The sequence below is a fragment of the Caballeronia sp. LP006 genome (assembly GCF_031450995.1).
Lineage (GTDB): Bacteria > Pseudomonadota > Gammaproteobacteria > Burkholderiales > Burkholderiaceae > Caballeronia.
The window spans coordinates 402,061-459,731 of record NZ_JARTVW010000002.1 but is presented as its reverse complement, the minus strand read 5'-3'; the positions used below and the strand labels follow the sequence as shown (position 1 = coordinate 459,731).

The 57,671-nt window shown below is 61.2% G+C and carries 44 protein-coding genes and 1 pseudogene (2 of these 45 only partly in view); 24 read left to right on the top strand and 21 right to left on the bottom strand.

Annotated elements, in window-relative coordinates; genetic code table 11:
• Positions 1–907, bottom strand: partial view of an ABC transporter substrate-binding protein gene (locus P9250_RS02820; protein WP_244831842.1) — the 5' portion only. 149 nt of this gene lie to the left of the window's left edge; the window shows 907 of its 1,056 coding nt (coding positions 1–907); the start codon lies at positions 905–907; the stop codon falls past the left edge of the window.
• A 157-nt stretch (positions 908–1,064) separates the two neighbouring features.
• Between P9250_RS02820 and P9250_RS02815 the strand changes: the two genes are divergently transcribed.
• Entirely contained in the window at positions 1,065–1,982 is a 918-nt protein-coding gene (locus tag P9250_RS02815) for a LysR substrate-binding domain-containing protein (protein WP_250468061.1), read from the top strand.
• Positions 1,983–2,490: 508 nt separating this feature from the next.
• Here P9250_RS02815 and P9250_RS02810 read toward each other — a convergent pair.
• The 5 genes from P9250_RS02810 to P9250_RS02790 all read right to left on the bottom strand — a co-directional run bounded on the left by P9250_RS02810 (position 2,491) and on the right by P9250_RS02790 (position 9,336).
• A complete protein-coding gene (locus tag P9250_RS02810) occupies positions 2,491–4,455 on the bottom strand; it encodes an RICIN domain-containing protein (RefSeq protein WP_250468059.1) in 1,965 nt (654 codons plus the stop codon).
• A 30-nt stretch (positions 4,456–4,485) separates the two neighbouring features.
• Positions 4,486–5,115, bottom strand: a complete 630-nt coding sequence (locus P9250_RS02805; RefSeq protein WP_244831838.1) for an SCO family protein — start codon at positions 5,113–5,115, stop codon at positions 4,486–4,488.
• A 438-nt stretch (positions 5,116–5,553) separates the two neighbouring features.
• The gene (locus P9250_RS02800; protein WP_310390980.1) at positions 5,554–6,609 is read right to left on the bottom strand and encodes a serine hydrolase; all 1,056 of its coding nucleotides are present in this window, start codon (positions 6,607–6,609) and stop codon (positions 5,554–5,556) included.
• Positions 6,610–6,632: 23 nt separating this feature from the next.
• Positions 6,633–7,925, bottom strand: a complete 1,293-nt coding sequence (locus P9250_RS02795; RefSeq protein ID WP_244831836.1) for an MFS transporter — start codon at positions 7,923–7,925, stop codon at positions 6,633–6,635.
• Positions 7,915–9,336 carry a M20 family metallopeptidase gene (locus P9250_RS02790; RefSeq protein ID WP_310390977.1) on the bottom strand — a complete coding sequence of 474 codons (1,422 nt, stop codon included), beginning with the start codon at positions 9,334–9,336 and terminating at the stop codon, positions 7,915–7,917. Before P9250_RS02790 ends, P9250_RS02795 begins: the two co-directional genes overlap by 11 nt.
• 128 nt (positions 9,337–9,464) lie before the next feature.
• Between P9250_RS02790 and P9250_RS02785 the strand changes: the two genes are divergently transcribed.
• Positions 9,465–10,370 carry a LysR family transcriptional regulator gene (locus P9250_RS02785; RefSeq protein ID WP_244831834.1) on the top strand — a complete coding sequence of 302 codons (906 nt, stop codon included), beginning with the start codon at positions 9,465–9,467 and terminating at the stop codon, positions 10,368–10,370.
• A 23-nt stretch (positions 10,371–10,393) separates the two neighbouring features.
• Here the strand turns inward: P9250_RS02785 and P9250_RS02780 are convergent, their stop codons facing one another.
• On the bottom strand, positions 10,394–12,754 hold the full coding sequence (locus P9250_RS02780) for an acetamidase/formamidase family protein (RefSeq protein ID WP_310390975.1): 2,361 nt from the start codon (positions 12,752–12,754) through the stop codon (positions 10,394–10,396).
• Between the two features lie 301 nt (positions 12,755–13,055).
• Here P9250_RS02780 and P9250_RS02775 point away from each other — a divergent pair, with 301 nt between their 5' ends.
• From P9250_RS02775 to P9250_RS02720, 12 genes are all read left to right on the top strand, one after another.
• Complete coding sequence (locus P9250_RS02775) at positions 13,056–13,937, top strand: ABC transporter substrate-binding protein (RefSeq protein WP_244831832.1); 882 nt, start codon at positions 13,056–13,058, stop codon at positions 13,935–13,937.
• A 19-nt stretch (positions 13,938–13,956) separates the two neighbouring features.
• On the top strand, positions 13,957–15,531 hold the full coding sequence (locus P9250_RS02770) for an amino acid ABC transporter permease/ATP-binding protein (protein ID WP_310390973.1): 1,575 nt from the start codon (positions 13,957–13,959) through the stop codon (positions 15,529–15,531).
• A 24-nt stretch (positions 15,532–15,555) separates the two neighbouring features.
• The gene (locus P9250_RS02765; protein ID WP_244831831.1) at positions 15,556–16,806 is read left to right on the top strand and encodes an acetamidase/formamidase family protein; all 1,251 of its coding nucleotides are present in this window, start codon (positions 15,556–15,558) and stop codon (positions 16,804–16,806) included.
• A 151-nt stretch (positions 16,807–16,957) separates the two neighbouring features.
• On the top strand, positions 16,958–17,989 hold the full coding sequence (locus P9250_RS02760) for an alpha/beta fold hydrolase (RefSeq protein ID WP_250468052.1): 1,032 nt from the start codon (positions 16,958–16,960) through the stop codon (positions 17,987–17,989).
• 439 nt (positions 17,990–18,428) lie between these two features.
• Positions 18,429–20,783 carry a type VI secretion system tip protein VgrG gene (locus P9250_RS02755; RefSeq protein ID WP_310390971.1) on the top strand — a complete coding sequence of 785 codons (2,355 nt, stop codon included), beginning with the start codon at positions 18,429–18,431 and terminating at the stop codon, positions 20,781–20,783.
• Positions 20,783–21,733: a DUF4123 domain-containing protein gene (locus P9250_RS02750; protein ID WP_310391426.1), complete on the top strand. Its 951-nt coding sequence runs from the start codon at positions 20,783–20,785 to the stop codon at positions 21,731–21,733. Before P9250_RS02755 ends, P9250_RS02750 begins: the two co-directional genes overlap by 1 nt.
• A gap of 91 nt (positions 21,734–21,824) precedes the next feature.
• On the top strand, positions 21,825–22,661 hold the full coding sequence (locus P9250_RS02745; protein WP_310390969.1) for a DUF3304 domain-containing protein: 837 nt from the start codon (positions 21,825–21,827) through the stop codon (positions 22,659–22,661).
• A 109-nt stretch (positions 22,662–22,770) separates the two neighbouring features.
• Positions 22,771–23,577 carry a DUF3304 domain-containing protein gene (locus P9250_RS02740; RefSeq protein WP_310390966.1) on the top strand — a complete coding sequence of 269 codons (807 nt, stop codon included), beginning with the start codon at positions 22,771–22,773 and terminating at the stop codon, positions 23,575–23,577.
• A complete protein-coding gene (locus tag P9250_RS02735) occupies positions 23,570–25,849 on the top strand; it encodes a hypothetical protein (RefSeq protein ID WP_310390964.1) in 2,280 nt (759 codons plus the stop codon). Before P9250_RS02740 ends, P9250_RS02735 begins: the two co-directional genes overlap by 8 nt.
• A gap of 67 nt (positions 25,850–25,916) precedes the next feature.
• Complete coding sequence (locus P9250_RS02730; RefSeq protein ID WP_284503508.1) at positions 25,917–26,174, top strand: PAAR domain-containing protein; 258 nt, start codon at positions 25,917–25,919, stop codon at positions 26,172–26,174.
• A 425-nt stretch (positions 26,175–26,599) separates the two neighbouring features.
• Positions 26,600–27,448: a hypothetical protein gene (locus P9250_RS02725; protein ID WP_310390962.1), complete on the top strand. Its 849-nt coding sequence runs from the start codon at positions 26,600–26,602 to the stop codon at positions 27,446–27,448.
• A 1,142-nt stretch (positions 27,449–28,590) separates the two neighbouring features.
• Positions 28,591–30,924 (top strand): ImcF-related family protein, encoded by a 2,334-nt coding sequence (locus P9250_RS02720; RefSeq protein WP_310390960.1) that lies wholly within the window; start codon positions 28,591–28,593, stop codon positions 30,922–30,924.
• 64 nt (positions 30,925–30,988) lie between these two features.
• Here the strand turns inward: P9250_RS02720 and P9250_RS02715 are convergent, their stop codons facing one another.
• The 3 genes from P9250_RS02715 to P9250_RS02705 all read right to left on the bottom strand — a co-directional run bounded on the left by P9250_RS02715 (position 30,989) and on the right by P9250_RS02705 (position 33,008).
• Positions 30,989–31,441: a DUF4174 domain-containing protein gene (locus P9250_RS02715; protein ID WP_309846269.1), complete on the bottom strand. Its 453-nt coding sequence runs from the start codon at positions 31,439–31,441 to the stop codon at positions 30,989–30,991.
• A 94-nt stretch (positions 31,442–31,535) separates the two neighbouring features.
• On the bottom strand, positions 31,536–32,408 hold the full coding sequence (gene yghU, locus P9250_RS02710) for a glutathione-dependent disulfide-bond oxidoreductase (protein WP_310390958.1): 873 nt from the start codon (positions 32,406–32,408) through the stop codon (positions 31,536–31,538).
• 90 nt (positions 32,409–32,498) lie between these two features.
• Positions 32,499–33,008: a DUF6622 family protein gene (locus tag P9250_RS02705; RefSeq protein WP_244831823.1), complete on the bottom strand. Its 510-nt coding sequence runs from the start codon at positions 33,006–33,008 to the stop codon at positions 32,499–32,501.
• A gap of 150 nt (positions 33,009–33,158) precedes the next feature.
• Between P9250_RS02705 and P9250_RS02700 the strand changes: the two genes are divergently transcribed.
• The 4 genes from P9250_RS02700 (at position 33,159) to P9250_RS02685 (ending at position 37,808) form a co-directional block, all read left to right on the top strand.
• Positions 33,159–34,868: a dihydroxyacetone kinase family protein gene (locus tag P9250_RS02700; RefSeq protein WP_310390955.1), complete on the top strand. Its 1,710-nt coding sequence runs from the start codon at positions 33,159–33,161 to the stop codon at positions 34,866–34,868.
• Positions 34,869–35,088: 220 nt separating this feature from the next.
• The gene (locus tag P9250_RS02695; protein WP_244831821.1) at positions 35,089–35,847 is read left to right on the top strand and encodes a flagellar brake protein; all 759 of its coding nucleotides are present in this window, start codon (positions 35,089–35,091) and stop codon (positions 35,845–35,847) included.
• Positions 35,848–36,049: 202 nt separating this feature from the next.
• Positions 36,050–36,493 (top strand): DUF2231 domain-containing protein, encoded by a 444-nt coding sequence (locus P9250_RS02690; protein ID WP_244831820.1) that lies wholly within the window; start codon positions 36,050–36,052, stop codon positions 36,491–36,493.
• Entirely contained in the window at positions 36,486–37,808 is a 1,323-nt protein-coding gene (locus P9250_RS02685; protein WP_310390952.1) for a sorbosone dehydrogenase family protein, read from the top strand. The genes P9250_RS02690 and P9250_RS02685 overlap by 8 nt, the downstream gene beginning before the upstream one ends.
• Here P9250_RS02685 and P9250_RS02680 read toward each other — a convergent pair.
• Together P9250_RS02680 and P9250_RS32565 are read right to left on the bottom strand one after the other, a co-directional pair.
• On the bottom strand, positions 37,805–39,133 hold the full coding sequence (locus P9250_RS02680; RefSeq protein ID WP_310390950.1) for a type II toxin-antitoxin system HipA family toxin: 1,329 nt from the start codon (positions 39,131–39,133) through the stop codon (positions 37,805–37,807). The two genes, P9250_RS02685 and P9250_RS02680, sit on opposite strands and share 4 nt — an antisense overlap.
• A gap of 121 nt (positions 39,134–39,254) precedes the next feature.
• Positions 39,255–39,444 (bottom strand): annotated as a pseudogene (locus tag P9250_RS32565) (helix-turn-helix transcriptional regulator); the annotation flags it as partial.
• A gap of 230 nt (positions 39,445–39,674) precedes the next feature.
• On the opposite strand from P9250_RS32565, the gene P9250_RS02670 reads away from it, so the two are divergent.
• A complete protein-coding gene (locus P9250_RS02670; RefSeq protein ID WP_310390947.1) occupies positions 39,675–40,637 on the top strand; it encodes a bile acid:sodium symporter family protein in 963 nt (320 codons plus the stop codon).
• 32 nt (positions 40,638–40,669) lie between these two features.
• Here the strand turns inward: P9250_RS02670 and P9250_RS02665 are convergent, their stop codons facing one another.
• The gene (locus tag P9250_RS02665; protein ID WP_250511432.1) at positions 40,670–41,602 is read right to left on the bottom strand and encodes a DMT family transporter; all 933 of its coding nucleotides are present in this window, start codon (positions 41,600–41,602) and stop codon (positions 40,670–40,672) included.
• Positions 41,603–41,855: 253 nt separating this feature from the next.
• Here P9250_RS02665 and P9250_RS02660 point away from each other — a divergent pair, with 253 nt between their 5' ends.
• Positions 41,856–43,010, top strand: coding sequence for an alpha/beta hydrolase (locus P9250_RS02660; protein WP_310390945.1), 1,155 nt, complete (start codon positions 41,856–41,858; stop codon positions 43,008–43,010).
• 76 nt (positions 43,011–43,086) lie between these two features.
• On the opposite strand, the gene P9250_RS02655 is transcribed toward P9250_RS02660, so the two are convergent.
• Positions 43,087–44,328: an MFS transporter gene (locus P9250_RS02655; RefSeq protein ID WP_250469873.1), complete on the bottom strand. Its 1,242-nt coding sequence runs from the start codon at positions 44,326–44,328 to the stop codon at positions 43,087–43,089.
• A gap of 214 nt (positions 44,329–44,542) precedes the next feature.
• Here P9250_RS02655 and P9250_RS02650 point away from each other — a divergent pair, with 214 nt between their 5' ends.
• A complete protein-coding gene (locus P9250_RS02650) occupies positions 44,543–46,255 on the top strand; it encodes an ABC transporter ATP-binding protein (protein WP_310391424.1) in 1,713 nt (570 codons plus the stop codon).
• Between the two features lie 12 nt (positions 46,256–46,267).
• On the opposite strand, the gene P9250_RS02645 is transcribed toward P9250_RS02650, so the two are convergent.
• The 3 genes from P9250_RS02645 to P9250_RS02635 are packed head-to-tail and all read right to left on the bottom strand — an operon-like array spanning position 46,268 to position 49,761.
• The gene (locus P9250_RS02645; protein ID WP_309964394.1) at positions 46,268–47,131 is read right to left on the bottom strand and encodes an ABC transporter permease; all 864 of its coding nucleotides are present in this window, start codon (positions 47,129–47,131) and stop codon (positions 46,268–46,270) included.
• Between the two features lie 10 nt (positions 47,132–47,141).
• Complete coding sequence (locus P9250_RS02640; RefSeq protein WP_310390942.1) at positions 47,142–48,146, bottom strand: ABC transporter permease; 1,005 nt, start codon at positions 48,144–48,146, stop codon at positions 47,142–47,144.
• Positions 48,139–49,761, bottom strand: coding sequence for an ABC transporter substrate-binding protein (locus P9250_RS02635; protein ID WP_310390940.1), 1,623 nt, complete (start codon positions 49,759–49,761; stop codon positions 48,139–48,141). The genes P9250_RS02640 and P9250_RS02635 overlap by 8 nt, the downstream gene beginning before the upstream one ends.
• Before the next feature lie 262 nt (positions 49,762–50,023).
• Between P9250_RS02635 and P9250_RS02630 the strand changes: the two genes are divergently transcribed.
• Both P9250_RS02630 and P9250_RS02625 read left to right on the top strand, forming a co-directional pair.
• Positions 50,024–50,620: a carboxymuconolactone decarboxylase family protein gene (locus P9250_RS02630; protein ID WP_310390938.1), complete on the top strand. Its 597-nt coding sequence runs from the start codon at positions 50,024–50,026 to the stop codon at positions 50,618–50,620.
• A gap of 184 nt (positions 50,621–50,804) precedes the next feature.
• Positions 50,805–52,124 (top strand): chloride channel protein, encoded by a 1,320-nt coding sequence (locus P9250_RS02625; protein WP_310390936.1) that lies wholly within the window; start codon positions 50,805–50,807, stop codon positions 52,122–52,124.
• A gap of 57 nt (positions 52,125–52,181) precedes the next feature.
• On the opposite strand, the gene ilvD is transcribed toward P9250_RS02625, so the two are convergent.
• The 4 genes from ilvD to P9250_RS02605 all read right to left on the bottom strand — a co-directional run bounded on the left by ilvD (position 52,182) and on the right by P9250_RS02605 (position 57,144).
• Positions 52,182–54,041 carry a dihydroxy-acid dehydratase gene (gene ilvD / locus P9250_RS02620; protein ID WP_250469867.1) on the bottom strand — a complete coding sequence of 620 codons (1,860 nt, stop codon included), beginning with the start codon at positions 54,039–54,041 and terminating at the stop codon, positions 52,182–52,184.
• Between the two features lie 152 nt (positions 54,042–54,193).
• Entirely contained in the window at positions 54,194–54,598 is a 405-nt protein-coding gene (locus P9250_RS02615) for a hypothetical protein (RefSeq protein WP_250511438.1), read from the bottom strand.
• Positions 54,599–54,609: 11 nt separating this feature from the next.
• The gene (hfq, locus tag P9250_RS02610; protein ID WP_244831805.1) at positions 54,610–54,882 is read right to left on the bottom strand and encodes an RNA chaperone Hfq; all 273 of its coding nucleotides are present in this window, start codon (positions 54,880–54,882) and stop codon (positions 54,610–54,612) included.
• 84 nt (positions 54,883–54,966) lie between these two features.
• A complete protein-coding gene (locus P9250_RS02605; RefSeq protein WP_310390933.1) occupies positions 54,967–57,144 on the bottom strand; it encodes a response regulator in 2,178 nt (725 codons plus the stop codon).
• A 286-nt stretch (positions 57,145–57,430) separates the two neighbouring features.
• Here P9250_RS02605 and P9250_RS02600 point away from each other — a divergent pair, with 286 nt between their 5' ends.
• Positions 57,431–57,671, top strand: partial view of a DUF429 domain-containing protein gene (locus tag P9250_RS02600; RefSeq protein ID WP_250494908.1) — the 5' end (the start) only. Its footprint extends 401 nt past the window's final position; the window shows 241 of its 642 coding nt (coding positions 1–241); its start codon is at positions 57,431–57,433; the stop codon falls past the right edge of the window.

The window sequence follows — 57,671 nt, the reverse complement described above, 5'->3', positions numbered from 1 at the left end:
TGACCGGACCGAGACCGATGCCTTGCGCCTGCAACGCCTGCACTTCCGGGCTCAGAAGATACTGGACGAACTGCTGCGACAACTGCGGCTGTGCGTTCTCGGCGATGGCACATGCCGCCACCTGCAACGCGACCGCGCCTTCCTTCGGGTAGACGAACTTGAGCGGAAAGCCCGTGTTCTGCAGCGCAACCGCGCGACCGCTGCCGTAGGGCGCGAGCACCACGTCGCCGGATTGCATCTGACCGTCCATTTCGCCGGGCGTGGGCGCCCAGGACAGCACGTTCGGCGCGACATCCTTGGTCATCGCCGCGAAGCCCGGCTCGATATTCTTCTCGCCGCCGCCGTTCAGACGCGCGAGCATGACGAGCGTATGCAGACCATACGTGTTGGTGATCGGCGGCACGCCGAGCTTGCCCTTGATGCGCTTGTCGGTGAGCACTTTCCACGAATCGGGCGGCGGCAGACCGGCCTTCTTGAACGCTTCCTCGTTGTAGCCGATGCCCGTCGCCACCATGCCGACGCCGATCGACGTCGCGCCGAGACGCGCGAGCGGATAGACGTCCTTCATCACGGGCGCTTCGTCGAGCTTGGCGCAGAGATTGAGCTGCATCGCCTGATACATGGGCCCGTCGTCCATCACGGCGACGTTGATCTGCTGATGGCCCTTTTGCGCTTGCAACTTGGCGAGGGTATCGCTGGAGTTGCCCGCGACGTAGACGATCTTGACGTCATGCGCCTTTTCGAACGGCGGGATGATTTTCTGGCGATACAACTGCTCGTTCGAGCCGCCCACATTGGCGACATAGAGCGTGGTTTCGGCGTGAGCGAGAAGCGGAGCGGCGAAAGAAAGAGCCGCGAAGGCGGTACAAGCGGGGACGGACAGACGGCGATGCAACGCTCTTTTCATGACGACGATCTCCAGATCCGGGGTGTGGGGGCGGGCTTCATGACCCGTCGTTGAAATGCAGTTTCGCGCCGCCGGACCATATCGTCCAATACGAATAAAATACCTACCTATGCATGGATGATATGGATCGGGGTTCACCCGGAGAGGGAGATCACGCATGAATCTGAAGCACATCGAGGCGTTTCGGGCGGTCATGGTCTCGGGGTCGATGACCGCGGCGGCCAAGGCGCTCTTTACCTCGCAGCCGAACGTGAGCCGGCTGATTTCGCAGCTCGAACGCGAAACCGGCTTGCAGCTTTTTCAGCGCAGCGGCGTGCGGTTGATACCCACGAGCGAGGGCACCGCGTTCTTCCGCGAGGTCGAACGTGCGTTCGTCGGCTTGCAGGGACTGGCGAACGCGGCGGCGCAGATACGCAATCTCGGCAGCGGACGTTTGCGCATAGCGGCGATGCCATCGGCGGGCATGACTCTCGTGCCGCATGCGATCAAGCGCTTCGTCGAGTTATATCCGACGGTGACCGTGTCGTTGCACGTGAACACATCGGGTACGGTCAATCACTGGACGGCGTCGCAGTTCTGCGATCTCGGCGTGGCCGTGTATGTGAGCGAGGCGTCGGATTGCGAGGTCGAGCAGTTGTCGAACGTGGCGGCGGTGTGCGTTATGCCGGAGGGGCATCGGCTGGCGTCGAAACGCAGTATCAAGCCGCAGGATCTCGAAGGCGAGTCGTTCATCTCGCTGTGTCACGGCGACGGCACGCGCACGCTGATGGACGAGGTGTTTCAGCGTGCGGGCGTGGAGCGCGTGCTTGCGATCGAGGCGCAGTACACGGCAATGTGCTGCGAGATGGTGCGTCATGGGATGGGCGTGACGCTCGCGCATCCGATCGTCGCGCGGGATTTCGCGGGTCCGGGAATTGTCATCAAGCCGTTTTTGCCGGCTACGTTGTTTCCGACTTATTTGCTGTTTCCGCCGCATCGGCCGAGGGAGAGATTGGCATCGGAGTTCGTGAAGGTGCTGAAGGGGCTGCATGCGGAGTTGCTGGGGGAGGTGGTGAAGGGGGCGAAGGTGGCTTGAGTCTTTCAAGCAACGATCAACCGATTCACTCATGCCGCCGTGCCGTGCTCGTGACCGCTCGAAACGGCTGCGTCGTTCAAGACGCATCGACGAATGCGCGCTCATCGGCTCATAACGAATTGCCAGAGCGCGGCGCACTGTGCGTCAGCAATCTTGTAACGCGGCATCGCCCGACGAAGCACGATGTCCGCTGGATCGACGCCATCCTTGATCGCGCGGCAAAAAGCGATGGGATCGTAATGGCTCATCGGCCCTCCGCGACGACGCGTTTCGCCAAGCAAGGACTCGCGAGTCAGCGGCGGCGCAAAGGCCGCCGCTTTCGATGTGCCCACATGGCAATTGACGCAACGAGTCGTCCACGCAGGCAACGTGCGATCGTCATCACGCAAATGCGCCGACAGCGGATGCTCTCCGTCGAAAATCGCGCAGCCCAGGTCGCGCGGTTCACATGCGGCATGGGCGACCGTTACCATCGCAACGAGCGCGAGGCCGACCAAGCGCTGCGCCATCAATGCACGCGCATGGTACGCGAGAGGCTCGGCACGCCCTTCGCGTTCAGCGCAAAAAGCATGTAATAGCCGGGCACGACGATGCCCGGATCGGACGGAATCTTCAACTTGTACTCGCCAGCGGTGCCCACCGTAAACGTCAGCGGCACGCGTCGCTGTTCGTTGTTCACCGAATGCGTGGCCGACGATGAGCGCATCAGCGCAAATGCTGTCATGCCCTTGGTCGCCGATACGACGATGGTCGTGCCGAGCAACGCATCGGTCGGCGCGGAACTCATGGTCGGTCTGGTTGCGGCGGACCCGTCCGCGTTGAGAAGATAAGGCGGCGTCAATATCTCGACATTCGTGTGATTCGTGGCGCACGAGCCGCACAATCCGCCGCCGCCGCTGAGCACGCGTCCATCGTTCAGCAGCAGCGCCATGCTGTGATAAGTGCGCGGTACGGCTTGTGGCGCGAGCCGCGAAAACGCATTCGTGGTCGGGTCCCACAACTCGGGCGTGAGGATCGCGTTGTCGTCCGAAAACGGCACGGCAAAGGTCTGACCGCCGATCACGACGACCTGCCCATTCGGCAACACGACGCTGTTGTTGAACGCGCGCTGATAGCTCATCGGTGCGATGGTGCGCGTGATCGCCGTTCCGCTGCTGATGTCGATCAGCGTCGCATTGGAGGTGGCCGTCGATTGGTCGTAGCTCGGCGCGCCGCCCACAGCAAGTATCTTGCCGACGTCGTACATGACCGCGTTGCCGTTCATCGCGTCATTGTCGCTGCCCCGGTTGCCGGCTGCGGTGACGCTGCCGTTGCCCGCCGTGTCGAACCAGTGCATGGCGCGGCTCGGGCCCGCATGAAACACGCGTCCGTTGGCGACCGCGAAGAGCCACGCGTGGTTGTCGGCGCGGAACACGCCCGCAGCGTCGTTCGTCAGGATGTAGTCGTCGAGAATGGCGCCGTTGACTTGCCAGCCCGAGCCCGAGGTCCACGTCTCGCCCGTCTTTCCACCGAGCCCGCCATTCCACGAGCCGCCCACGAGAAACACGTTACCGTTGCTCAAGGTCACGCTGCCCTGATAGCCGCGCGAAATGTTCATCTGATTGCTCGACGTCCATGTGCCGGTCGTAGGCGAATAGATGCTGGTCTTTTTCGTGCTCGATCCGCCTGTCACGAAGATGCGGCCATCGGGAAGATTGGCGATACCCGGACAGAACATGTCGTGCCCGGTGTTGGTCACGATCATTTGTTTGCTCGTGCCCGTCGATGGATTGAAGATCGCCGTGTACGTCTTGCCGGGCGTGACTTCGCCAGAGGTGAAGTTGAGGGCGCTATCGGCCGACCAGACCAGCACGGTTCCATCGGGAAGATTCGCGGCTTGGAGCGGCACGAGCGGCAACGTGATGGGCGCCGTCCATTTCGAAGGCAATGCAGCTTGCGGCGCGGGCAAGCCGCTGACTTTCCATGTCTGCGTGGCGCTTGCGTTACACACCTGCTGCGTCAGTTGCACGCCTTGTGAGGTCGTACTCGACGCGGTCACGCACAAGCCGCTGTGTCCCGCGACGATCGCGTAACCTCCGCCTTGCGGGATCAACGAAAACGCCTGATTCGTGCCGCCACTACAGGTCCATTGAATGATAGGACCGCCGGGATCGGGACTTTGACCCGACACGTCCATGCATAGACCGCTATTGAGATTGATGAGGTTGTAGCGCGTGCCTGTAGCAACCGGCTTCCATTGCTGATTCGCGCCGCCGGTGCAGGGCCATGTAATGACTGGCGCGTTCGGTGTTTTGGATTCGCCGCTCACGTCGGCGCACATGCTGGTGCCGCTTAGCGTGATGGGCGCCGATGTCTGCGCGCGGACTTGGTGCGACACACTCGCTAACGTTAGCGCCAACGCCAGCAGCAAGACGACGCGCGCATGGCGGGCAACGTCAAGCAACACGCTCCCGGCCGAAAGGATTCGTGGCATGGTCCTGCTCCCCGTGGATAAGTCGAATAGCTATGTCAGTGCAAGCGCGCCGAGCACATCGCAGACATCGTTCACGCGTGGAAGATCGGCGCTTCTCCAGCGCAACATCGCATTGGCATCGAAGCAATAGACCTGCGTCGAATGGTCTGCGATGTCACTTGCCGATGCCTTGCTGCCCGACAGCGCCACGCGCATCTTGTCGACATCCGCAAGCGTCGGAGTCGCTGCGATCCACGAAGGACCCGCCTCGAACTGGGCGAGCCATGCGTGCAATGCCTGAGGTGAATCGGAAAGCGGATTGATTCCAATCGATAGCAACTGCACCGCATGACGAGTACGGATGCCCGTTATGCGTTTCTGTACCGCGCTGAATAGCGCGCCCTGCAAAGGACATACCGTGCCGCAACCGGTGTAGACCGTCTGCAACGCAGTCACGCCGTGACGCAACACTTCGTTCAAGCGACGCGTCTTGCCGGTCTGATCGACAAGCACGATATCGTCGAGGCGAAGCGGCGGCGTGACGAGTCCCACCGCATCATGTTGAGCGAAGGCGAAGGGGGACGCTGCACCGAGAGCGAGCGCCGCGATGTCACCGAGCAGGGCGCGACGAGTCAACGACGGGGTGCATGCACGAATGCCGGAACGCACACGATCGGGCATCGTTTCGTGACCTGCCGAACTTGACCTTGTCCACACTTTGATGATCCCCGTATCGAGCTCTATGGCTCTGACCCGCCGTTCGAATGGCCAATGACGTACGTGCCGGGAAGCGTGATCGAGCCGCTTCGCGTTCGCGTATTGGTCATGCCATTGAAACAAAGCTTAGCAGGTCAAATCAGCGTCGAACGTTCATCGCACGAATGGAAATACTCGCGTATGTGTACTCGGACACATTGCGTTTGAGCGCTTAAATAAAGGGTCGAAATTGCGGGAAGTTCTACTCGGTCGGAATTGCTGATGTTGCGATGTGGGGCATTTAGCAGAGGCGATTCAGGGGCCTTTTTAGTGCACGCTAGGTACGCGCTTGGGAGATTTATCGAAAGCCCGAAATGAGAGGACGGCCAACTTGTCGTGTCGGCCGGAAAGAAGCTCAAGCTTTCAACGCGTCATCCTCTTGACGCCATCGAACACCAACCCAAAAAACTCCCCGGCAAACGCCGAATCCAGCCACCTCACGATAACCGCCAGCCGCGTGGAAGGTTCGATCCACATGAACGAACTTCCCGCGCCCACGCCAAAATAGCTCGACTCCGGCACCGAGGGAAACATCTTCCGCCCCGTATTGAGCCAGACAAGAAACCCATAAAACGGCGCGATATCACAAGGCGTGCGCATTTTCTCGATCCACTCGCGGGACAGCACCCGCCGCCCGGAAACCAGACCTTCGTCCAGCAACATCCGCGCGATCTTCAACTGGTCGTTCGCGCTGACCGACATGCCGCCGCCCCAATGCGTCCCACCGGGAACGGACTGCATGCGCCGTCCATCGATCTCGGTCCACGCATGGTCGTAACCCACCCATTGCCAACCATCGCTCATGCCGCAGGGCTCGGCAATCGCTTCACGAAACACTTCGGGCAGCGGCCGACGAAACAGATGCATCAACGCAAGCGATAATTGGTTGATCCGCACGTCGTTGTATTCCCAGAAGGTGCCAGGCGTCTGCAACGGCCGCAAGTCGCCTTTCTTGCCTGCGGGCGGCTCGCCAAATGTCACCGCGCGATAATGATCCGCCTGATCCGAAAGCCCGAAGCAATCGCCTTGCCATTCGCTCGTCTGCTGCAGCAGTTGCGCCCACGTAACCGGGGCGTTATGCGCGCCGTCGAAGCCGATACCGGGCACGCGCTCGCGCACGGGTTCATCGACATCGGGCAGCAAGCCGCGGTCGTGCGCCACGCCCGCAAGCAAGGCGAGGTACGTCTTCGCAATGCTGAAGGTAAGGTCCGCGCGATCCGGCTCGCCCCACGTGGTGATCACGTGGCCATCGAGCGCAATCGCGCCCGACACCGGACCACGATCATGTACCGGTCCAAGCAGCTTGTTCCACGGCGCGGGATCGTTGATATGCACGCCCCAGTTGCCATCGACGTTCCGGTCCCACTTCGATTCATGATCGATGGAAAACTGAATCGCACGTTTCAATGTCTCGTTCATTTTCAAAGTTCCTGGCAAAGGCTTTAGCGCAACTTGATCCGCATGCGCGCCCACACGAGCGTAAAGAGGCTCACGACCGCAGCGATCATCAGATACAGTCCCGGCGCAAGGTTGTTGCCCGTGACCGCGATCAACGAAGCCACCGCGAGCGGCGTGAAGCCGCCGAAAATGGTCGTGCCGATGTTGTAGCCGAAGGCCATGCCCGTGGTGCGCGTGGCGGTCGGAAAGAGTTCGGCCATCAATGCCGGAATCGGCGCGAAGTAGGTGGCCTTGAGTAACGCGACCCAGATCACCGCGGCGAGCAAGGTCGGCAACGAAGGATGCGCATTCATGAGCATGAACGCCGGATAAACGGTCAGAAAGAACACGACGCCCGTCACCTGCATGATGCGAATGCGCCCGAACTTGTCCGACAGGTGTCCCACCACCGGCACGAGCACCATCATGATGAAGCCCGCCGTCAACGTGGCGATGAAGCCCGACGACGGCGACAAGCCCAACTGCCGCGTCGCGTACGTCGGCATATAAAGCAGCATGTAGTTGGCCGTGGTCGTGAGCACGAGCGAGCCGATGGAGATGAGCAAGCGTTCCTTCTGCGTCTTGAGCAACTCGCGCACGGGCGACGCCACTTTCTCGGCCTGCTCGAACTCCGGCGTTTCGTCCATGCGTCGGCGAATATACAGCCCGATCGGTCCGATCAACACGCCGAAGAGAAACGGGATGCGCCATCCCCAGCCTTCGAGCTGCGCAGGCGTGAGCGTGCTCGTCAGCACGGCACCAAAGAGCGACGCGAGCAGCGTGCTCGCGCCTTGACTCGAAAACTGCCAGCTCGACATGAAGCCGCTGCGCTCGGGCGCATGTTCGACGAGAAATGCCGTCGAACTGCCGAACTCGCCGCCCGCCGAAAAGCCCTGCAACAAACGCGACAAGAAGATCAGAATGGGCGCCGCAATGCCGATGCTTGCATACGAAGGCATGAGCGCGACCATGGCCGTGCCGACGGTCATCATCGCGATGGACAGCGTAAGCGACGCCTTGCGGCCATGCCGGTCGCTATACGAGCCGAGCACGAGCGCACCGACGGGCCGCGCGAGATACGACAGCGCGAAGGTGCCGAGGGTGAGCAGCAGCGAGACGGTGTGATCCTGCGTGGGAAAAAACAGCTTCGACAATACGCCTGCGAAGTAGCCATAGACGACGAGATCGTAGAACTCGAGCGCATTGCCGATAGACGTGGCGACGATCAGACGCGCCACGTTGCGATGCTTCGCCGGCTCATCGCGCGCGGGGGATATCGTGACGGAATCAGTGCTCATGGCGTGCTTCTCCGTTCGACCGAGGCGCTACGTTGCCATCGCGCGCGCCGAGGTCCCAGTAAAGACCCGCCATGATGCGCAAGCCTTCGCGCACCACCGGCGCGAGCATGTGTTCGTCCGGCGCATGCTGCGAGCATCCGGGATACGAATGCGGCACCCAGATGGTCGGCATGCCGAGCACATCGGCGAATACATCGTTGGGGAGCGTGCCGCCGAGGTTCGGCAAGAGCACGGGCGCGCTGCCAGTCGTCTGCGTCAGCGAACGGATCGACCACTGCACCCACGCGTTGTCAGGATCGACGCGCGTGGCGGGCATGCCGCGTTCCACTTCGATATCGACCATGGTGAAACCGTGCGCATCGAGATGGTCACGCACGATCCTGGCAAGCTCGCGCCAGTTCGTGCCGACGACGAAGCGAATCTGCATGTGCGCGAACGCATGCGGCGGAATGGCGTTGACGGGCTTCTCGGGATTGCCCGCGCGAAACGCCAGCACTTCGATATTGTTCCAGCCGAACACGCGTTCGGCGGGCGTGAGACCCGGCTCGCCATAGTCGGCATCGACTTCCGGTTCGCCCGGATTGCCGCCCACGACGATCCCCTCCAGCGCGCGCCGCACCGATTCCGGCACCGGCGGCGGCCGCAATCCTTCGATGACGATCTTGCCGTTCTCATCGACCATGGATGCAATGGCGTTTGCCAGCACCACGGCCGGATTGCGCAAGAGGCCGCCCCAGTTGCCCGAATGATGCGCGCCATCGCGCAGCTTCACATCGAGACGGAAATTGATGACGCCGCGCGATCCGAGAAAGAGCGTCGGGCGGTTGGCGGCGAGGCGCGGTCCGTCGGATGCAATCAACACGTCCGCCGCGAGTTCATCGCGCAACTTGAGACACACCGCATGCAGGCCGGGTGAACCGACTTCCTCGCCGGTCTCGAACAGCAGCTTCAGATTGAAGCCGAGCTTGCCCTCGCGCGCGTCGAGCACGGCCTTCAGCGCCGCGAGATTGATGCTGTGCTGGCCCTTGTTGTCGGCGGTGCCGCGACCGTACCAGCGTTCGCCTTCCACCGTCACGCGCCACGGCGACCGGCCTTCGGACCATTGCGCGTCGTAGCCGCGTACGACATCGCCGTGACCGTAGCCAAGCACCGTCGGCAAGTCCGCGGCTTCATGGCGATGCGCGATGAGGAACGGCCCCGCGCCCGCCACCGGATTCTCGACGATGCGGCACTCGAAGCCCCATTCCTCGAGCGTGGGCGAAAGATCTTCTTCGAGGTAAGCGAAGAGGCGCGCGCCGCTGTCGGCTTCCTGACTATCGGTGCGCAGACCGACGCGTCGCTGCAGGTCTTCGAGGAACGCGCCGGACTCATAACGCTGAGTGGCAAGCTGGATGGCGGTATCGCGGGTCACGTCGTTCTCCCTTTAATCGTGACTCATGCTGCCGCCGCCGATATTTCTGGACAATTACAATATTTCTCAAGAACCCTTGCCTAAAAGGCAAATCGAGGGTTATCCCGGAGCGGAACGAGAAGGCGGAAATGGACGAGACGGCGTTGCGTTACTTCCTCGAAATCGCGCGAAGCGGCTCGCTTAGCAAGGCATCGGAGCGGCTGTTCGTGGCGGTATCGGCATTGAGCAGGCAGATGGCGAAGCTCGAAGAGCAGATGGGCACACCGCTATTCGAACGGCGTCCGCGCGGCATGGTCTTGACCGATGCCGGGCGCCTGCTTGCCAATCATGCGCGCCGCAGTCATCTGGAAAACGAGCGCGTGATCGATGAAATACGCGATTTGAGCGCGGGCGGCCGCGTGACGATACGCGTCGCCGCGTCCGAAGGCGTGGCGCCGGATTTCTTGCCGCAAGCCTTTGCGCGGTTTCTGGAGACGCATCCGCGTGCGCAGTTTCAACTCGATGTCTCGCCGCCATCGGTCGCCACACAGCGCGTGCGAGAAGGCACGCACGATGTCGCGGTGTGCTTCAGCGTCGCGCCCGAGAAGGACGTGCACGTGCATTATGCGCAGCGCGCGCCGGTGTTCGCATTGATGCGCGGTGGTCATCCGCTGGCGAAACGCGAGTCGGTTTCGCTCGCCGATCTCCACGAATGGCCGATGGCCATGCATAACCAGGGCGTGACGCTGCGTCAGTTATTCGATATCTCGTGCAGTCTCGAAGGGCTCGTCTTCGAGCCGGTGTTCATCGCGAACTATCACATGGCCTTGCAGAGTTTCGTGCAACGCACCGACGCCATCACGCTGACCGGCTACCTCACCGTGCGCAGCCGTTTGCAGCGTGACGATATGGCGGCCGTGCCCATCAGCAATCCCGAACTGCATCAGCGCACCTTGCAGATTCAGACGATGGCGGGACGCACCTTGCCGCAAGCGGTGGTGGCGTTCGTCGAATTGTTGACGCGGGCGATCGAGGAGCCCGAGGCAGTTCAGTAACGATGGCGCTCCATATATAAGCGCTAATCCGTGAAAAGCGCCTTGCGGATGATCGCGTGCACGCCCCAGTTGCCATCGACCACTTGCGTCACGCCGAAGTCCACGGCCACCGACATCAACGAGATGGCTTCGTCTTCGCTCAGTCCCTTGGTCGACATGAGAAAGCGGCGCGTCTTGATGAAGGCGTCGCGCATGGCCTGATCGAGCGTGGACTTCTGATAGACCTCGCTCTGCGCGCTGGTGCCGAATTCCGCGAGATAGTCGGCGTGGCTGAAGCCGTGCAACACCCATTCGTCGGCGGTTTCGACAAGCGGATACGTGAGGTCCGCAAAGGGCTGTGAGCCGAGCGTGTGCTTCTTGTGCAGGATCAGTTCGAAGTCGCCGGTAAGCGAGCATTCGATAGCCGTGCCGCACAACTCGGAGTCTCCTTGCGACGCATGCGGGTCGCCGATGGAAAGCAGCGCGCCCGCCACGCCCACTGGCAGAAACACGCTTGCACCCGGTCCCACGCGCCAGTTGTCGAGATTGCCGCCGAAGGCCGAAGGCGGGATCGAATCGATCAGACCGTTCTGTCGAGGCGCGACGCCGATCACACCGAAATGCGGCCGCACCGGAATGGTGACGTTCTTCAGCACGTTGTGATTTTCTACGACGGTCGAATGATCGACCGGCACGCCGGGATAATCGATGATCGGATGCATCACGCCGAACGGATCGCGTTGCGGCGTCCAGCGATGGTTGTAGACGGCGCGCGCATAGGCGCTTTCGTCGACGCGTTCGGTATCCGTATGAAGCTCGTAGATCGTCACGACTTCGCGAGGCTTGGGTTCGGTCAAGAGCTCACGATAGTGAAAGCCCCACCACGCGGCGGCGTTGCTGCCAAATGCGCGGCCATGATATTTCGGGTTCGCGCAGCGGCGCGGATGAATATCGACGATCCGCACTTCGAGCACGTCGCCCGGCTCCGCGCCCGTGACGGCAATCGGTCCCGTGCAGATATGCACGCCGAAGCCTTCGCCCGCGCCGCGTCCGTAGATCGATGCGTTCATCGGTCCCGCGCCGCGCCGGTCCACGTTCTTGCGCTCGGCGGTCCAGTGAAACACACTTTCGGCGCCGGGATCGCCCGCGATCATACGATCCCAATCATCCGCGGCATGTTGCGTGAGCGCTTCCACGGTCACGGTGTCGCCACTTTGTACTTCGAGCACGGGCTTCAGATCGTGGCTGAAATAACCCCAATGCACGGTATTTGCCGTTGCGCGCAGCAGATGATGGCGCGGCTTGTCGCGTCCGAGCCGAGGTTCGATATGCACGGCATCGAGTTCTTCACGCACGGCGACGAGCGTATCGCCCGCATGATCCTGACGCGCCTGCGCGATCAGGCTCGCCGCATTGACCGGCAAGCCGCGCGAGAGACTTCGCACCAGATGACGCGCTATTTCAAGGCTCGCCTCGTGCCTGAAGGTGCGCGGCGACGCGCCGTAACGTTCGCGAAACACGCGGCTGAAATGCGCGGGATCGTTGAAGCCCCAGCGAAAGCAGATGTCCGATATCGATACTTTCTCGGAGAGCGGATCGGCCAGTTCCGCGCGGCATCGTTCAAGACGGCGTGAGCGCACATAGGTCGAAAAGCTCTGTCCGGCGAGTTCGAAAAGCTTCTGCACATAGCGTGGCGACACGCGCTCGTCCTTTGCAAGCGTGGCGACGCTCAAGGTCGATTCGGCGAGATTCGCTTCGATGAAGCGGCATAGCCGCGAGAACAGCGCCGCCTGCGACGGCGTGAGTCCGTTGAACGAGCCCTTGCGTTCCTGTCCCGCAAGACACGCGACGAGCATTTCCGCGAGCGCGAGTTCGGTGGGACGCAATTCATCGGCGCTCAAGGTCTCGAGGCTCTCGACCACCGAGCGCAAGAAGCCCGAGAAGATATGGCCCATGCCCGTTGCGCCCGGCAGCAGCGCCACGCGCAACGAAAGCGGCGAGAGCAAGCGCGCGTTGATCGCGCTCTTCGGCGCACGCACGATAAAGGCGCGAAAGCGCCCAGCGAAGATCAGCGACGCGCTTTGTCCCGATGCCGCATACACGATGTCATGCGGGCTCACGCGTTCGCGCAGGCCGTCGGCGACGAGCGTGGCGTCGCCATCGATCAGCAATACGAGCATGAGACTGCCGCTTTGATCGGCGCTCAGTTCGAGCGTCTGCGCGGCCGAGGCGATCGTCGTGAACTCGATGCCGCCCGCCGATACACGCGATGTCAGCGTGCCTTGCAGACCGCGTTCGCCGCCTTCTATCTTGCCGTGCCACCCCAGGCGCGCGAGCGCCGCTTTCCATTCATGTCGACGTTCGAACTCGGGATACGACTCGGTGGTGAAGCGCGACAGGTTCAAGCGAAAACTCCACGAATAGCAGCAAAGACGCGCTTTGGAAAAGCAACTCCCGCGCCATCGCGGCCATGCGGCGACGCGATGCAAGGCGTGCCGAACCACAGTGCATGCATGCGCCATCGCGGCGCATGCATGCACTCGCGCGCGACACGGCGGTACCGGCGAAAGCGGTTGTTGGACGAGCGTGCACGTGAGGACCAGCAGTTGTGCGCAGCCAGACAAGTTAGCGGGATTTCGGTCGCCTACGCTCGGGGCATCGCAAGTCAATCGTCATCAGCGGTCAAGAGCCGCCAGGAGCGTATCGATGCAAAGGAATCTCATGGGCCGTTTAGCTCGCGTGTGGCTCGGCGCTTTGTGCGCGTCGCTGTTCGCGTTCGCGGGGCAAGCACACGCCGCATCGCCCGCCGAATGCAGCGCGTTGCAGGCGAAGTATCCACAGTTCAAGGGCAAGACGCTCACCAATGCGATCAATCCGCACACGCCGGGCTATGAAGCGCTCGATCCGAACGATCCGAGCAAGTACGTCGGCTTCGATATCGACTTGGGCGAGATGATCGCGCAGTGTCTCGGCTTCACGATGGCGTACAAGCCCGTCACCTTCGCCGCGTTGCTCACGACGCTGCAGAGCGGTCAGGCCGACATCGTCATCTCCGACATCTACGCAACCGAGGAACGCGCCAAAGCCGCCGATTTCATCACGTATTCGAAGGTGTTCGACGGCGTGCTCGTCGCGAAGGGCAACCCCAAGAAAATTACCGGCATCAACACGTCGATGTGCGGCACGACCGCCGCTGAAAACACCGGCTACGTGGAAGTGCCGCTGGTTCAGGCGCTCGCGCCGCAATGCAAGGCGGCAGGCAAGCCGGAAGCCACCGTGCAGCTTTACGACAACAACGCCAACTGCATCCAGGCCATTCTCGCCGGCCGCGCAGATACGTATATCAACGACGTGAACACGGTCGATCAGGCCGTCAAGGCGTATCCGGACAAGCTCGAAAAAGCGACGGCGGTGACCTTGCCGTATTTCGTGGGTATCGGCGTGCCGAAAGACAAGCCTGATTTCCGCGATGCCGTGATGGCCGCGCTCGTCGCCATTCAGAAGAGCGGCGCACAGTCGGACTTGCTCAAGAAGTGGGGCCTCGGCGTGGAGAACCTAGCCGCGCCGCAATTGATCGTCGCGAAGTAAGCACGGGAAGCATCGGCTCATGGACCTGTTCCTTCACTATCTCGGCCTGCCGTATCTTCTCGACGGCATCCGCTTCACGATCGCCGTGACCTTGCTGGGACTCGCGGGCGGCCTCGTGCTGGGACTCGTGCTCGCGGCCATGCAACTGAGCCTGATCGGGCCGCTCGCGGCGATCGCGCGCGGCTACACGGTGATCTTTCGCGGCACGCCGCTGATTCTGCAACTGGTGTTCGCCTACGATGCCTTGCCGCATATCGGCATCAAACTGAGCGCGATCGGCGCGGCGGGCCTCGCGCTCGCCGCGAACGAAGCGCCGTTCATCGCCGAGATATTCCGCTCGGGCGTGCTCGGCGTGGATCGCGGACAAACACTCGCGGGGCAGGCGTTCGGCATGACGCCGGGCGTGCTGATGCGCAGAATCATCGCGCCACAGGCGATTCGTTCGATGATCCCCGCGCTTGGCAACGAAACGGTCAGCGCACTGAAGAACTCGTCGCTGGCGTCGGTGATCTCGGTCGGCGAACTGACCTTGCGTAGCACGCAGCTTGCATCGTCTACGTTCGACTTCTTTTCGATCTTCTTCGCGTCGGGGCTTTTGTATCTGTGTCTCACGGGCGCCATCGCAGCGATTCAGTTGATGATCGAACGAGCGCTCGATCTGGATCGCGCGAGCACGGGCGGCGGTTTCTGGGGACGACGCAAACCCGCGCCCGCGCCGAAACCCGCGAGTCCCGGCGACTTGCCGCCCGTCTTCGCGCCGATCACGGCCGCCGAACGCGCGCGCCGCTACGACACGCTGGCCCGCAACGGCGTGGCCGTGCAGATCAGTGGCGTTCACAAGCGTTACGGCGAACAGGCCGTGCTGAATGGCTTCGACCTCGACATCCGCTCCGGCGAAGTCGTTGCGTTGCTCGGGCCGAGCGGTTCGGGCAAGAGCACGCTGCTTCGCTGCATCAATCATCTGGAGCAATGGAGCGAAGGCGAGATACGCGTGGGCGGCCGGCGTCTCGGCTTTCGCGATGACGGGCGGCGAATGAATCCGCGCGAGCTGGCGCGAGAACGTGCGAGTCTCGGCGTCGCCATGGTGTTTCAGCAATTCAATCTGTTCAGTCATCTGACGGCGCGCGAGAACATTGCCTTGCCGCTCGTATGGGTACACGGCGCAACGCTCGCCGATGCCAACCGTCGCGCCGATGCCTTGCTCGAACGCGTGGGCCTCGTGCATCGCGCGGATGCCTTGCCGCGTCATCTGTCGGGTGGCCAGCAACAGCGTGTGGCCATAGCGCGTGCGCTTGCGCCGAACCCGCGCGTGCTGCTGCTTGACGAGCCGACATCCGCGCTCGATCCCGAACTGGTCGGCGAAGTGCTCGAAGTGATCCGCCGTCTCGCGCTCGACAACGGCCTCACCATGATCATCTCGACGCATCAGTTGCGCTTCGCCGATGAAGTGGCCGACCGCGTGGTGTTCTTGAGCGGCGGAACGGTGGTCGAGGAAGGGCCGGCGCATCAGGTGTTGACGCATCCGCATCATCCGCTGACTGCGCGCTTTCTCAACGTGATGGGCGCGGGCAGCACGCTCGAAACGGTGCATTAAAACCCTAAAGCCGAGGACGATTCAATGAAGCATTACACGCTGCCCGTTTCATCATCCACCGTGCATTGGGGATACTTCAGCAAACGGGTAGAGCCGCGTCTCACGCTCAAGTCGGGCGACCGCGCCACCATCGAAACGCTGACGCATCATGCCAACGACGACCACGAGCGCATGGTCGCGGGCGACCCTGGCGCGCAGAGCGTGTTCGAATGGACGCGCGAGCACAAGGGCGTATCGCGGCGCGGCGCTGGCCCGACAGAAGGTCCCTTCAAGCTGGGCGATGGCGAAGGCGTCGGCGTGCATCTGCTGACCGGGCCTGTCGAGATAGAAGGCGCCGAACCCGGCGATGTACTCGAAGTGCGCATCCTCGATGTACGGCCGCGCCCGAGTTGCAACGCGTGTCATGCGGGCAAATGCTTCGGCTCGAACGTGGCGGCGTCGTGGGGCTTTCAGTATCACGATCTGATCGAGGAGCCGAAGCCGCGCGAAGTCGTGACGATCTTCGAACTCGATACTTCCGGCGAGCCGTATGCGCGCGCCGTCTACAACTATGTGTGGACGCCGCAGACCGACCCGGACGGCATCGTGCATGCGACCATCGATTATCCTGGCGTGCAGGTGGATCATCGGCTGGTGAAGAAGCGCGAGAACATCCTGCCCGACATACGCGTGCCGGCGCGGCTGCATTTCGGCACCATGGGCGTGGCGCCCGCCGAAGCGGACTATGTCAGCTCGATTCCTCCGAGCTATACCGGCGGCAATATCGACGACTGGCGTATCGGCAAGGGTTCGAAGATGTATTACCCGGTGGCCGTTGCGGGCGCGCTGTTTTCAGTCGGCGATCCGCACGCGGCGCAAGGCGACAGCGAACTCGGCGGCACGGCCATTGAAACGTCGCTCACGGGTGACTTCGAATTCATCCTGCACAAGCAGGCGGATCTCGAAGGCACGTTGCTCGAAGGACTGACGCATCCGCTGCTCGAAACGGATCAGCAATGGTCCGTGTATGGCTTCACGTTTCCGAACTATCTCGCCGAACTCGGCGCCAACGCGCAACTCGAAGTCGCGCAACACGCGAGCCTCGACCGTGCCATGCGCGATGCCTTTCGCAAACTGCGGCGCTTCTTGATGACGGTTCATGGACTGAGCGAAGACGAGGCCATCGCGCTCATGTCCGTGGCGGCGGATTTCGGCGTGACGCAGGTTGTCGATGCGAACTGGGGCGTGCATGGCTCCATCCGCAAAGAGGTGTTTGCAAACTACAAAAAGCGCTGAGTATTCCGCGCTTTTGAATCGCGATGTGTAGATTGAATGGACGGATACACTGAGATACATCGCTCCTGATCGGCTGGGATATAAAACCGTCGAGGCCACTCTTCAAGTGGACCCACGAAAATCCCCGAACCAATCGATAAGGAGGTCTGGTATGTCAGAACCCGTTAATCAACGGCGTCGTCTTATGCTTGGGACGACGCTTGCAAGCGTCGCCCTTGCGGACTTCGGCTTCAGCACGTTCGCGAAGGCGCAATCGTCCACTGTTAGAGCGACGAGCGCGGGCGCGTCGTTTGGCCCGATCAGGCAGATCGATGCGGGCAAGCTCAACGTCGGCTATGCGGAACTCGGGCCCGCCAATGGCACGGTCGTGTTTCTGCTGCATGGCTGGCCTTACGACATCCACAGCTATGCCGAGGTTGCGCCTATTCTGGCCGCGGCCGGTTATCGCGTGATCGTGCCGTATCTGCGTGGCTATGGCTCCACGCGCTTCCTTTCCGCCGATACCGTGCGCAACGGTCAACAGGTCGTGACAGCGGTGGATATCGTCGCGCTCATGGATGCGCTCAAGATCGAGCAGGCCATCTTCGGTGGTTACGACTGGGGTGCGCGCACGGCAGATTGCATCGCTGCATTGTGGCCGGAGCGCGTGAAGGCGCTGGTGTCGGTGAGCGGGTATCTCATCGGCAGTCAGGAGGCGAACAAAAAGCCGCTGCCGCCCAAGGCGGAGTTCCAGTGGTGGTATCAGTACTATTTCTCGACGGAGCGTGGCGCGCTGGGTTATGCGGCCAATCGCGATGCCTTCAACAAGCTGATCTGGCAGCTTGCGTCACCGAAGTGGAATTTTGACGATGCCACGTACGAACGCTCGGCCGCATCGTTCCAGAACCCGGACCATGTCGCGGTGGTTATTCATAACTATCGCTGGCGGCTCGGGCTTGTACAGGGAGAAGCGCAATACGACGCGCTCGAACAGCGTCTTGCGGCAGGACCGACCATCTCCGTGCCCACCATCACGCTGGAAGGCGATGCCAACGGCGCGCCGCATCCCGAACCTGCTGCGTATGCGAAGAAGTTCACGGGCAAGTATGTGCATCGCACGCTGGGCGGGGGTGTCGGACACAACTTTCCGCAGGAAGCGCCGAGGGAGTTTGCTGATGCGATGTTGCAGGTGACGAAGTTGTGAGACGAGTGTTGCCTGTTATGGCGCGCGTGCGAGGATCGCGTTAGGAAGTCACATGACCGCCGTCGGTGGAAGCTTTGACGGCGGCCTTCTTTGGGCGCGTGACTGACTGCAGCCTCGGTAAAGATGTGGCCGATGTATCAGCGAGAAAGCCCTTTGGGTCATCAGAAAACTCCTAAAAATAGAATACTGCATTGATATCCAAATGGCTTGTTAAGTCGATGAATCTGCAGAAATTCTTATAGTCGAGCATCGCATTGCGGAGAGATTGGCTGCGCACGAGCAGCGATTTTTTCGGCAACAATTCCTTACTGGCCTGAATTGAGTTCGACTAGCGATTCGTCGATCTCAGGGCAAAGAACTACGCAGTGCGATCAGGATGCCGAAACGCTGGATCGAAATGTCGTGCGCATCAAAAGAGATTCATAGGAGATGTATTTAGATGTCGATGGTATTGCCAAGTCAGGCCTATACGCTACAACTCAAGCCGCAGTCCTTTCCCGTCTCCGTGCTTAGATTTTCCGGCAAAGCGAGCGTCAGTGAGCTCTATGAATATCAAATAGATTTCACGAGCCCGGTCGCCGATATTCCAATGGACCAAGTCGTCGGCCGACCAGCGACATTTACCATCGATCCTGTTGATCCCGATCAAGGGTATCTGCAAAGAATGTTCGGTGAGCGCTGGAAGGACTTTAGCAAGATGCCGAAGTCGTACGTCACGCACGGGATGATCTGCCGCTTTGAGCAACTCGGAATGTCCGCCGACGAGACGCGTTACCGCGTCGTGCTCGTCCCCAGGATCGCGGATCTCGCCCGCGCCCGCAAAAGCAGGCTGTTCCAGATGCAATCCGTCGTGGAAATCATCACCGATACATTGCGCCACTACGGCTATCGCCTTGGCGTGGATTTCGATTTTATGAAGCTTCGCGGCAAATACAAGCGCCGCGAGTACGTGACTCAATATCACGAGACGACGTTCGCCTTCATTCAGCGACTTTGCGCAGAGGAAGGGCTGTGGTTTCGCTTCGAGCAGAAGTCCAATGGTACCGCCATGATTTTCGGCGACGATCTCGATGCCTACGCGCGCAAACAGCGCGTCGTTCCTTATCGTCTTCATTCCGGTTTGGAAAGCGCGGGTGCGGAATCGCTTCGTTCGCTCAAAACGATCACCCGGCGCGTGCCCGAAGCAATTCAGCTCGACGATTACAACCATCGGCAAGCGGATGTCTCATTGCTAGTCGAGTCCAATGCCGCGCCTGCCGATAAAACCACTGATGGCGTGGACAACCATTGGGGCGAACACTATGAGACGCAAGAAGAAGGCAAGACGATTGCGCTGATTCGTCATGAGGCGCATCTGGCGGAGCAGATCAGCTATTCAGGTCGAGGCAATCCGTTCTCCCTCGAGGCAGGTGAGGTAATGCGTCTGGACGTGAATCCGAAGGACGCGCCGCATGGTCTCTTTGTCACGTCGGTACGCTGCGGAGGTGGACGCGGTACGTCGTATTGGTGCGCTTTCCGGGCGATTCCCGCGGATCGGAGATGGCGCACGAGCATCGACAAGATTGAGCGACCGAAGATCGCAGGAACTCTTCCCGCGCGGATAGATTCTCCAGGCAAGTACAAGTACAGCTATCTCACGGAGAAGGGCCTGTACGTCACGAAGATGCCGTTCGATTTGGACGAGTGGAGTCCGGGTGGACGCAGTCGCCCTATCCGGATGGCACGGCCGTATGCGGGACCTAACTATGGTCATCACATGCCGCTGATCGACGGAACCGAGGTGGCGCTGGTTTTTACGGCACAAAATCCAAACAGACCAATCATCGTAGGCGCGTTGCATGACAGCCTCAATCCGGACCTCGTCAATAACCTCAATCACACGCGAAATATTATCCGCTCGGCTGCGGAGAATGAGTTGCGCATGGAGGACAAGGCGGGGGTCGAGCATATCCACCTGACCACGCCGTATCAGACCAGCGAGCTCAATCTCGGGCATATGGTCGACGAAGGGCGCAAGGAGCGCGGTCGCGGCGGAGAGTTACGCTCGGATGAGCATATAGCGGTGAGAGGCGGAAAGGGTCTGCTGCTGACGGCCGAAGTGCAAAGGAAAGCTACGGGCGCGCAACTCGACATGGCTGCGGCGCAAGAGCAGTTGAAGCGCGCGATCGAGCGCATCGAGTTGCTGAACCAGGCTGTGCAGTCGGCCGAAGCCGTAGTCGCTGACCTGCAGAAGCAGAAAGCGCTCTTTAGCGACGCACTCGACGGGCTCAAACAGTCCGTCGTGCTCATGAGCGGCCCTTCGGGCATCGGGATCACGTCGGGTGAACACCTGCAGTTGAATGCAGACCAAAACTTGATTGCTACTGCCGGTGGCAACGCCGATATCGGCGTAATGCGCAATTTCACGGTGGCAGCAGGTCGCCAGGTGTCACTCTTTGCGCAGTCTCAGGGCATGCGGCTGACCGCTGCCAAGCAGGACATCGTGGTTCATGCGCGCACAGGCGGCATGGAGCTGTCCGCGTCGAAGGACATGCACTTCAACAGCGTCGACGGCGCTGTTACGGCACAGTCGAAAGGCGCGCTCACGCTCACGAGCGGCGGAGCTTATATCAAGATTGAAGGCGGCAACATCGAACTGGGCGCACCAGGCAGCATTCTGCTCAAGTGCGGCAGCTTCAACTGGTCAGGCCCCGGCAATCTGTCGCTTCCCATGCCCGAAATGCCGATTGGCCCGTGCAAGCAGTGTCTGATGGATGCGCACCGCGGCGTCGAAGCAATGACCGAGGTGGCGTGATGGAAAACATGATCGCGACACCTTCCGCGCAAGATGCCGATATCGATTGGGAGCAATGGCGACATCGGCTGCTGGCTCAATTCGATTCGTTCATGCACGAGCAATCCGTCAATCTATATCTGCTCGTGGATACTCGTGGCAGCCCGGGAATCGACAAGCTATTTCCGAAAGTAAAAGGCCTCGCTTGGACTTCGCTTTGGCATGGTTCCGTGCTCGACTCCTATACGGATATCGCACCGTATTTGATTCATGTCGAACGCCTGGCGCTTGACGACCCGCAAGAGCTGGCGGGCCGACTTGCTCGACGCATCTGGATGGAAGGCGCCTCGGGATTCATGCTCACCTGGATCTGGTCACCTCTTTCGTTGACAGAGCTGGATGAGCATTTGAAACATTACACGCGTTACGCGATACCCGACAAGCGCGAGTACTTTCTGCACTTTTACGACAACCGCATTCTCGCGCGTATTCGAAGCGTCTGGACCGACGAGCAGGCACATTGTTTTATCGCGCCCTGCAGGGAAATCTGGTTTCGAGATCGCGATCAAGGCGAGATCGTCTGGCGGAGCGATGGGGCTTCGAAGCCAGCGCGAGCGGATGCGCCATTACTTCTGTCGTCGGATCAGCACGCGCGATTATTTGCGCTTGGCCATGCGGACAAACTCGCAATGCAATTGCGCGAAATGTATGGCGTGAGGCTCGACGAGAAGAGCGATTTCGCGCTGTACCTGCTTGTCACCGAGCAACTCGAACGAGCCAGCCGCTATCGTCTAAGAGAGAAAGACGACTTCCTGAATTACGTCTCGAAGGGCATCGTGCTTTCGCCTCGTTTCGACGAGCATCCGGTGATTCGGGAGCGTCTGCAACGAGCGCGAAACGACGAGATATCGCATCGGGAGGCTTTGAGCGGACTTACTCGTGACGGGATTAAACAGGCGGCGGAGAGTTGAGCGGTTACGGGTTTGCCGTATGGATTCCGTGACTTGTGTTCTTGATACGTGCTTGCCATCGCGACGCACACTGAATTGATGAGATAAGCCAATGGGCTACAAACGAATGAACCTATCAAGGTTGTTCTGGCATTTCCTTTTTTCGGCCCTGGCAATCGTCTTTCTCGCGGGCTGCGACTTTTTTTCGTCTGAGCCAGTGTATGGCGGGTTGAGTGCGGAGGGTATGAATTACACGCCGTACAACCTGACGGAGTTTGTGGTCCGTGACAAATATGGGAATCGAGCTAGTGGAGGCGGCGATCTGCCGCCAGGGTCTGGGGCCGGAAGTTTGAGTTGCTGCTACAAGCTCAAAGGCACGGAGTTCACGGTCGAGTGGCAAGTCTATGACGCGGACGAGGCCGTAAAAGACCTGTACGCACCCATAAAAGAGATCAAAAAAGTAACCACGGTTCATCTTGATCCTGTGAAGAGGTCTGACCGAGCCGGCAACGACGTCTTGGCTGTGCACTTCTATCCAGACGACCATGTTGAATTCGAGTTTCGCAATGACTTTAGCGGCTCTCGATTTGACTATGGAGAGGTCGATGAGTGGTTTCAGACGAAATACGGCAAGGCTGCAAATCCAGACGATCTTGACTGGGCTGCCGCCTACCGTCGGACCACGCGTGTGGCTGTTCAAGGCTGGCTGAAATACCGCTTCACCGACACTGTCGACCTTGAGCAGTACGTGTACTACACGTTGCTCGTCAATCCGAAGTTTGACGAACACCCGGCGGTGCAGCGCATCGTCATGGAGTCGAAGGGCAAGCCCGGAGCGTTTGGTCTTGCAATGCAGAAGCTGCCTGTAGATGTTGTGCGCGAGATTAAAAGCAACAAATTCGATCATGTGGCAAACGGAAGCAAAGTTGGCCAAGCCGATTCAATTTGATCCTGCTAACCGCGTGCGGCGTCGCTGGTTGAACGCGGTTGTTGCAAGCAAAAGTGCTTGCCCTATCTATCTGGTGGAATGGTGAACTAACGCAATCATGCGCATACGAATGAACCTTTCAAGTTTGATGAAACACATCTTTGTTTTGCTTGTGGCAACCGTCTTTCTCGCGGGCTGCGACTTCTTTTCTTCTGAGCCAGTGTATGGTGGGTTGAGCGCGGAGGGTATGAATTACACGCCGTACAACCTGACGGAGTTTGTGGTCCGTGACAAATATGGGAATCGAGCCAGTGGAGGCGGCGATCTGCCGCCAGGGTCAGGCGAAGGAAGAATAAGCTGCTGCTACAAGCTCAAAGGCACGGAGTTCACGGTCGAGTGGCAAGTCTATGACATGGAAGAATTCTCTAAAGACATCTATGCACCCATAAAAAAGATCAAAAAAGTAACCACGGTTCATCTTGATCCCGTGAAGAGGTCTGACCGAGCTGGCAACGACGTCTTGGCTGTGCACTTCTATCCAGACGACCATGTCGAATTCGAGTTTCGCAATGACTTTAGCGGCTCTCGATTCGAATATGGAAAGGTCGATGAGTGGTTTCAGACGAAATATGGCAAGGCCGCAAACCCAGACGATCTTGACTGGGCTGCCGCCTACCGTCGAACCACACGTGTGGCTGTTCAAGGCTGGCTGAAATACCGCTTCACCGACTCCGTCGATCTTGAGCAGTACGTGTACTACACGTTGCTCGTCAATCCGAAGTTTGACGAACACCCGGCGGTGCAGCGCATCGTCATGGAGTCGAAGGGCAAGCCCGGAGCGTTTGGTCTTGCAATGCAGAAGCTGCCTGTAGATGTTGTGCGCGAGATTAAAAGCAACAAGTTTATCCATGCCGCAGGTGGAAGTAAGAATGGCTAATACGAACAAAACCGATCCCGCAGATCGCACGCCTCTTGAAGTGCTGGACGCGATTGGCGCCAACACGAAGGCTTATCCTTCCGATGACTGCATCCCATGCGGTGCGGTAATTCATATCGGCTTCTTTTTTGATGGATTCGGTCGAAACCGTGATTACGATGACCCATCGACGTCGCGGTATTCGAATATCTGCCGGCTTTGGGAAGCCTACAGGGACAACAGGGATCGACGGCGCGAGCGGACACCGAATCAGTTCTGGTATCCGCTCTACTACTCCGGCCTGGGCACGGACCTCAACAAAGAAGCCAAAGACGGCGAAATCGTATCCGCGCTGACGAGCAAGGTCGTGAGTGCGGCTCAAGGTCAGGTATCGAACGCAAAGAAGATTGGCGAAAAAATCACCGGTATCGACCGTCTCAAGCTCGATCCGAAGAGCGCCATTACCGACGGATTCAAAAAGGGTTTGGAGGAGCATTCCTATCGCCCTGTCGTGGATGCATACGATGGACTCGTCAAAGAGGCGAAGGCGTTGCGTACCAATGCCGGACGCGTCTTGCGCTTCTTCAGGACCGGCGCCGTGCTCGACCGTGGCCGCGCGGCCGGGCGCATCCTCGCCAAGGACGCGATGAAAAGCGGCCGTCAGATCCTTTTCGATCTCAGGAAGAATCCGTTGAAGGTTGGCTGGGCAGTGGCGGGCGAGCTGTTCAAATGTTCGTTCGACGTGGTTCCTGTTCTCAGGGACAACTCAGTGGTCGCGCGGCTTTTGGGCACCGGGGTCGAGCCGCGCCTTCAGGCGGCCAAGACCCAGTTTGAGAAAGCGATTGAGGACGCGAGGGCAAGGATGCCCAAGGTCCAGCACGTCAAGGTGTCTGTGTTCGGCGCGGATCGCGGTTGCGTCCTTGCGAGGGCCTTGCTGAATGACCTGAGCGCGACATACAAACATCCGAGCGAAGCCATACTGGAATACAAGATTCCAAAGGACCCGAACGGCGCGACCATCCCTATCGAGATCGTGTTCGTCGGTTTGCTCGACGCGGTGTCGTCGTTGGTCCAGGAGAATGCGCTGATCAGCATGGTGCCCTTGGTCGGAGCAATCAAACAGAATTACGGCGACCAAATGCTTGGCGTGCCGCAGGCAGTTCAGCGCTGCGTTCACTTTGCCGCCGCGCACGAACTACGCTTCTATCAACGGCTCGACAGCCTGGAAAATACACGCGGCCTGCAATATCTTTATCCCGGCACGAGCGAAGACATTACTGGCGGCGCACCGCCGGGATCGCTCGGCGCGCGCGCGGAGCTTCAGCGCGTCGTCCTGCGCGACATGCTGAACGAAGCGCTTATAAATGGCGCAGCGATGGACACGATGGAAAATCTCCAGCACTTCAAGGGGGATACATTCCAAAAATTCACCTTGGCAAACCCCATCACTGACGGCCGGAACACGTACAAGATCTGGGAACTGATGAAGGCCTACCGTGAGATGGTGCCCTACGTCGCGCGTCTGAATTTCGTCGATCACATGCAGGTCTTTTTACGCTGGATGGCGGTTCGCTATACGTCGTCCGAATTTCGTGCCACCGTCACCAACCAGTTCGACGCGCTGGCTGCAAAGCATGAAGCCATTCTGAAGGAACGCAACGACGCGACTGCTGCCTATCTCGCCTTGCGCAAGCAATTTCCGGTGCCGGATTCGATCACCTTAGGCAAGGCGCAGAACCGCATGGAGGCGGCAAGGAGCGCTGAAATGGAGGCGTTGCGCGACGCCAGCGCCGAGAAAGCGAGACCGTCGGTCGGTGTGTGGGAGCGTATCCAGGCGGAGTCGACGGACATGATCCAACGCGACACCGCTTTGGCCGGCATGCGCCGCGCGGTGAATCAAGCGCGCACCGGTGTACAGATCGGCGAACAGCCTTATGACGCGGACCCGGAGTTTGGCGCATCGATCATCGAGGAACACATGGACGCGATGATCAGCGCCGAGCAGCAAAGCCTGGTTCAGGCGTGGAAGATGGGGCTGTCGGGCAAGAACCCGCTTCCGCCCAAGGTCATGGCGCTGTTCGATCTTCTCGTGCACGACACCATGCTCACGAGCTGGCAGGACCATGTGCTGTCTTCCTCGCTTTATTTCCGGTTGCGCGGAGTCGATGCGTTCGGCTCGACCGACTACGAGGCCGAGGAGAAAGCGCGCAAGCGTACGGAAGAGAACGCGAGCCGCGCGTCGCAGATCAACCGTGGCATGAACCCCGCGCCGCGACCTCCCGCCCGTGTTTGAACGTGGCGGCCATGGCCATGTGTTGCGTAAGCCATGACCGCTTGATTATTTCCTCCTCGGACCAGACATGCCAGGAATTATTCGCATAGGCGACCGCCATACCGGCGACGGCGCCGTCACGCAAGGTTCAGCAACCTGCGTTTTCATGGGACGCGCGGTTGCGCGCCTGCACGATCGTGTCACGTGTCCCCGCCACGGTGACAACCGTATTGCTTCGGCAACCTCAGGGGCTTTCGATAACGGTTTGGAGATCGCGCAACACAACGACCGCTGCGAATGCGGTTGTCGTCTGATCTCGTCACTTCCAAATAGCGGCAAAAGCTAAGCATGGCGCTGGACCTGGATAACCTTCCACCGGAACGCGCCGAACCTGACGAGCCGCCATCGAGGTTCGTCTGGACGGTGGTCTTCTTCGTCCTGGCTATCGCCGGAATCTTTGGCGTGATGGCGTTGTGGCCGCGCGCGGAACCAATGCAGACGCCCTTGTTCTGGACTTGCCTTGTGCTGTATCCAACGGGCCTCGCCGCGTTTGTCGTTTCACGTCGGTTCAGCATTCACGAGAGGCAGTGTCTCGATGCGCGGGACTGGAATGAGGCACGAAAGCGGTACAACGAAAAGTTGTTCGCACGCGAAAGCATTCCGATGGCCGTGCTCGCCACGGCCATCCGCGTAACGGATGACGAGACAGCGAAACTCGTGACAAAGATAGAAGAAAACGCGTTGACACTCGAGGCTCAGGCATCGGAGCTCATGGAGGACGCATCGGTAACGGCGCGGTGGCTCCAACCAGACGACGCGCTCTTTGCCGTCGACGACAAGGAGCGCCACGGCCTGCTGCTGTCCTGGCTCTTCGACCAACTTATCGGCGAACTTGCGGACCGCCTCGGGTCGCTTCCGGATGATTTTCCGCTGCGCGTCTTTCTCGATATCGGGGGCTATATCGGAGAGGCAGACGCAAAAACAACCTGGGAAGGCATATGGGCGCGTCATGAGTTGCGTCAGGCGGAAACGACGTACACGCCAGTGCCCGTTGATTTGATGACGGTCGATCAATGGCTCGACGATACGAGTGGCGCCTTGCATCTCTACGCGGTCCTGCTGATTTCGGTATCGCTTCAGAGCATGTTGGATGGAGCGCCCAACGCAGGCGAGGCCGAGGCGGGCGTCGCGCTTCTCGTGGCCTCGCATGGATTAGCGGCCGAGCATCGACTCATGCCCGTCGCGCACATGCATCGCCCGTTGAATTCGGCGCGGACCCATCTCGACGGCGCGCTCACACATGCGCTGCAATGGGCAAAAGCCGACGCGCCGTCGTTGGAGTCGGTCTGGATGACCGGATTCGACGGCGAATCGGTCGGGCCTTTGCACTCATCCCTGAGTCACGTTGGCGTGCGTGAGGCAGGCGAAGATCCGCTGACGGAATTCAATCTCGACGGCACGGTGGGACGAACGGGGAGATCGGCCGATTGGCTCGCCGTAGCGTGCGGGGCGAACAGAGCGGACCGGTTGAGCGCGCCGCAACTCGTCGCCCGTAGCGCCGGCGAACAATTTCACATGGCTGTGGTGCAAAACAGCCGTAATAAGCAGAAAGACGAATGACTCGTAAATTCAAGCTAGACTTTTTAGCCACGCTATCCCTCGTGATCTTGCCCGGCATGCTGGTCTGGGTACGGCCTCAGTGGGTCGGGATCTCAGCTGACAGTCGTGGAGCTGTCATAGCAGCACTGTGCGCTATTTTCATCGTGCTATGGCTCGTGCTCAGTTATAGCGAAGCGTCGCGTGCGGCCGTGGCTTATCGCGCGGTGAAAGACTGGATGCTCAAACACGGCGGTGCTTCCGATGACGCCGCGCAGGGGGCCACGAAGCCAGACGTTGGTGATTTCAGCGATCTCAGGCAATGGCTAGTCGAGCAGCACGGCTGGCGCTGGCGTTGGCGCGAGCGTTGGATCCTGGTTGTCGGCGACAGCGAAGTAGTTCGGCGAGTGGCGCCTACGCTCTTCAAGTTCAGGTATGCCAGCGCGGGAGGCGCGGTTCTTCTTTACGCAAAGCAGACAGACAGTGCCCCAGATGTGCAGCATCTTGCCGCGTTGCGCCGATTGCGCCGCCGCCGTCCAGTGGACGCGGTCGTTGCGCTAACCGTCGCCCGTGCGACGGGCCACGATATGTTCGATGTTCAAAGCGTCTCGCAAGCGCTGGCACGTGTCGCGCGCGTGCTTCGCTGGTCTGCTCCGGTGTATTTGCTGAATGCGGAGCCATTGCAGGCGAGTCCGTCTCATACAGATGAGCCGCCGGTCGGGCTTACCTGGTCGCACCCGCGTATGGCTTCCGATTTCGTCGGCTCGGCACTACATGACCTCACCGGCGAATTGGCAAACGCCGGGGTGATGCGTCTGTCGAAAAACCCTGCAGATCGATATCTGGCGGAATTGTCGCAGCACATAAGCACAGCACGGGAATCGCTGAAGCATCTCCTGACAGGCGCTTCACGGTCGCACGATGCTATTCGCGGGCTTTTCTTCACACCGTTGGACATACCCGCGGGACCGACAGAGTATCCGCGCGAGGCCGCGCGCCACCACGCCGGTGTGCCCGAAGCGTCGAATCGAACGCTATGGCAAACCATCGCGAACCACAGTCGCAAAGCTTACGGCAGGCGCGTGGGCCTCTCGTCGTCGAGTGTTGCCGCATATCTCGTCAGCGCTGTCGCCGTACTATGGTTTATCGGCTCGATAATTTCCGGCATGTCGAACCGCGCAACCATGCGGGACGTTGCGTCGACGTTGAGCAAGGTTTCTTCGCCGCGCGACCAGACGCAAGCCTTGCTCGCCCTGGATGCTCTTGACAAACAACTCGACACGCTTGAAATACACCGCCAGCTCGGCGCTCCGTGGCTCGCTCGTTTCGGCCTGAACCGTGACGCCGCTCTTTATGAAGCGCTTTCCCCGGTTTATCAAAGCGTCGCCTCGCGCGTACTGATCGATCCGATCAAGGCAAGACTCGAATCTCGCCTTCAGCAACTCGCTTCCCTGTCCGATGCCGAAATCGCCAGCGGTGGCAACACACAGGTCCAGGCCGCGTACGACACGCTCAAGGCGTATTTGATGCTCGCCCATCCCGAGCATGCCGACGCGTCGTTTATCGCCACACAGTTGCTGACGACGAATGCGCCAGCGCGTCCGCAGAATGCGTCAGTGACGGCGGGCACTTGGGAAGACTTGCGCCAACAGGCCGTCTGGTTTTACGCGAGGCACCTTAAGCGCGGATCGGCGTCAGCCATCGCGCCTGACATCACGCTTGTCGCGGCGACGCGGCAGACGATCATCGGCGTGCGCGGCATCCAGAATTCGACAGACGCGATCTATCAGCAGATCATCGACGAGACGAAACCGAAATATCCGCCGATGACGTTGGCAACCTTGCTCGGCGATCACCCAAGCCGAGGCTTGTTCAACACGAGCGCGACTGTTCCGGGCGTTTTTACGCGTGCCGCGTGGGACGAACGCATCCCAAAGGCGATCGATGAGGCGAGCGAACAGCGCGCGGTGACGGGCGACTGGGTGCTGTCTGACGCGAAACTTGATAACACCGCGCCGTCAACGCTCAAAACCGAACTCCGTCAACGTTACTTCGATGACTACGCGCGCGCGTGGCAGCAGTTTTTGAACAGCATTCGCTGGCAAAACGCTTCGTCGTTATCTGGCACGGTCGATCAATTGACGCTGCTCGGCGACCCGCAACGCTCGCCGCTGGTCGCACTAATGAACGCTCTCGTTTTTCAGGCAAGTGCGGACGCATCGACGCAATCAATATCGGACGCTCTGATTTCGAAGGCGCAACATCTTGTAGGCAAGGACGAAAAGGACCCGTCCAAGCAGATGCAGCCATCACTTTTGCCGCTGGCAAGCGCGTTCGGTCCTATTCTGCGTCTGACTGGCAGCGAGTTCGCAAGCAACGCACCCGCCAACACCAGAACCACGCTGCAACTCGTGAGCGATCTGAGCTTGGCTCGCTATCTTGAGCGTGTCACCGCAATGCGTTTGAAGACGCAACAAATGATGGCCAGTCCCGACCCCGACGGCATGTCGCGCGTCGCCGCTCAAGCCGTGCTACAGGGTAGAACGTCCGATATCGCCGATAGTCGCGATTACGCGAGCCGTCTCTCTGCGAGCTTGGGCGAACAATGGTCGGGTTTCGGCCGGCTTTTCGAAGCCCCGCTTGACCAGACGTGGCAAGTGGTCGTGCAACCGGCATCGTCCAGTCTGAACGAAGTCTGGCGCACATCCATCCTTGCTGACTGGAATCACAGCTTCGGCGGCCGCTATCCGTTTGCGGACTCCGACAACGATGCATCGCTGCCCGATATGGCGCACTTCATGCGCATGGACAACGGCGTGATAGCGCAGTTCGTCACGACGCAGCTTGCGGGCGTGATCGAGCGTCAGGGCGACCACTGGGTCGCCACGCAAGGCGTGAATCAAGGCACGCTCATGCTTGATCCGGCGTTTCTCGTCGCGCTCAACAAGCTCTCGCGCGTAGCGAGGGTCGTGTTTCCCTCTGGCGATGCACGGGCGCGGTATGAACTACGCGGTGTGCCGACGCCGGGCATCACTGATTTGACGCTGGTGACATCGGGTCAACAGTTGCACTACTTCAATCAGATGGAGCAATGGGAGCCGTTCGAATGGCCGGGGCAAGTCCTGGACAACACCGCACAACTTCAATGGCAAACGGAGGCAGGCGGTTTGCGCTCGACCATGTACGCACAAGGGCGTTTCGCGCTGATTCGTCTGCTCGAACGTGCGAAGGTCTCGCAACAAGATAACGCGCGTTATCTGCTCTCGTGGACGCCGGATCAGAGTCTTACGCCGCCGCTGTCGGTTCAACTTCGCGCGGAGACGGGCGCTGGACCGCTGGATGTGCTTGTGCTACGGCACTTCGCCCTGCCTGAGCGCATCTTCATGTCAGGCGCGGCGAAGCAAGCATCTGTATCGCCGGGGCGGACGCCACCACCGTTGCCGCCCGGCGCGCTTGCCGCCGCGCAGAAGATCGGCGTCGCGTTGCCGGACAAAGAATGACGACTTCGCTGGGATCAGGTCACGAAGCGTAAGAAGACTTCAACATGCATGGATCATACGGCGATCACGACTTCGGCGCGTTACCCGCTGCCTCTTGCTTACGCATCGGCATGCCGTCGATGGTCGTGAACAATTCGCGCGATGCAATCGGCTCGCGCGATTCGAGCTTCACGCCGCCGTCCTTGCCAACGAGCACCGCGCGAAACGCGCCGGGTTTGACGCCGTATCGTCGACGCAATGCATCGGCGGAGTCGCTTGCGCCTTGCACGTCGTTGCCGATTACTTCGATCACTTGCAGGTCGCGTTGCGTGTAGCCATCGCTCGCATCCTGAACCGATGCGCGTTGCTTCGCGAGTGCGGCGGAACTGACGTCATCGGCGAAAACGACGAGCAGACGCTTATGCCATGTGTACTGTTCGATGGAAGATATTGCAGCGCTTCCGGCTGCTTGCGAGGTATTGATCACGCCCAAGAGCAGGCTTGCAGCTACGGTTGCGGGAATGAGATAGCGGTTCATTGGCGGCTTCCTGTGCGGTTTATTTCCGTGCACGCAGGAAGCGCGCCAACGACGTTACAGCCTTTCAAGCGTGCGCAAGCACTTGACCAAAAATCTACTTAACCGCGAGCTTGTCCTGCGTCTTCGTTTCAAAGTCGCCAGCATCATGCCGCTCATGCAACTGGCTCGAAAGCTCGCCGAAGGTCCGGTTTACCATGCGGCCGCGTTGCACGGCGGGACGCGCACCGATCGCATCGGCCCAACGTCGCACATGCTCGTATTCATGCACGGCGAGAAACTCGGCGGCACTGTAAATCCAGCCATTCACGAGACCGCCGTACCACGGAAAGATGGCGATATCGGCGATGGTGTATTCGTCGCCCGCAATGTACCGGCTCTCCGCAAGCCTCCGGTCGAGCACGTCGAGCTGACGCTTCACCTCCATGGCGAAGCGGTTGATCGGATACTCCATCTTGCTCGGCGCATAAGCATAGAAGTGACCGAAGCCGCCGCCAAGATACGGCGCGCTGCCCATCTGCCAGAAAAGCCACGAGAGACACTCGGCGCGTTCCGCCGCGCTGGTCGGCACGAATGCGCCAAACTTGTCCGCGAGATACAGGAGGATGGCGCCGGATTCGAACACGCGCACGGGCTTGGGGCCGCTGTGGTCGATCAGCGCGGGTATCTTCGAATTGGGATTGGCTTGGACGAAGCCGCTGCCGAACTGGTCGCCGTCGCCGATCTTGATGAGCCAGGCATCGTATTCCGCGTCACTGTGACCCGCGGCGAGCAGTTCCTCCAGCATCGCCGTGACCTTGACGCCGTTGGGCGTGGCAAGCGAATAAAGCTGCAGCGGATGCTTGCCGACCGGTAGATCCTTGTCATGCGTCGGCCCCGCGATTGGACGGTTGATGCTTGCAAACTGCCCGCCGCTTTCCTTGTCCCAGGTCCAGACCTTGGGCGGTACGTATTCGGGTGAATCGCTCATGCTGCAGCCTCCTTCGCGTCAGGTTTTCAATGTCGCCCGAGGTTAGCAGGTCGGGTAAAAACCTGCTCGACACGAAGGAGGCTCGGCCGTTCAAGCGTGCAAGAAGCGGTGCGCCTGCAGCGCTTTCCAGTACGTGATGAAGCGTCCCGCGAACATCCCGGCGACGACGCCGGACACGAGTGCGTCGATGGATGCATAGGTTCCGAGGAGCGCCGCATCCGTCACCGTTGCCATCTCAAATCCGAGCCAAAACTTGGCGGCGAAGATGGCGAGGATCAGCAAGAGCGGCACGACCGAACCCGGCAGCGTGACGGTGCGCGCCACCATATCGACGGAAAAGCGCGTGCGCGTCGCGTTGAACACGCCCGCCGCGATGCCCGCAAAAATCCCGACGATCCACGCGCTCACTGCAAAGAGGCTCGCGTGCGGATTGTGAGCCAAATGCACGAGGCCGAAGCCCGCGAAGATCAGCGGGATGATCGCCAGCTTGGAGAGCGGCGTGGTACCGCCTTTCATTGCCTTCACGCCGCGCGAAATTAGATAAGCCAGCAGCAGCCAGACCCAGACCGGCGTGCCATGAACGATCATTTGCAGTGTCATTTTCGTTTCTCCTTCAGTCGGATGATTCGTTGTCGAGCAGATGAAGGCATCGTAAAGCGGCTGAATTAGAGAAGAATGAGAGCGCGCGAGCGTTCGCGGCGCGGTCGTTTAACATGATCGCCATCGCTCGAACGCGTCAAGGAGACTGCCATGAAGAAGCTCATCAACAATCCCGCCGATGTCGTGCGCGAGATGCTCGAAGGCGTCGCGCGGCAGTCGCCGCATTTAGCCATCCTCGGCAATGAAAACGTGCTCGTACAGCGCGCGCAGCACGAGGCGAAGGACCGGCAGGTCGCCGTCATCTCGGGCGGCGGCAGCGGTCACGAACCCGCGCACGGCGGCTATGTCGGCGCGGGCATGCTGAGCGCGGCGGTATGCGGTGAAGTCTTCACCTCGCCGCCCACGGATGCCGTGCTCGCCGCGATCCGCGCTTGTGCCGGTCCGCGCGGCGCGGTGCTGATCGTGAAGAACTACACGGGCGACCGCCTTAACTTCGGTCTCGCGGCGGAACTGGCGCGCGCGGAAGGCATTCCGGTCGAAGTGGTCATCGTGGCCGACGATGTCTCGCTGCGCAAACAGGCCGCGCGCAATCAGCGGCGCGGTATCGCGGGAACCGTGCTCATCCACAAGGTCACGGGCGCGGCCGCCTCGCGCGGATCGTCGCTCGAAGAGGTCGCGGCGATCGCGCGCCATGCGGCGGCCAATCTCGGCACCATGGGCGTCGCGCTCGATGGCTGCACGCTGCCGGGAGTCGAAAAGTCCAGCTTCACGCTCGCCGACGACGAGATCGAACTCGGTCTCGGCATCCACGGAGAAAAGGGCGTGGAGCGCACCGCGCCGCTTCCCGCCGACCAACTGACCGACGTTCTGCTCACGAATATCGTCGACGATCTCGCGCTCGAAAGCGGCGAGCGCGTCGCACTGCTCGTGAACGGCCTTGGCGCGACGCCGCAAATGGAACTGGATGTCGTGTTGCGCGCCGCCTTCGACAATCTGTCGCGGCGCGAAATTCACGTCGAGCGTGCATGGTCGGGCACGCTGCTGTCGGCGCTCAATATGCCGGGCTGCTCCGTTTCGCTGTTGCGTGTCGATGACGCGACGCTCGGTCTGCTCGATGCCGCGACCGAATCGCGCGCATGGCCGGGCGGCGGCGCGGTCGGACGGGAAATCCGTATCGCTATGGCGGCCGATACCGTCGCGGAGCGGCCCGGAATCGCGCGGGAAAGCGACGGCGGCTGGGCGCGGGTCATCGAGCCGGCGCTTCAGTCGGTGGCGCGTGCGCTGATCGACAACGAACCGCGCCTGACCGAACTCGATTCCCTCGCCGGCGACGGCGATCTCGGTGCGAGCATGAAACGCGCGGCGGACGCGATCCTCGGCGTGCCGGGATCGGCGCTCGGCACGCCGGACGGCGCGCTTGCCGCGCTCGGGGCGTCCTTGCGCCGGGCGATAGCGGGAAGCTCCGGCCCGTTCTACGCGACGGCGCTCTTGCGCGCGTCGCGCCATCTCGCGGGAGTCGCGCAACCGAAGCCGGCCGATTGGGCCGCCGCGTTCAGGGAAGCGGTGCAGGCCATCAGCGACCTGGGCGGCGCGAAGGCAGGCGACCGCACCATGCTCGACGCGCTGTTCCCCGCATCGGCGACATTCGAAGCGGTATTGAACGAAGGCAAGTCCGCGCGAGACGCCTGGGAAGCGGCTTTATCGGCCGCTGAAGAGGGCGCGCAGGCCACGGCGAGCATGACGCCTCGGGCGGGTCGCGCAAGCTATCTGGGCGAGCGCGCCGTGGGTTCGCCCGATGGCGGCGCGGTCGCGGTGACGTACTGGCTCCGCGCGCTCGCGCCGCATATCGGCGTGCGGTGATCCGCCGCGCGCGGCCGTAACGCGAGGTCCGCGTAACGTAGCAAGCGCCCATCGCTTTGGTTTCCTCATGCCGCCCGAGCCTTGCCCGGCGCGGCTTGCAGGCAATCGGCGGCCCGTGCGCCGCAATTGGCATGGTCTCTGCGTTGTCTGGTGTGCACCGTAGCGCTAGCAACCTGAGAGGCTTGGCGCTAATAAAACCAGACAACGCACGGATAACAAGATGATTGCCGCCACCCTCCCGAGCCTCGACGCCGACCGTACCGCGACCCTTATCGACGAATGCTATGCGCAGCGCCATCCGTTGCAGATTGCGCTTTGCCTGCGCAGCCTTCTGTCGCGCGGCGACTTTCTCACCGTGGAATTCGAAGGCGGGCAGATCGTGACGCAGGTCCTGGACGTCGATTCGCGCAGCGCGCGCTTTGTCTTCGATCTCGGCTGCTCGGATTCCAGCAATGCCGCGCTTGCCCGCGCGGACGCCCTGACGTTGCGCAGCCAGCCATCGGGCATCCAGACGGAATTCACGACCGGGCCGGCCGTAAAAGTGCTTTTCGATGGCCGTCCCGCGTTCGAAGCGCCGATGCCCACGCTGCTGTATTACGTGCAGCGGCGGCAGTATTACCGGGTCGAGACGCCGCTCGTTAATCCGTTCGTCGCGCACGGGCGTGACGAAGCCGGCAATGCATTCCACTTCGACGTAAAGAACCTTTCGCTCGGCGGCGTGGCCTTGCGTGTCTCCGATGACCGCTTCGAAACCGCCGAACGTGGCGGAGTCTGGCGAGGCGTCACCCTGCGGATGGGCCCATTCGGCGAAGTGAGCGTCGACCTCGAGATCGCCGCGCCGCGTTACGAACTCATGCAGACCGGCGAGCGCCGCGCGATTCTCGGTTGCCGCTTCATCGACCTGAGCGGCTGCGCTGAACGCGCCTTGCAGCGAACCATTACGCAGCTCGAACTGAAGCATCTCGGGCGCGGCGTCTGAACCCGTGACACACCGATAGCCGACTGTCACCTGACGGCACGCTTGCAAAGTGGCGAGCGTGCTCGTTGTCTCATCGATCATGTAAGCGTTCCCCAAAATCGGGCATGTGATGTGCTGTTCATACGGAGTCAGAAGGCAATGCACGCCGCCTTCCGCAACCGATGCACGGCCCACTGCCTAATCTTTTTTGGGGTACTCACTCATGAGCACGACCAGCCTGAGATATCGATCGCGGACGGCGACAGCCCTCTTCGATCTACTCAATCCCATTCCCTACGGACTCTTCGTCGGGACGCTGATTTTCGACATCATCTTCGTCATCACCGCCAACGTGTTCTGGGCGAAGGGCGCCGCGTGGCTCGTCACGACGGGGCTCATCCTCGCGATCATTCCGCGCTTCATCAATCTCGGGCATGTGTGGTTCGGCTCACGCCACGTCGTCACGCGCACCGAGAAGCTCGACTTCTGGCTCAACCTGCTCGGCATCATCGCGGCGGTCGTCAACGCGTTCGTGCATAGCCGCGACGGTTATGGAATCGTGCCGCTCGGCGTGATTCTTTCGGTTATCACCGTGGTGCTGTTGAGCGTTGGACATATCGCGCTTGCCTTCGATAAATTCGGCTTCCAGGAGGCGGCTCGTGACTAAGCAAACCACTTTGACGAGCGTTATCGCGCTCTCTATTGCAGCACTCTTTGCGGGATGCAACGAGCACGCCGAATACGACAGCGCGCATCAGGCTGGCGCGAATCCGCCACTGCCTACCGCCAAGAGCTTCTTTACTCCGCCGATGCAAGTCCCGAAGTTCGCGGGCTGGAAAGACAACGAAACGCCCAAGGTCGCGGACGGACTGAAGATCGAGAAGATCGCGTCTGGCCTCGAGCATCCGCGGCAGGTGTATGCGCTTCCGAATGGCGACATTCTCGTGGCCGAATCGGGCAGCCCGAACGCGGAGCCGGTCACCACGCCGAAGCAGTTGATCGCGGGCATGGTCCAGAGCCGCTCAGGCAAGGAATCGAAGGGCGCGAACCGCATCACGTTGCTCAGAAAGCGTGGCGATGGCAGCGGGGAATGGGAAAAGCACGTGTTCATCGACCATCTGCATTCGCCCTTCGGCATGCAGTTGATCGGCGACACGCTCTATGTCGCCGATACGGACGCGCTGCTCAAGTTCCCGTACAAGACGGGCGAAACGAGCATCTCGGAGGAAGGCGTCGAGCTCGCCGATCTGCCTGATCGCGTGAACCATCACTGGACCAAGGCGCTGCTCGCGAGCCGCGATGGCAAGAAACTTTATGTGGGCGTCGGGTCGAACAGCAACGTCGGCGAGAACGGACTCGACGTGGAGTATCGGCGCGCGAACGTGCTCGAAGTGGATGTCGCGACCGGCGCGAGCCGTATCTTTGCGGCAGGCATTCGCAACCCGACCGGCTTGCAATGGGAACCGAAGACGGGGCAACTCTGGACCGTGGCCAACGAACGCGATGAGATTGGCGCGGACCTCGTGCCGGACTATCTGACTTCGGTAAAGGATGGCGCTTTCTATGGCTGGCCTTATAGCTACTACGGCCAGCATGTCGATACGCGCGTCAAGGAGCAGCGTCCCGATCTCGTCGCAAAGGCTATTCCGCCGGATTACGCAATCGGTTCGCACGTCGCGCCGCTTGGGCTGATGTTCTATACGGGCAGCAATTTGCCGGCGCAGTATCGCGGCGGCGTGTTTATCGGCGAGCATGGCAGTTGGGATCGCTCGCCGCTGTCGGGGTATGCGGTGACGTATATCGCGTTCGAGAACGGCAAGCCTGTAGGCACGCCCAAGCCCGTGGTAACAGGCTTCGTTTCCGATGATGAGAAGGAATTGCGCGGCGCGCCTGTCGGCCTGACTCAGGACAAGGACGGCGGACTCGTCTTTGCGGACGATGCCGGCAATACCGTGTGGCGCGTGACGGGCGCGGGCGGCTAGCCTGCGAGCTTGTTGCAGAGACGCCGCATGCCGTTGAAAATCGCTTCGGCAATGTCCATCGGGAAGTCGCGGGGCAGCACGCTCGCGACTTCATCGACGACTTGTTCGGTGCGCGCCGTGACTTCGGCGATCAGCGCTTCGACTTCCGGCGCGGCGAGTCCGACTGTGCGCCCTTGCGCGATCCAGTGACGCGGCAAAATTTCGGCGATGACGTAATGAATGTTTTTGCCATGCACGGCCATGGCGAGTTTCGCGCGCTGCGCGGCAAGCTGATTGCGTCCCCGTCCGATGATCGGATGCGCGGACAGCACGTGATAAAGCGGCGTCGATTCATAACGATTGCCGGGCAGATGCGCGATGCTGAAGTTCTTCGCGTGACCATCGGTGGCTGCGAGCAGCCAGAAAACCAACTGCGCCATGAAGAAGTCGCGCCGGTCGTCGGCCGCGCGCCCCGAGCCCGACAGCACTTCCATGACATGGCCGATTCCCGGTCCGCCATCCGCTTCGTACTTTTGTAGCGCGGGCGTGCCGGTGGCCTGACACATATCTTCTTGCGGGAGCCGCAAAATCCAGCGCTTGTCGCTCGACAGACGGCGATCGAACCGTTCGACGACGAGCACTTTCTGATCTTCGAAGACTTCGATCTCGCACCGCGCGATAGCCAGCCCGAATGCCGCGACGATCTTCGAGCAAAGCCATTCGTTCTCCACCGATGTCCGCATGTCCGCTCGCATGTTGCCGACGAGCCCAAGCGGCAATTTAAAGATGTGCGTGGTCGGCGTGCTGCCCTCGGGCAGTAGCCACTGCTTGCCGCGCCGAAGCAGGGCGGTCTTTTCTTGCGCGCCTGCTATCGAGAGACGCAGGTCATCGAGCGGTTCGTGTTGTCCGAGTTGTGGCATGGCGGTCGTCTCGCGCAGCAGCCGGGCGATCTGCGATTCGCCCATCGCGCGTCCCGTTATGCTTTCGAGATCGACCGGCGTCTCTCCGGGCGGCAGCATTTGAAGGGCGCCGACGCAGTCGCGACCCAACTGTGCGAGCAGCTGAAACGGCGCCGTGCCGCCCGTTCGATAACGCATGGCAATGCGACGGCGGATTGGCTCGCTGTCGGGCAGAAGGTTGTCGAAAAAGTTAGCGACCACTTGCCCGCGATACGGCTGGTTGCCCGGCGTGAACGGCAGCGACAGCGAGAGCGGACGGCCTTGCGGGTCGGCAATCCACTCATCGCGATAGACGAGGCGCTCGCCACCAGTGCTGGATTCCCAGTGGCCGACGGGCAGTCCGTTCATCCACAGATCGAGCCGGTTCGGGTCGGTGCGGCGCGCCATGCTTACCAGTTCTCCCGCTTTTTCGCGGCTCTGGCCCGCGCCGACGTTGCCTTCGCCGCGATTTTCTTCGTGATGGGCGGGGCTTCGTCCGCTATGACGCCATCCGTCAGCATCATCTCGACGCCCAGCACGCGCAAGACTTTGAACATGCGCTCCATGCTTGCCGCAGCGGGATTGGCTTCTAGTTGCGCATAGGTCTGCTGCGTCACGCCCAATTGCGCGGCCATGCTTGCCTGAGTCAGCCCGGCGGCTTTGCGAAAGCCTTTGAGAATGGGCCGCAATTGGCTGAGCGTCTTTACCGGATAGTCCACGAAGATCCCTACAGTCTTAAGACTGTTAACCGTTTGTACAGTCTATGACCTGTTAAAGCAGAAAACAAGTTTTAGACTGTAAAGAGCAAAAACAGCCTAAAACCTGTTTTCTAAAAGTCTGGCCCAATTAAGCATTTTCAGAAGACCTTAGCCCGTGCCGGTTAAAATTCGACGTTTTTCGCCCGCATCGACAGACCACGACACGCCACGACATTCAAGGACCGACTTTCATGCTTGCCCGCATCACCCGCCTGTTTCCGCTCTGGGCCGTTCTGGTCTCGGTTGCCGCCTACTATTCGCCTTCGTCCGTCACGGGCATTGCGCCGCATGTCACCACGCTCCTGACCATCATCATGCTGTCGATGGGCGTAACGCTTTCCGTCGACGACTTCCGGCGCGTCTTCACGCGCCCCGCGCCGGTAATCGCGGGCATCGTGCTGCATTACCTCGTCATGCCGCTTGCCGCGTGGGTTATTGCAAAGGCGTTGCACATGCCGCCCGATCTGACGGCGGGCATGGTGCTGGTTGGCAGCGTGGCGAGCGGCACGGCGTCCAACGTCATGATTTATCTGGCGCGCGGCGACGTCGCCTTGTCGGTGACCATCAGCGCGCTCTCGATACTCGTCGGCGTGTTCGCGACGCCGCTGCTCACGCGCCTTTATGTCGATGCGTCGATCTCGGTCGATGTCCACGGCATGTTGATGAGCATCCTGCAGATCGTCGCGCTGCCTATCGTGGTCGGACTTATCGTGAATCATCTGTTCGAGAAGTTCGTGCGCAAGATCGAATGGCTGCTGCCGCTCGTGTCGATGGTATCTATTCTGCTCATCATTGCCGCCGTGGTCGGCGGGACGCAGAAGAGTATTGCGTCGGTCGGACTCGTGGTCGCATTCGGCGTGGTGATGCATAACGGCATCGGGCTCCTGAGCGGCTATTGGGGCGGCCGCTTGCTCGGCTTCGACGAGGCCGTGTGCCGCACGCTCGCTATCGAAGTGGGCATGCAGAATTCGGGGCTCGCGGCTACGCTCGGCAAGCTTTATTTCACGCCGATAGCGGCCTTGCCCGGCGCCCTGTTCTCCGTGTGGCACAACCTCTCGGGCTCGATGCTCGCGGGTTATTGGGCCGGCCGTCCGGCGAAGGGTTCGACACGCGATACGGATACGGCCGCGGTCGTCGCTGCAAAACGAAACTGACTTGCACGTTGCGTGGTGCGCTTCGAGGCGCGCTAGTTTTTGGCGCCCCGACCTTTCCACGTCGCGATGGCCACACCGAGAACGGCGACGCCCATCGCCCACCAGGCCATTGTCGGCAACACTTCGCCGAGAATGAAGTACGACATGATTGCCGCGCCGGGCGGCACGAAGAAGAACAGCGCCGCTACTTGCGACACCTTTCCGGCGCGTGTCAATGCGAGCAGCAGCGTGATCGCGATCAGCGAGTTGCCGATCACGAGATAAGCGAGCGTGACGGCGAGCGTCGGGTTCCACTGCACTTCCGTGCGCTCGAAGAAGAACGCCATCGGCGCACAGCACGCGAAGCCCACTGCATATTGAACGAGGTTCGACGTGAGCGGGTCCTGTGCCGTGCCCGCGCGTTTCTCGTACAACATCGCGGCCGTGATGCCGATTAGCGCGCCCACCGCGAGCAATACCGGCCCGAGTGCCGATGCGTGCAGCGTGCCGCGCGACAGGATCACGCCGGCCGAGCCGCCAAGCGCGAGTATCAAGCCCAGCCATTGCCGCACGCCGATACGCTCACCGGTCAGCGATGGCGCAAGCACGCTCACCAGTATCGGCTGCAACGAAACGATCAGCGCAAGCCATGACGTTGCAATGCCCGCTGTCATCGACAGATAGCTGAGGCCGAAGTACATCACCTGCACGAGCAGGCCCATGACGACCAGGTAACGCCAGCTTCGCATGTCGCTTGGCCATAGCGGCCGTCTGAACACGCATACGCCTATGAGCACCGCGATGCTGAGCGCAAAGCGTATCGAGAGAAACGTGAGCGGCGAGGCGTAGTGCAGGCCGGTCTTGGCGACGGGAAAGCCCGCGGACCACAAAAGCAAAAAGACGATCGGACCGCCGATGGCAAGCCAGCGTCCGCCATCTTGCGCTGCTTCCTGGGTAACGCGATGCGCGTTCGGCCCCTGTGCCATGTCTCGCTTCCCTTTAGGTTTTGATCGTCTTGCGACCGGAGCAAACGCGCGTTCGACAAGACGTGGACGGTTTAATGCCTTCCACGCATGGCTTTGCCGGGAACAACGTCTGCTCTTGCTTACGAGCTAAGGCACTGTTGAAAGCCTTCGCATGACGAGCACTTTCTCTCACAAAAATAGCATTAGCCGCGTCTTGCACATTCGCGAAGACATTCTCGCGAACCCACGCGCGGACTGCCTACGGAGCCCACCTATGCGTGACCTCGACCTCGATCATAACGTCCGACCCGCCGTTCGAACGCCCGCCCCGAAACTCATGCGTCGTGCCGCATTCGGTGTGGCTGTTTGCTTGTCGTTCTCTCTTGCAGCATGCAACAGCGCACCGGACAAGCCGTCACCCGTGGCGAACGCGGTCGCCAATGCAACCGCGGCCGTGCGCGCGGATGACGACATGAAGACCGTGCTCGACGCTTATGCGGCACTCGATCCGAAGGCCATCGAGAAGGTCGATGTGCCGACGGCGCGCGCTCAACCTACTATCGCCGATGCCGTCAACTCCGTGTTGAAGACGCAGGGTCGCAGCACTTCGCCGCAAGCGTTGGTGCCGGGCGTCACGAGCCGCGACATTACCGTGCAGGGCGCGGCCGGCAGCTTGCCCGCGACGGTGTACAAGCCCGCAGGCAATGGCCCGTTTCCCGTCGTGACGTATTTTCATGGGGGCGGCTGGGTAATCGCGGATCGCAAGGTCTATGACGGCGGCGCGCGCGGACTTGCGAAGGCGGCCAATGCAATCGTCGTATCGGTCGATTACCGGCGTGCGCCCGAGGCGCGCTTTCCCGCCGCGTGGGATGACGCCTTCGCGTCGTACAAGTGGGTGGCAAGCCACGCCGCTTCGCTTGGCGGCGACCCGAAGAGGCTTGCGCTCGCGGGGGAAAGCGCGGGTGGCAATCTCGCGGTCGCGACGGCCATCGCCGCACGCGATGCGAATGCGCCGAAGCCGCTTGCCGTGATCGCCGTGTATCCGGTGGCGCAAACGGGCAGCATGAACACGGAGTCGTATATCGAGAACGCAGTGGCCAAGCCGCTCAACAAGCCGATGATCGCGTGGTTCCTCGACAAGCTCTTGCGCACGCCGGCCGACAAGCAGGACACGCGTCTCGACCTGGTTCACGCCAATCTCGCGGGCTTGCCGCCGGTCACCATCATCAACGCGCGTATCGATCCTTTGCGTGACGATGGCGCGCAGTTGCAGAAGGCGATTGCAGCGGTGAACGGGCCGGTCGATCGTCGCGTCTATGACGGCGTGACGCACGAGTTCTTTGGCACGGCAGCTGTGGTGCAGAAGGCGAAAGATGCGCAGCAGTATGCGGGGACGCGCTTGCAGCAGGCTTTTGGCACGGGTCAGTAAGCGCGGGTGATGTGATTCGCACGCGGGACGGCTTGGATTGTTTCCCGCGTGCGCCTCGTGGCTCATCGGTTGAATGTCATTCCTCGCACGGCACGTTGCAAGCCGCGGCAACAGGCCGTGCCTCCGCGCCGATGCCCGCAAGCGTCGCAAGTCCCAGCAACGCCAGCGCACCGCCCACCATGAAGTCCGTCGGAATGCTCGCGCGATCGACGACCGCGCCGCCGACGAACGAGCCCATCGCAATCGCCACTTGGATGATGCTCACGAAAAGCGCCGATCCCGCCTCCGGATGCTCGGGCGTCGCGCGCTGAATCCACATGCTGAAGCACAGCGGCAGCGCGCCGAATGCAATACCCCACGCCAGCACAACCGCGCTGACCGCGAGCGACGAATGCCGCAGGATCGGCATCAGCAGCAGCGCGAACATAAGGAGCGACACCATCGTGAGAAGCGTGCCCTTGAGATTGCGCTGCACGGCGGACGACGCCGCGAAATTCGAGAAGAACCCGATGATGCCAAAGCCGAGCAGAAGCCACGTGACCGTCGCCATGTCGAGGTGTGCATCGCCGAGCAAGAAGGGCGTTACGTACGTGTAGGAAGAAAAGTGCGCGCCGAAGACGAGCGCCACCATCAAAAGACTTCTGCGCGGATGCGAGTGCTTGAGAAGCGCCGTGAGATCGCCGAAGCGCAAAGCCGCAGCCGATGGCAACGAAGGCACGAGCAACCACTGCGCGACGAGCGCGACGGCAACGAGCCCTCCCGTCGCCAGAAACGACACGCGCCAAGACGCCACGCTCGCGATGAACGTACCGAGCGGCACGCCAATGACCGTCGCGCACGTCACACCGGTGAGAATGGCGGCCATTGCGCGTGCACTGTCTTTCGCCTCGACGAGCCTTCCCGCCGCCGATGTCGCGAGCGTCCAGAAGCCGCCGAGCGCGGCGCCCAGAAGCGCGCGGCCAAGCAGCATGACAACGAGATTCGGTGCGAACGCCGACAGCAGGTTCGAGCACAAGAGCAACGCGGTGAGCAACAGGAACACATGCCGCCGGTCCATGCGTCCCGCGCCGAGCATCAAAGCGGGTGCGGAAATGGCCGCGACGATGCCGGGAATGGTCACCATCAATCCCGCCACGCCGGGGAGAATGTTCAAGTCGTGCGCGACGTGAGGAAGCAATCCAACGGGTAGAAATTCGGTGGTGACGAACGCGAACGCGCCAATCGTCACGGCGGCGACCGCGAGCCACTGACGCAGCGACGAGTTTTTGTCGTCGGTCAGGGGCGTGGCGCGTTCGAGCGTCGAGTCTTCCATCAGCATGGCGTTTTTCGATCCGGGTAAGGAGTGAGTGCGGGCTTATCTTCGAGCATCTTTGCCGGCAACATAACACTGCCTTTCATCTTCTGCACAAGTGACCCAACCGCGGCTTATGGGGCCGGGTTAGCAATGCCATGCATGTTCTTAGCAGAAGTGCTTGGTTCTATTTTTGGCGGCGCTGCGCTACTTTCGAGGCTTTGGCTTTCATCCGCGTCTCATGCCCAGCAACTCCACTTCTCCGCTTCTTCAAGTGCGTCACCTCGATGTCGACTACGGCGCGCATCGCGCGGTGCGCAAGCTGTCGTTCGACATCGCGGCGGGGCAGGCGGTGGCGCTCGTCGGCGAATCGGGCTGCGGCAAGTCCACTACGGCGATGTCGCTCATGCGCCTTCTGCCGAAGCATGCGAAGACCGGCGGCGCGGCGCTCTTCGATGGCATCGATCTTTTGTCGGCGCCGGAACGCAAGCTCGCGGACCTGCGTGGCCACCGCATGTCGATGATCTTTCAGGAGCCGATGACTTCGCTCAATCCCGTGCTGACTATTGGTGCACAAGTTGCCGAGGCGCTGATTCTTCATACATCGATGTCGCGTGCCGCTGCGCGCAAGCGTGCCGTCGAACTGCTCGATCTCGTGCGCATTCCCGAACCCGCGCGTCGGGCGGACGACTATCCGCATCATCTTTCCGGCGGACAACGCCAGCGCGCGATGATCGCCGCAGCCATCGCTTGCGAGCCCGCGCTTCTTATCGCCGATGAACCCACCACGGCGCTCGATGTCACCGTGCAGGCCGGCATCCTGCGTCTGCTCGATAGCTTGCGGCGCGATCTTTCGATGGCATTGCTGCTCATCACGCACGATCTGGGTATCGTGTCCGACTGGGCGGATCGCGTAGTCGTGATGCATGGCGGCGAGGCGCTCGAACAGGGTTCGGCGCGCGACGTGCTCGATCATCCGCGTCATGCCTATTCACGTGGACTGCGCGGCGCGGCGCTGCATCTCTCGGCCGACAAGCATTATCGCGAGGCGCGCTTGCCGGAAATTCGCGCGCTCGCTTCGGCCACGGGCACGACCGATTTCACGCTACATGTGCCGACGCGCGCGGCGCATTCGGCACGGCCCATCGACCACGATGCAAGACCGCTGCTCTCGCTCGACAAGGTCGACACTGCTTACGCGACAGCGCGTGGCACGCGTCATGTGCTGCACGATATTTCCTTCGATATCGCGCGTGGCGAGACGGTGGGTCTGGTCGGCGAATCGGGTTGCGGCAAGTCCACGCTCTCGCGCACCATCATGCGGCTTTTGACGCCGGATGCCGGACGCATCGTGCTCGATGGCTTCGATATCGCGCGGCTGACGCGGCGTGAGCTGGCGCCGCATCGGCACAAGATGCAGATGGTGTTTCAGGACCCTTATGCATCGTTGAACCCGCGCAAGACGGTAGGGCAGATTCTGCATTTCGCGCTCGATGTTCAGGGCACCGTTCCTACCCGCGATCGCGACGCAAGGATCATGAAGATGCTCGATGCAGTCGGTTTGCCTTCGGGCGCGGCGCGTCGTTATGCGCACGAGTTTTCGGGCGGGCAGCGGCAACGCATCGGCATTGCGCGGGCGTTGATACTCGAACCGGCGCTTCTGATCTGCGACGAGCCGGTATCCGCGCTCGATGTCTCTATTCAGGCGCAGATACTGAATTTGCTCAGCGATCTGAAGGATGAATTCGGTCTGTCGATGCTCTTCATCTCGCACGATCTCGCTGTCGTTCGCTACATGGCGGATCGCGTGCTGGTGATGAAAGATGGACGCATCGTCGAAAGCGGCGGGCACGACGAGATCTGGGACGCGCCCCAGCACGCTTACACGCGCACGCTCATTGCATCGGTGGCGGGGCAGCGACAGCGTGCGGGCAGCGATTTCATCGCCGCATAAACAGTTGAGCGCTCAACGCTCCGCATGCAAGCCGAACAAGGAAGCAAGACCATCGCCGAGCAGATTGAGCGCAAGCACCGTGACGACGATAGCAAGACCCGGCAAGGTCGCGATATACCAGTCCGTGCGCAGCACTTCGCGGCCCGCGCCGACCATGTTGCCCCAGCTCGCCACGTTTGGGTCGCCAAGCCCGAGAAACGCAAGCGCGGACTCCGTGAGAATGGCGGTGGCAACCAGCAATGTCGATGACACGAGAACGGGCGTCATCGCATTGGGCAAGACATCCGACACGATGATGCGCAGGTCGCTCGCCCCAAGCGCGATGCTTGCCTGCACCATCTCGCCGTGCCGCAGCTTTTGCGTTTCCGCGCGCACCAGCCGCGCGAGGTTCGGCCACGAAGTCACGCCGATAGCGAGCGCAATCGTCATCACCGAAGGCTGCACGATGGCGACGATGGCGAGCGCGAACAAAAACGGCGGCACCGTCTGAAAGAACACGGTGACGCGATTGATTTCACGATCGAGCCAGCCGCCGAAGTATCCGGCGAAAAGGCCCGCCACCACGCCGATGACGACGCTGATGAACGTCGAAGCCGCGGCGATCACGAGCGAGGCGCGTGCGCCATACAACAATCCCGAGAGGATATCGCGGCCCAGCATGTCGGTGCCGAGCGGAAACGCCGCATCTTGCCCCGGACGCAGAAATGGTTCGGCGACGAGTTCTAGTGGATCTCCGGGACGCAGCCACTGCGCACAGAGCGCGACCGCGATGATCGCCACGAGCAGCACGCCGCCGATCAACGCGGAAGGCGCGCGCAGAAAGCGCAGAGCGGCATGCCAGCGGCGAGGCTTTTGCAGCGCGGAGAGTTGGGACATGGTGCGGTTCTCAGGAAATGCGCGGGTCGAGCCAGCGGTTGATGGCGTCGGTGGCCCAGTTGACGAGGACGACGAGAATCGAGCTGCACAGCAGCACGCCGAGCAGCACGTTGAGATCGCGCCGCACGAGCGCATCGAAAGCGAGCCGCCCAAGCCCCGGCCACGAGAACACCGTTTCGACCACCACCGCGCCGCCGATCACCGAGCCGATCTGCATGCCGAGCATCGTCACGAACGGAATGAGCGCATTGCGCAGCACGTGCACGCGAAAGAGCCGCAACGGCCGCACGCCGCGCGCAATAGCGGTGCGCACATAATCTTCGCGACGTACTTCGATGACGGTCGCGCGAATCAAACGCGCATACGTGGCGACGTAGAAAAGCGCGAGCGTGACAGCGGGAAGAATAAGATGATGTGCGACATCCAGCACATGCGCCCAGCCTGTGAGCTCAGATGAAATGGTCTGCATACCTCCGACCGGCAGCCAGTCGAGCCACACCGAGAACACGACCACCAGCATGAGCCCGGTCCAGAAAAGCGGCGTGGCGAAACAAAGCAGCGAAAGCGTGGAGATGACGACATCGACGAAACGTCCCGCGTACCATGCAGCGAGCGCGCCGAGCAGCAGTCCGACGATGGCCGCGATCAGCACTGCGCTGCCCATCAGCAAAAGCGTGGCGGGCACGCGGTTCCAGATGAGCTGCGCGACGGGCATGCCTTCGCGGAACGAGTAGCCGAGATCGAAGCGCGCGAGATGTCCGAGGTACTTTGCAAACTGCACCCAGAGCGGTTGATCGAGCCCGAACTGCTGACGCAACGCGGCGACGTATTGCGCCGACGCGCCGCCGGATTCGCCCGCGATGACCTGCACGGCATCGCCGGGGGCGAGCCGAAGCAGGAAGAAGTTGACGACCGCAATGCCGAGCACGACGCCCACGAGTTGCCCGAGCCGACGCAACGCGATGGAGAGCCATCGCGCGGTGCGCTTCGTATCGGTCGCGATGAGCTCACTCATGCTTCGAAGGGTCGGTGTACCACACGTTCTTGAACGAGCCATAGACCTGATCGACGCCGCTTACCGTATCGTTGAGGTCGGCCGATTGCACCGTGAAGAAGTGCAGTTCGAGCAGCGGCAGCGACGGCAGATCGGTCTGCACCTGACGCTGGAACGCCTTGAAAAGCGTTACGCGTTCGGCTTGATCGCCGGAGGCTTGCGCATCGCGAATCAGTTGATCGACCTTGGCGTTGCGATACCCCGAACCATTCGTGAACGGAATGTTCTTGCCGATACTGTCCGACTGATACTCGCGCGTCACGCCCACTTGCGGGTCCGAGAAGCCTGCGTACCACTGGATCGTCACGTCGAAATCGCGGTCGCCGTAGATGCGGCGCGTGTAGGTCGGCGTGTCCTGATTGCGGATATCCGCGTCGATACCGATTTTCTTGAACGCTTGCTTGATGAACTCCGCGCTGCGAAGAAACTCGTCACCGTACGGCAGATAATCGATAGTCAGCTTGAAGCGTGTACCGTTGGGGCCTGCCTTGTAACCGGCCGTATCGAGCAGCGAGTTGGCCTTTGCAATGTCGTAGGGATACTGCGGCACGTCGGGCTCGAAGAATTCCTTGAGCGTCGATACGACAGGGCTCACCGCTGGTTTGCCGAAGCCTGACCACACCACGCGGTTATATGCATTGCGATCGATGGCCAGATAAAGCGCCTGCCGCACGCGCGCATCCTTCAACTGAGGACGATCGTTGTTGATGTCGAGAAAGAGCCACGGCGAGAGCCATTCATAACCCTTCGTTTCCACCTTGAGGTTCGGCAGTTTCGCGAGACGTTGCGCGTCGCGAGCGGGTACGGGGCTCAGCGGCGCGTATTGCACTTCGCCCTTTTCGAGCGCGGCGGTGCGTGCGCCGCCATCGGGAATCACACGATAGATCACCTTGTCGAGATACGGCTTGCCCTTGTCCCAGTAGTCCGGATTGCGTTCGAGCAGAATGTAGTCGCCTTTCACCCATTTGCGGAAAATGAACGGACCCGTGCCCACTGGCTTGTTGTTGTACGGATTGTTGAGGACGTCCGTGCCTTCATACAGATGCTTCGGCAACACTTGCGCGCCGTTGCTGTTGAGCGAACTCAGCACGGCAAGCGATGGCTTCGAAAAATGGATGATGACGGTGTAATCGTCCGGCGTATCCACGCGGTCCGCGTTGGCGAACAGAGCCTGATTGCGCGGATGATATTTCTTCCACACGTTTTCGAGCGTCCACTTCACGTCGGCGGAAGTGAAGGGTTTGCCGTCGTGCCACTTCACGCCCTGACGCAGATTCAACGTGAGCGTCTTGCCGTCGGTCGAAAGCGCCCACTTGACCGCGAGTCCCGGCTTGAGATGAAAGTCGTTGTCGTATTCGATGAGGCCGTCGAAGACATTGGTGCTGAAGGTTCCCGTCGGCGACGACGTGCTCAGTGCTGCCGTCAGAATGACAGGCTCGGGCTGCGAGATGACGGTGAGCGTGCCGCCGCGTTTGGGCGTCTCTGCGTGAGCCAGGCTCGATCCCGCGATGAGCGCCACGAATGCGAGCGGGCGCGCCCAACGCTGCCAGAGCCTGAGTGTTGTGCTGGTCGACACGTGCGATTCCTCTTGTTGTGATGTTGCGCGATATTTGCGTAGTGTTGATTCGATGTTGCGGTAGATGGCCGCTGCAAGACAGGGCGAGCACCTTGCGGGATCGCGAACGATAGCAACGACTCGCCACGTGAGGAACCAATAAAAAGTGCTGTGCATATGACGTAGCATGCTTCGCATCGGTGCGGCGGATGAGCGCTGCGCGGCCACGAAGAATGGTGTACGTTTCGTGTCTCGCCTGGCTTTCATATCGAACGGATCGCACATGACTCATCAAGCCGATGTCCGCGCGCTCGCCGCGCTCGAATCACGTAACGCGCATGCTGGGGCGTTTCGCCGTCTCTCGCAGGCGCATTGGAGCGACGGTCGTCTGTCGAGCCGCGACAAACATTTGGTCGCTGTGGCGGTGGGACAGGTGACGCGCTGCGAGTACTGTATCGAGCATCACGCGGAGATCGCGAAGCGCCTGGGTGCGTCGCTCGATGAGTTGCTTGCCGCTTCGTATATCGCTGCGGCGCTAGAGACTTTCGGGCGCGGGGAAGTAAAGATCGATGCCGCCTTCACGTTCGAACAACGCGAGTCGGTGATCAACGGCACGGCTATCGGCGCGGGCCGCGATACGTTCGCAAGCACCGTCTTTCGCGACGACACCTTGCCGCGTGAATTGCGCCTCGTGAGCGCCGCCGCTGTCGCGCAAGCGCAAAATCACGAGCCGTTGCGGCGGTCGCTGCACGCGCTTGCCATCGAAGCAGGCGTCACATCCGAGGCGCTCGAAGAAGCCTACGCGGTCGCGATCATTCTGCGTGCGGGCGCGGTCTACGCGCATACCTTGCCTATCGCGAGATTGTTCGAAGCGAAGTGATGCAAGCCGGGGTCGATTCATCGTGGCCCGGCTTGTCTTTATCTCGAAATAGCTACTAACGGTCTTTCGCCAACACTTCAGGGAATCGCGCAAAGCCGTGCGAATAGAAAAGCAACGCGCTTGGTTCGGAGAGCCTGCAAGTCAGGCGCGATACTCTATGGTTTTTGCGCTCAACGTGACCGAGATGACACCGACTTCGCCTGGCAACGGCTTGGCTTCGGCCAGCAGGTTTATCGTCGTGACCGTGCTCGTGGGTGTCGGCGCGGGCATCGGCGGCATGTTGCTCGCGTTGTTGCTGCACGCCATTCAGCACATCGCGTTCGGCTATAGCCTCGATGCGGTCATCAGCCGGGAGAGCTTTCTCGAAGGCGTGACGGCCGCGCCACCCGAGCGCCGGCTCGTCGTGCTTACGGTGTGCGGTCTCGTTGCGGGAATCGGCTGGTGGTGCGTGTATCGCTTCGGCAAGCCGCTCGTGAGTATCCGCAAGGCCGTCAAATCGGACGATCCGCGTATGCCGGTGATCATCACGCTCGCGCATACGGTGTTGCAGATCGTCACGGTAGCCATGGGTTCGCCGCTCGGCCGTGAAGTCGCGCCGCGCGAGATCGGTTCGCTATGGGCGGGATGGCTCGCGCATTACGCGGGACTCACGCCCGCGCAGTCGCGCATCATGGTGGCGTGCGGCGCGGGTGCGGGGCTCGCGGCGGTCTATAACGTGCCGCTCGGCGGCGCGGTGTTCGTGCTCGAAGTGCTGCTCGGCACCTTCGAATGGTCCATCGTCGCGGCGGCGTTCGCGACCTCGGCAATCGGCGCGCTGGTAGCGTGGGTCGGTCTCGGCGATGAACATCAGTATCGGTTGCCCGCGCTCGCCTTCAATGCGCAGATCGTCGTGTGGGCCGTGGTCACGGGGCCGCTTTTCGGCGTCGCTGCCTGGGTGTTCGTGCGGCTGACATCGGCGGCGCGCAATGCCGCACCGCGCGGCAATGCATTGCCGGTGCTTGCACTCATCAACTTCGCGATGATCGGCGCGCTCTCCATGTATTTCCCGCAACTCGTCGGCAACGGCAAGGGGCCGGCGGGCCTGTCGTTCGACAATCAGATGACGCTCGGGCTCGCCGCCGTGCTGCTCGTGCTCAAGGTGATGGTCGAAGTGAGTACGTTGCGCGCGGGCGCGGAGGGCGGTCTGCTCACGCCGGGGCTCACGAACGGCGCGCTGCTGGCCGTGATTCTCGGTGGCGTGTGGAATGTGCTCTGGCCGGGAACGTCGCTTGGCGCGTTCGCTGTGGTGGGGGCGGCAGCGTTCCTGGGGGCATCGATGCAGATGCCGTTGACGGCCATCGTGCTGATGATCGAATTCACGCGTTTCAGCCAGGACTTTCTGATTCCGGCTGCGCTCGGTATTGCGGGTTCGACGGTGGCGTACCGGGCGGTCGAATCCTACGCGGCCCGCGCGGTCGCACGGCCGGAGCAACCGGCCAATGGCGTCGACGGGATCACGCCTTGATACATCGCGGGCTTCGCGCGGTAGCACCGCACGCCGCCGCCGAAGCCCGCGACGACCTCAATCGTCCAGCAGCGAAGCGTCCCGCACCGCGCCCTTATCCGCCGACATCACGAGCTTGGCGTAAGCCTTGAGCGCGGTCGATACCTTGCGCGGACGCGGCGCGGCCGGCTTCCAGCCTCGGGCGTTCTGCTCTTCGCGGCGGCGCGCGAGCTCGTCATCCGACAGCAGCACGTCGATGGTGCGATTCGGAATGTCGATGCGAATCTTGTCGCCATTGCGCACGAGGCCGATAGCGCCGCCCGCCGCCGCTTCGGGCGAGCAATGACCGATTGACAGCCCCGACGTGCCGCCCGAAAAACGCCCGTCCGTGAGAAGCGCGCACGACTTGCCGAGCCCCTTGGACTTGATGTAGCTCGTCGGATAAAGCATCTCCTGCATGCCGGGTCCGCCCTTCGGACCTTCGTAGCGCACGATCACCACGTCGCCCGCCTTGACCTTGTCGTTCAGAATGTTTTCGACCGCCTCGTCCTGCGATTCGGTGACATGAGCCGTGCCTTCGAACACCAGAATGCTCTCGTCCACGCCAGCCGTTTTCACCACGCAGCCGTCCAGCGCGATATTGCCCGTGAGCACCGCCAGTCCGCCTTCGCGCGAGAACGCGTGTTCATACGAGCGGATGCAACCTTCGGCGCGATCCGTATCGAGACTCGGCCAACGCGTGTTCTGGCTGAAGGCCACTTGCGTCGGCACGCCTGCGGGACCGGCCATGTAGAAGGTCTTCACGGCATCGTCGGGATTGCGCTTGATGTCCCACTCGTCGAGCGCGTCCTTGAGCGTGTGCGCGTGGACCGTCGGCACGTCGGTATGCAGCTTGCCCGCGCGATCCAGTTCGCCGAGGATAGCCATGATGCCGCCCGCGCGATGCACGTCCTCGATGTGATACTTGTTCGTGTTCGGCGCGACCTTGCACAGTTGCGGCACGACGCGTGAAAGGCGGTCGATGTCCGTCATGGTGAAGTCGATTTCCGCCTCGCGTGCAATGGCCAGCAAGTGCAGGATCGTGTTGGTCGAGCCGCCCATGGCGATGTCGAGCGTCATCGCGTTTTCGAACGCCTTGAAGCCGACCGAGCGTGGCAGCACGCGGTCTTCCTCGTGCTCGTAATACTGCCGCGCCAGACCGACGATACGGCGCCCCGCGCGCTTGAAAAGCTGCTCGCGATCCGCGTGCGTGGCGACCACCGTCCCGTTGCCCGGCAGCGACAGACCGAGCGCTTCGGTCAAGCAGTTCATCGAGTTGGCCGTGAACATGCCCGAGCACGAACCGCACGTCGGGCACGCGGAGCGTTCGACCTCGGCGACATCGGCGTCGGAGTAGGAGGCGTCGGCGGCGATCACCATGGCATCGACCAGATCGAGCTTCTTGAACTCGATTGCCTTGGTCTTCGGATTGGCAAGATGCGTCTTGCCGGCTTCCATCGGTCCGCCGGACACGAAGACAACCGGAATGTTGAGGCGCATGGCGGCCATCAACATGCCCGGCGTGATTTTGTCGCAATTGGAAATGCAGACCATGGCGTCGGCGCAGTGCGCGTTGACCATGTACTCGACCGAATCCGCGATGATCTCGCGGCTCGGCAGCGAATACAGCATGCCGTCGTGACCCATGGCGATGCCGTCATCGACCGCAATGGTGTTGAATTCCTTGGCGACGCCGCCCGCCGCCTCGATCTCGCGCGCGACGAGCTGACCGAGATCTTTCAGGTGAACATGTCCGGGAACGAACTGCGTGAACGAATTGACGACGGCGATGATCGGCTTCGAAAAGTCTTCGTCTTTCATGCCGGTGGCGCGCCACAGCGAGCGCGCTCCCGCCATGTTGCGGCCGGCGGTGGAGGTTTTGGAACGGTATGCGGGCATTGTGATTTCGAGGAGTCGCGGGGAAGAATGCGGGCCAGGGGATGAGCGGCCGGACATGCGCCCGTGCGAACGACCTTTTGAGCTTCGCCGCGGGCAATCCCGATATTATCCCACAGGCCCTGAAACGACCGCTGGATGCGGCTTTGGCGGTTTTATCGCGATACGGGCGGCTGGGGTGGCCGGGGTGGCGTTACCCACATGGCGCTCGGCACGATGAAATACTGCGGCGCATTGCGCGTGGAGAGCGTGCCAGTAACGGCGATAGGGACCCGCACCGGAGGCGGCGGCACGCCAATGAGCTGTATGCGCGGGACCATGAGCCGTCCCAGCGCGTCCTGCGAAAACCGCCTGTCCACGACGCACAGGGGCGGGTCCATTGCGAGCATCCAGGCGGTCCTGACGGAGCCATCGCTCGATTCCACGTCTTCACGCACGGCGGTGCCGAAAAGCGTGATTGCCGTGCCGACGGGATAGCACGCCACGTCGGCCCGGACCGCGCCGGCCCACAACCACAGTGCAACAAACAGGGAGCCGGTCTTCACGGATAAAGTGCGCAACGCGTTGTTCGTTACGCGCGTCGCGGACGCTGCACGCGCGCCATCGGCGTACGTTCGTCCGTCCTTCTCGGCGGCAGCGTATGCGGCTCGCACACCGTGGAGATCGCGTTCTTGTAGATGGCCTGCGAGCCTACCGGCGACTGCACGGCAATGACGTACTGATCGAAAGACTCGATGACGCCGGTGAGTTTTATACCGTTCACGAGAAAAACCCAGACGGTTTTTCGTTCGGCTATCAGGGCATCCAGGAATGCGGATTGAATTTCATGTTCGACTTGTGACATAGCGGCCATCCTCGACTTGCGTTATTCGCCTAAAAATTGTTATCACAGGGGCGTATCTGTGTAGTAAAGCATATGTGCCGGCGCTCATTCCGGGTAAGTCATCGGTACTCCGGTAAGGAGCGCCCTGAGGTCGTCGGTATTAAACGGTTTCGCCAGAACGGTTACACCCAGGCGACGCGCCTCGGCGAGATGATCAGCGTAACCTGTCATAAGCACGACCGCTTGCCGGGGCAAATGTTTTCTTATCCATTCGGCCAGGCAAATTCCGTCGCAGCCCGGCATCTGAATGTCGGACAGTACCAGAGTGAATCGGTTTCCCTCCTTTAATACGCGCATGGCCGCGTCTCCGTCCGACTCGTGGCGCGCTTGCCAGCCGAGCACGTCCAGCACCGCGACGAGTCCCGCCGCCACTTCCTCGTTGTCCTCGACCAGCAGCACGGACGTCTCATTGTCGATCAAAGGCACGCTGACCGGTTCCGCTTCGTCTGCTTCGAGCGGCGCGGCGCCCGTCCAGCGTGGAAGGTAGATGAAAACGGTCGTGCCTTTTCCCCATGTCGTCTCCAGTCGCGCCGTGCCTCCGGCTTGCTCGGCCATGGCCAGTACCTGAGCGAGTCCGAGGCCCGTGCCCGCGCCCGCTGCCTTCGTGGTGAAGAGCGGCTCGAAAGCCTGGTGCGCCACTTCGTCGCTCATGCCGGTTCCGGTGTCGCGGCTTTCGATCACCACGTAATCGCCGGGCGGAACGCTGTAGCGCCGGCTGCTGAACGAGGCATTGCGCGCGGTGACGATGAAATGGCCGCCGCCACGCATCGCGTCTTTCGCATTGACGGCAAGATTGACGAGCGCGGACGTGAGCTCGACAGGATCGACCTTGACCATCCAGAGCGCGTCCGGCGCATTGATTTGCACCGTGATCTTGCTGCTCATGGCCGAATGGAGCAGCGGCTCCGCCTGTTCGAGCCAGCGGTTCAGATTGAGCACGCGCTGTTGCAACGGCTGCTTGCGCGCGACGCTCATCAGCCGGCGAGCCAAGACTCGCGCATTGATGGACGCGCGCTCGACCGCGTTCACCTCGTTCCTGACGCCAATATAGTTCTTGCGCCGCACGAGCTCCATGTTGGCCGTGACGACCATCAGCAGGTTGTTGAAGTCGTGTGCCACGCTCGCCACGAGATTACCGAGCGCGCCCATGCGTTGCAGATGCCGCGTCGCGTCTTCGGCGCGCTGGCGCATCGCCAGTTCGCGGCGCCAGTTGAGCCAAGCCGCTTCTTCCGCCTTGAGGCGGCGCAGCGAGAATACGACGAGAAACCACAAGCAGACGCATGGCACGAGCGCGAGTCCGGCCACCAGCATGTCGTCGTGCCACCAGTCGTGTATCACGTCGCTCATCGCATAACTCGCCGATACATAGACCGGGTAATTCGATGCCTCGCGAAACGCCATCATGCTCTGGCCGCCATCGAGCGGTGAGTCGCCTCGCATGGAGCCGATGGACACCCTGCGCGCGAACGCGTTGGCGAGCGGCACATGATGCGTCGGCGCATTCATGAGCTTCGGCGCCGGCAGACGCACGAGAATGCCGCCGTCCTGTCGATACAGACCGAGCGTAAGTCGAGGATTGTCCACGAGAAGCTGGCGATAAAAGTCGAGCAAATAATTACGGTCGAGCGAAACGACCACCGCGCCAATAAAGCGCCCGTCGCTCGCGGTCCGCGCAACGAGTTCGTTCACGATATCAAGGCCTGCCATCCGGCCGCGCACCGGCATCGACACATACAGCGGTGCGTGAGCGGCGCGCGTGGCCAGAAAGTCGTCCCGGTCGCCTATCGATACGGCAGGCGCGGGCATCTGCTTACTTGTCGCGAGTATTTGGCCGGTTCGTCCAACCACGGAAAGCGCCGCCACGTGCGGCAGCTTGGTGACGAGCGCACTCAGCGTGTCGTGCAACTGCACCTGTTGGGTGCGCAGCGTTACCTCGTCGGTCGAGCCGATTGCCTCTCCGACACGTGCAAAAAGTTCGCGATTCAGATCGAGAAGGTTGACGAGCTTGCACTCGGCGATCCACGCAAGACGGTCGAGCGCAATCTGCTTTTCGTGAATGGCGCGATCGTACGTAACGTAGCCGTACAATGCCGCGCACAGCAGGGGAACCGTAACGGAGGTGACGAGCGCGGCCATGAGTCGCCGGCGCGCGGTCTGGAAGTCGGGGGTATGTCTCGAAACTTCGTCGGATGCGTCTTTGGAGGACGTGGCGGCGCCGGTCATTGAAGACCTCCGGACGAGCGCACCCGATTAGCCATGTCGGATGGCGGGCCGATATTGGTACGCATGTCACTGTCCTCGGAATAGGCGAAAACTTCGCATTTCAATGCGGCTTTCGCTCTTTGTCTGACATCCCGAGCCGGTCTCTCAGGTCGGCTCTTGAGCTTCGCCTTTATTTCGCGGCGAGGCTTATTCGTAATCCGTAGCAATCGTCATACCGCGCAAACAGGCACCAGCAGGTCGCATTTGCGCACGCGGCAGTACTTCCTGATAAGAGTAGAGGAACAAGTTGAGCGTTGTCGATCAAAAATTCGTGGCCGGTATCGATGTCGGCGGGACGAAGAAGGGGTTTCATCTGGTCATCGTGAGGGGCCGCGGCATCGAATGCGTTTTGACCAGCACGCATCCGCTCGAATTACACGAGCAGTGCCTGCGCTTCGGCGTCGCTGTCGTCGCCATCGATGCCCCTTGTCGTTGGGGAGCGGAAGGCGTTGGGCGCACGGCCGAGCGGCAACTGGCGCGCGAACGCA

Coding starts and splice junctions, on each gene's coding strand:
- ilvD (WP_250469867.1), bottom strand. CDS start 54,041: ATGCCCGCATACCGTTCCAAAACCTCCACCGCCGGCCGCAACATGGCG.
- P9250_RS02765 (WP_244831831.1), top strand. CDS start 15,556: ATGAAGCATTACACGCTGCCCGTTTCATCATCCACCGTGCATTGGGGA.
- P9250_RS02740 (WP_310390966.1), top strand. CDS start 22,771: ATGAACCTTTCAAGTTTGATGAAACACATCTTTGTTTTGCTTGTGGCA.
- P9250_RS02795 (WP_244831836.1), bottom strand. CDS start 7,925: ATGAGCACTGATTCCGTCACGATATCCCCCGCGCGCGATGAGCCGGCG.
- P9250_RS02755 (WP_310390971.1), top strand. CDS start 18,429: ATGTCGATGGTATTGCCAAGTCAGGCCTATACGCTACAACTCAAGCCG.
- P9250_RS02660 (WP_310390945.1), top strand. CDS start 41,856: ATGCGTGACCTCGACCTCGATCATAACGTCCGACCCGCCGTTCGAACG.
- P9250_RS02700 (WP_310390955.1), top strand. CDS start 33,159: ATGAAGAAGCTCATCAACAATCCCGCCGATGTCGTGCGCGAGATGCTC.
- P9250_RS02800 (WP_310390980.1), bottom strand. CDS start 6,609: ATGAACGAGACATTGAAACGTGCGATTCAGTTTTCCATCGATCATGAA.
- hfq (WP_244831805.1), bottom strand. CDS start 54,882: ATGTCACAAGTCGAACATGAAATTCAATCCGCATTCCTGGATGCCCTG.
- P9250_RS02720 (WP_310390960.1), top strand. CDS start 28,591: ATGTCGAACCGCGCAACCATGCGGGACGTTGCGTCGACGTTGAGCAAG.
- P9250_RS02750 (WP_310391426.1), top strand. CDS start 20,783: ATGGAAAACATGATCGCGACACCTTCCGCGCAAGATGCCGATATCGAT.
- yghU (WP_310390958.1), bottom strand. CDS start 32,408: ATGAGCGATTCACCCGAATACGTACCGCCCAAGGTCTGGACCTGGGAC.
- P9250_RS02770 (WP_310390973.1), top strand. CDS start 13,957: ATGGACCTGTTCCTTCACTATCTCGGCCTGCCGTATCTTCTCGACGGC.
- P9250_RS02735 (WP_310390964.1), top strand. CDS start 23,570: ATGGCTAATACGAACAAAACCGATCCCGCAGATCGCACGCCTCTTGAA.
- P9250_RS02785 (WP_244831834.1), top strand. CDS start 9,465: ATGGACGAGACGGCGTTGCGTTACTTCCTCGAAATCGCGCGAAGCGGC.
- P9250_RS02665 (WP_250511432.1), bottom strand. CDS start 41,602: ATGGCACAGGGGCCGAACGCGCATCGCGTTACCCAGGAAGCAGCGCAA.
- P9250_RS02655 (WP_250469873.1), bottom strand. CDS start 44,328: ATGCTGATGGAAGACTCGACGCTCGAACGCGCCACGCCCCTGACCGAC.
- P9250_RS02775 (WP_244831832.1), top strand. CDS start 13,056: ATGCAAAGGAATCTCATGGGCCGTTTAGCTCGCGTGTGGCTCGGCGCT.
- P9250_RS02805 (WP_244831838.1), bottom strand. CDS start 5,115: ATGCCCGATCGTGTGCGTTCCGGCATTCGTGCATGCACCCCGTCGTTG.
- P9250_RS02605 (WP_310390933.1), bottom strand. CDS start 57,144: ATGACCGGCGCCGCCACGTCCTCCAAAGACGCATCCGACGAAGTTTCG.
- P9250_RS02680 (WP_310390950.1), bottom strand. CDS start 39,133: ATGGCGCGCCGCACCGACCCGAACCGGCTCGATCTGTGGATGAACGGA.
- P9250_RS02745 (WP_310390969.1), top strand. CDS start 21,825: ATGGGCTACAAACGAATGAACCTATCAAGGTTGTTCTGGCATTTCCTT.
- P9250_RS02670 (WP_310390947.1), top strand. CDS start 39,675: ATGCTTGCCCGCATCACCCGCCTGTTTCCGCTCTGGGCCGTTCTGGTC.
- P9250_RS02715 (WP_309846269.1), bottom strand. CDS start 31,441: ATGAACCGCTATCTCATTCCCGCAACCGTAGCTGCAAGCCTGCTCTTG.
- P9250_RS02645 (WP_309964394.1), bottom strand. CDS start 47,131: ATGTCCCAACTCTCCGCGCTGCAAAAGCCTCGCCGCTGGCATGCCGCT.
- P9250_RS02695 (WP_244831821.1), top strand. CDS start 35,089: ATGATTGCCGCCACCCTCCCGAGCCTCGACGCCGACCGTACCGCGACC.
- P9250_RS02690 (WP_244831820.1), top strand. CDS start 36,050: ATGAGCACGACCAGCCTGAGATATCGATCGCGGACGGCGACAGCCCTC.
- P9250_RS02810 (WP_250468059.1), bottom strand. CDS start 4,455: ATGCCACGAATCCTTTCGGCCGGGAGCGTGTTGCTTGACGTTGCCCGC.
- P9250_RS02640 (WP_310390942.1), bottom strand. CDS start 48,146: ATGAGTGAGCTCATCGCGACCGATACGAAGCGCACCGCGCGATGGCTC.
- P9250_RS02650 (WP_310391424.1), top strand. CDS start 44,543: ATGCCCAGCAACTCCACTTCTCCGCTTCTTCAAGTGCGTCACCTCGAT.
- P9250_RS02760 (WP_250468052.1), top strand. CDS start 16,958: ATGTCAGAACCCGTTAATCAACGGCGTCGTCTTATGCTTGGGACGACG.
- P9250_RS02730 (WP_284503508.1), top strand. CDS start 25,917: ATGCCAGGAATTATTCGCATAGGCGACCGCCATACCGGCGACGGCGCC.
- P9250_RS02725 (WP_310390962.1), top strand. CDS start 26,600: ATGGAGGACGCATCGGTAACGGCGCGGTGGCTCCAACCAGACGACGCG.
- P9250_RS02630 (WP_310390938.1), top strand. CDS start 50,024: ATGACTCATCAAGCCGATGTCCGCGCGCTCGCCGCGCTCGAATCACGT.
- P9250_RS02815 (WP_250468061.1), top strand. CDS start 1,065: ATGAATCTGAAGCACATCGAGGCGTTTCGGGCGGTCATGGTCTCGGGG.
- P9250_RS02625 (WP_310390936.1), top strand. CDS start 50,805: ATGACACCGACTTCGCCTGGCAACGGCTTGGCTTCGGCCAGCAGGTTT.
- P9250_RS02705 (WP_244831823.1), bottom strand. CDS start 33,008: ATGACACTGCAAATGATCGTTCATGGCACGCCGGTCTGGGTCTGGCTG.